The organism is Cupriavidus sp. GA3-3 (assembly GCF_000389805.1).
Taxonomy (GTDB): domain Bacteria; phylum Pseudomonadota; class Gammaproteobacteria; order Burkholderiales; family Burkholderiaceae; genus Cupriavidus; species Cupriavidus necator_D.
In genome coordinates this window covers 56,010-112,782 of the sequence record NZ_KB944460.1, presented here as the reverse complement: position 1 = coordinate 112,782, position 56,773 = coordinate 56,010, and the positions used below count along the sequence as shown (strand labels likewise).

Sequence of the window (56,773 nt, the reverse complement as noted above, 5' to 3'; positions counted from 1 at the left end):
ACTTCGGCGTGCTGGCCGGCCTGGAAGTCATGCGCACGCTCGACGACCTGGGCATCGTCACGCGCGCGCCGCTGGAGGTCGCGTTCTGGACCAACGAGGAGGGCACGCGCTTCACGCCGGTGATGATGGGCTCGGGCGTATTTGCCGGAGAGTTCGACGCGGCTTTTGCGCGCGCCCAGACCGATGTGGATGGCGTCAGCGTGGGCGACGCGCTGGCGGCGATCGGCTACCGCGGCGCGCAGCCGGCGGGCGCGGTGCCGGGCGGCATGTTCGCGGCCTACTTCGAGGCGCATATCGAGCAGGGGCCGGTGCTGGAGGCGGCCGGCCTGCCGATCGGCGTGGTCTCGGGCGCGCTGGGCCAGCAGTGGTACGACGTGACCGTGACCGGCATGGACGCGCACGCCGGCCCGACGCCGCTGGCGCTGCGCCACGACGCGATGCTGGCGGCCGCGCGCATGGTCGAGGCGGTCAACCGGATCGCGCGCGACGAGGCGCCGCACGGGCGCGGCACGGTCGGCTATCTGCAGGTCACGCCGAACTCGCGCAACGTGATTCCGGGCCGGGTCGATTTCTCGGTCGACTTCCGCAACCTGTCGCAGGCCGGGCTGGACCGCATGCACGCGGCCATGCAGGCGGCATTCGAAGGCATTGCTGTGGCCGCCGGCGTGGAGGTCGAGATCCGCCAGGTGGTGAAGTTCGAGCCGTGCGTGTTCGCGCCCGAATGCGTTGACAGCGTGCGGCGCGCGGCCACGGCGCTGGGCCTGCCGCATATGGACGTGGTCAGCGGCGCCGGCCACGACGCGGTCTACGTCGCGCGGCGCGCGCCCACCGGCATGATCTTCGTGCCGTGCAAGGACGGCATCAGCCATAACGAGCTGGAAGACGCGCTGCCCGAGCATGTCGAGGCGGGCGCCAACGTGCTGCTGCAGGCCATGCTGGCGCACGCGCGCTAGGCGCCCGCGCCAGATCCAGAGGCTAGTTGCAGATCGTGCCGGGAACCGGCTTGCCCGAGGCGGTCAGCCCCTGGCACGCATCGCCGCTCGCCAGGCTGGTATCCGAGGCCGCGGCCGGTGACAGCTTGAGCTTGCCTGCCACGGTGCAGCACCCGCGGGCTGGCGGCGGCGCTGGCGTGCGCTTGGTCGCCGGCAGCGGCGCCGGCCCACCGGCTTCCGCGGTTTCTTCCGCGTCAGGAAAGACGCACTGCCCTTGCTGGCAGATCCGCTCTCCTTTGCACTGCATGTCGTACTGGCATCCGGCAGCATAGGCGAGCGATGACCAGCCAGCGGCCATCGACGCTGCCAACAGCAAGGCAGGGAATTTCATATGCCCTCCGATCAGGGCTGAGGTGAAGATGCCGGAACGGCTCGGTGCCGCTCCGACACCTTCAGCATAGATCGCGGCAAGGGTCCGCGAAAGGCACTGGCACTCAGGTGTTCTACCACCCCTGCGCGAGTTGGCCGGCCTTCGCCGTGCCGGGCCTCAGTGTGCGATCGAACGCGAGATCGCCCGCGCGCATTCCATCACCAGTGGCGCCAGCTTTTTCTGCGCCTCGGCCATGCTCCAGCGGCTGGCCGGCGGCGACACGTGCACCGCGCCGACCGCAACGCCCTGGCTGTTGACGATGGGCGCGGCCAGGCCCATGTCGCCGATGAACAGTTCCTCTTCATTGCTGGCGTAGCCCAGCCGGCGGCACGCCGCCACGCGCTCGAAGATCGCATCCACGCCGGTCAGCGTCGCGGGCGTGCGCGCCACGCGTGCCGACTGCTCCAGCATCGCCAGGACCTGCTCGTCGGGCAGCGTGCTGAGGTAGGCCCGGCCGGAGCTGGTGCAATACATCGGGATGCGCATGCCCACCGGCGTCAGCACCGGCATGTGCTTGGCGGTCATCAGCTGGGCCACGTAGACCATGTCCAGCCCGACCGGCTCGGTCAGGTTGGCGGTCTCGCCGCTGGCCGCGGCCAGCTGCGACAGGTAGGGGCTGGCCACCGGGATCAGCGCATCGGCCGCCAGATAGTTGTAGCCGATCTCCATCACCCGCGGCGTCAACCGGAAGCGCCGCGTCTGCGGGTGCTTGTCGACATAGCCCAGCGCTTCCAGGGTATGGATGGTGCGCTGCGCCGAGCTCTTGTTCATGCCGGTCAGCGCGGCCAGTTCCGACAGGGTCAGCGTACGGTGGACGCCGTTGAAGGCGCGCAGGACTTCGAGGCCTTTTTCGAGCGACTGGTTGAACAGCGGGTTGTCGCGGTCGGGCGCGGGTGGCGGGACGGGTTTTGACGGCATAGTTGCGTCGCGGGCGAAGGGACCGGGCGGCACCATCCACGGGATGGCTGCACCACGATGAGTGAGTATTGCACCAATATACATATGTATCGATTATCGATACGATGGCGAAATGATACCGTCACTGGCGCAGGCTGGAAAGTGCCGCGGCGCGGGGGTGCCTGCCGGAAAAAGCGTGCCGAAGGGGATTGGGAAACGGAAGTTGTCAGCCCGCCACTAGAAGGGCGGGTGGTGCGAGGGAGGGGACTCGAACCCCTACACCATTGCTGGCGTCAGGACCTAAACCTGGTGCGTCTACCAATTTCGCCACCCTCGCGGTCCTTGCGGCGCTGCCCGGGCGGGCGGCCGCGATGCTCGCTGGCTTGCGCCGGACAGGAAAGCAAAAAAGGCGGCTGGAACTGCCCGCCTTTCTTCTGTCCGCTCTGCCGGCTCTGGCCGCCGAACCGTGGTGTCGGCATGGCTTGCGCCTGTAGTGCAACGAGGCTGCGGATTGTAGCGCAAGGCGCGGGGGGAATCCAGCCCCGCCGGGGGCTCCGGTGCCTGCGGCAGGCGGCAGGGATATATTGTCGGCTTTCCAGATGACGCACACATGCCGATGATTGCCGTCCCGACCCTGACCCCGCTGCGCTGGCGCCTGCTGTTCTGGGGCTGCGCGGCCGCGGTGCTGGCGCTGTCGCTGATGCCGCCGACGCAGCCCCTGCCGACCACCGGCTGGGACAAGGCCAACCATATGCTGGCGTTCGCGGTGCTGGGCGTGCTGGGCCGGCGCGCCTACAGCGGCCGTGGCTGGGCCGTCTTGCTGGGGCTGGTGGCGTACGGCGCGCTGATCGAACTGCTGCAGGGGCAGACCGGCTACCGCGAGGCCGACTGGCTCGACCTGCTGGCCGACAGCGTCGGCCTGGCCGCGGGCATGGCGCTGGACTGGCTGGTGCGCCGCCTCAGTTCTCCTCGGCTTCGAGCGTGAACCTTGCGCCATCGTCCTGGCCGAGCAGGTCGGTCAGCACCGGCATGGCCTGCTGCAGCGATTCCTTCAGCCGCCACGGCGGATTGACGATGAACATGCCGCTGCCATGCAGGCCCAGGCCGCCCTCGACCGGATGCCTGACGGTCAGGGTCACGTGCAGCCAGCTTTTGAGCGGCAGGCCCTTGAGCTGCACCGGCAGCTGCGCCGATTCGCGCCGCTGCACCTGCGGGTACCAGACCGCATAGACGCCGGTGGCAAAACGCTCCAGCCCGTCGCGGATGGTCTGCACGGTGCGGGCGTAGTCCTGCTTGTCCTCGTAGGACGGGTCGACCAGCACCAGCGCGCGGCGCGGCGGCGGAGGCAGGATGGCCTTGATGCCGCCGAAGCCGTCGCCGTCGTACAGCATGACGCGGCGCCCGGCGCCGCGGAAGTTGTCGCGCAGCACCTGGATCTCGGTGCTGTGCAGCTCGAACAGCCGCAGCCGGTCGTGCTCGCGCAGCATCTGCCAGGCCAGCCAGGGCGAGCCGGGGTAGTGGCGCAGGTTGCCGTCCGGGTTGAGCGCGCGCACCTGGTCCAGGTATTCGTCCAGCATCGCCGGCAGCTGGGTGCCGCTGGCGGCGGCACGCCACAGCGGTGCGATCCCGGTTTCGAATTCGGCCTTCTTCTGCGCGTAGGCGTGATCCAGCGCGTAAAGGCCGGCACCGGCATGGGTGTCGATATACCAGAACGCCTTGTCCTTCTGCGCCAGGTGCTCAAGCAGTTGCACCACGACGGCGTGTTTGAGGACATCGGCATGGTTGCCGGCGTGGAAGGCGTGACGGTAGCTGAGCATGTGGAGCGGGGCGCCTGGACGGCGCAAATCAAGGGGCAGGGCGATGCGGTCTGCGGGAAGGCCGCTATGCTACCATCCGGCGCGAATTACCAAGCCCGCTCCCACGCCCCGGCGAATCCGCCCGGGCATTTTGCTTTTCGCCGAATTTCCTGTCCCATGCCGCGCGCACTAGAGCCCGCCGAGCCGATCCTTTCTGCCGAAGGCATCCCGTATTCGCCCCGCTACGACGACGTCTACCACAGCACCGAAGGCGGGCTGGCGCAGGCCGCCCATGTCTTCCTGGGTGGCAACGGCCTGCCGCAGGCGTGGGCCGGTCAGCGCCAGTTCGTCATCGTCGAGACCGGCTTCGGCCTGGGGCTGAATTTCCTGGCTACCTGGCAGGCGTGGCGCGCTGATCCCCAGCGCTGCGGCACGCTGCATTTCGTCTCGATCGAAAAGCACCCGTTCACCCGCGAAGGGCTGGCGCAGTTGCACGCCGGGCTGGACGGGCTGCAGCCGCTGGCGCAGGCGCTGCAGGCGCAATGGCCGCTGGCGCTGCCGGGCCTGCACCGCCTGGCCTTCGACGGCGGGCGCGTGGTGCTGACGCTGGCACTGGGCGATATCGAGCAGATGCTGCCGCGGCTGGCGGCCGGCGCGGATGCCTTTTACCTGGACGGTTTCGCGCCGGCGCGCAATACGGAGATGTGGTCGCCGCAAGTGTTCCGCGGACTGGCGCGGCTGGCCCGGCCAGGCGCCAGGCTGGCCACGTGGGCGGCCGCGGGCTTTGTGCGGCGCGGGCTCAAGGAGGTCGGTTTCGAAGTCAGCAGGGCGCCCGGCTTTGGCGGCAAGTGGCAAATGACCGTCGCGAGCTTCCGCCCGCAATGGAAAGCGCGCCGCCATGCGCCGCCACTGCCGGCCCAATGGGCCGAGCGCCATGCCATCGTGATCGGCGCCGGCCTGGCCGGCTGCGCCGTGACCGAACGGCTGGCCGCGCGCGGCTGGCGCGTGACGCTGTTCGATGGCCACGACGGGCCGGCGCGGCAGACCTCGGCGCATCGCGCGGCGGCCATGCACGCACATTTGTCCGCCGACGACAGCCTGCTGTCGCGGCTGTCGCGCACCGGCAACCAGTACGCGCTGCGTGCCTGGGCGGAGTTGGCCGAGGCCGGCCATGCGGTCGGCTGGCATGGCTGCGGCGTGCTGCAGATCGGCGAGGACGAAGCCGAGGGCGAGGCCCAGCGCGCCGCGCTGGCGGCGATGCGCTTGCCGGAAGGGTTCGTGCGCTGGATGAGCGCTGAAGAGGCGGCAGCGGCCCACCATGCCGGCGTGCCGCGTGGCGGCCTGTGGTTCCCGCAAGGCGGCTGGGTGGCGCCGCCTGACATCTGCTCGGCGCAGCTGGCGCAAGCGGGCGCTGCGGTGACGGCACGTTTCGGCTGCCGGGTTGCTGCAATCGCGCGCGTCGACGGGCAATGGCAGGCGCTCGGGCAGGACGGCGAAGTGCTGGCATCGGCGCCGGTGCTGGTACTGGCCAACGCGCATGAGGCGCAGCAACTGCTGCCGCAGCAGCACTGGACCATGCGGCGCGTGCGCGGGCAGCTGACCACGCTGGCATCCGCGCAGGTGGATGCGCTCGGCGGCTGGCCGGATTGCGTGGTGACTGGTGCCGGCTACCTGCTGCCGCGCACCGCGGACGGCGCTGGCCGGGTCGGCTCCAGCTACGACGCCGACGAGGGCCCGCTGGTGGAGCAGCCGGCGGTCCACGCGGCCAACCTGGCGCGCCTGGCCGGCATGCTGCCGCGCCAGGCCGATGCCGTGGCCGCCATCGATCCCGCGACGCTCTCCGGCTATGTCGGCGTGCGCACGGTCACGCACAACCGGCTGCCGCTGGTCGGCCAGGTGCCTGACGAGGCCGCCGCGCTGGCGCAGGCCGCATCGCTGCGCGGCGCGCACTTGCGGGACCTGCCGCGCATGCCCGGACTCTACGCCGCCCTTGCATATGGCTCGCGCGGCCTCACCTGGGCAGCGCTGGGCGCGGAACTGCTGGCCAGCCAGATCGAGGGCGAGCCGCTGCCGCTGGAGTCGGACCTGGCCGATGCGATGGATCCGGCACGCCTGCTGCTGCGCGCGCTGCGTCACGGGCACACGGGATAGCGCCGCGGGTCCGGCGGGCGGTTCCAGGCCCGTTCCGGGCAAAATCTGCCGGAAGCGAATGAAAACCGTGCGATAATCCCCGTTTTCCGTTTGCGCGGAGCTTCCCGTTCGCCGGTGCGCCGCCCCGGCCGTCCTGTCGTGACGGCGCCGTGGCGGTAAAGCGGGCGGTACATGCGCAAGCGGTAGCACCTACGAACACAACTACATTTTCTGGATTGGATCTACGACCATGTCGAACGTGATTGAGAACCTCGGCAAGCTGGACCGCAAGGTGACCCTGGCCATCCCCAAGGCCGAAGTGGAGAAGGAAAAGCAGGAGCGCCTGGTTCGCCTGTCGAAGACCGTGAAGATGTCGGGCTTCCGTCCGGGCAAGGTGCCGATGAAGATGGTCGAGAAGCAGTACGGCCAGCAGGTCGAGTTCGAAGTGCGCTTCGACAAGGCCGCGCGCAAGTTCTTCGACATCACCAAGGAACAGGACGTCAAGGTTGCCGGCCAGCCCAAGTTCGAGATCAAGAACGACGGCGTGGGCGAGGACGAAGTCGCCTTCGACGCCACCTTCGAGGTGTACCCGGAAGTGACCATCGGCGACCTGTCGGCTGCCGAAGTCACCCGCACCGGCACTGAAATCACCGATGCCGAAGTCGACAAGACCATCGACATCCTGCGCAAGCAGCGCGTGCACTACCACGCCCGCGGCGAAGCCGGCGAGCATGGCGACGGCGGTGCCGACGTCGCCGCCCAGAACGGCGACCGCGTGACGCTGGACTTCGTCGGCAAGATCGACGGTGAAGAGTTCGCCGGCGGCAAGGCCGAGGACTTCCCGTTCGTGCTGGGCGAAGGCCGCATGCTGCCCGAGTTCGAGCAGGCCGCGCTGGGCCTGAAGGTCGGCGAAAGCAAGACCTTCCCGCTGGCCTTCCCGGAGGACTACCACGGCAAGGAAGTGGCCGGCAAGACCGCCGAGTTCACCGTGACGCTGAAGAAGATCGAGTGGGCGCACCTGCCGGAAGTCAATGATGCCTTCGCCAAGTCGCTGGGCATCGCCGACGGCAGCGTCGAGAAGATGCGCGCCGACATCCGCGAGAACCTCGAGCGCGAAGTGAAGCGCCGCACGCACTCCATGCTGAAGGACCAGGTCATGGAAGCGCTGCTGAAGGCCAGCGAGCTGGACGTGCCCAAGGCCCTGATCGAGCAGGACCAGGAACGCCTGGTGGAAATGGCCCGCCGCGACCTGGAGCAGCGTGGCATGCCCAACGCCAAGGACATGCCGATCCCGGCCGAGATGTTCGCGCAGCAGGCCGAGCGCCGCGTCAAGCTGGGCCTGATCCTGGCCGAGATCGTCAAGGCCAACGGCCTGGAAGCCAAGGCTGACCAGATCAAGGCCGAGATCGAGGACTTCGCCAAGAGCTACGAAGACCCGAAGGAAGTCATGCGCTGGTACTACGGCGACCAGCAGCGCCTGGCCGAAATGGAAGCCTACGTGCTCGAAAACAACGTGGTAAATTTCGTATGCGGCAAGGCCAAGGTCACCGACAAGAAGGTGTCCTTCGAGGAACTCACCGCCGAAGGCAACCAGCAGCAAGCCTGAGGCCGGAAGTGACCCGCAGCCCCGCGCCACGGCGTGGGGCGGGGGCAGCTTCCCGAGTTACCCCGGATTGCCTTGCGATCCGACGAATCCATGGAGAACATGCATGACCCGCAATGATTTGCTTGACCGTCTCGCCACCACGCAGGCTTCGGCACTGGAAACCCAGGGCCTGGGGCTGGTGCCGATGGTCGTCGAGCAGTCCGGCCGGGGCGAGCGCGCCTATGACATCTACTCGCGCCTGCTGAAGGAGCGCGTGGTGTTCATGGTGGGCGAGGTCAACGACCAGACCGCCAACCTGGTGGTGGCCCAGCTGCTGTTCCTCGAGAGCGAGAACCCCGACAAGGACGTGTCGCTGTACATCAACTCGCCGGGCGGTTCCGTATCGGCGGGGCTGGCGATCTACGACACCATGCAGTTCATCAAGCCGGACGTGTCCACGCTGTGCATGGGCATGGCGGCAAGCATGGGCGCGTTCCTGCTGGCGGCTGGCGCCAAGGGCAAGCGTTCGGCGCTGCCCAACTCGCGCATCATGATCCACCAGCCGCTGGGCGGCGCGCGCGGCCAGGCCTCTGACATCGAGATTCAGGCGCGCGAGATCCTGTACCTGCGCGAGCGGCTCAACACCATCCTGTCCGAGGTGACGGGCCAGCCGGTCGAGAAGATTGCGCGCGATACCGATCGCGACAACTTCATGAGCGGCGACCAGGCAGTTGACTACGGCCTGATCGACAAGGTCCTCGCCCGCCGCGGCTGATGCAGCGGGCCGCCGTGGCGCAATCCGCAGCGGCGGCCGGCCAGGCTGGCACGGGCTCAAATGGCGAAGGCTACACCGGAACGAGGCCCCGTGCCTCGTTTTTTGCTTTTGCCCCACAGCCGGGGGGAACCGCCGGTGGTGCCAATTGTTTTGGCGTATGATGCGTTTGAAGCGTATCGCTGGGGAGCCTGTCGCCCCGCGGTGTGCGCCCTGCATAAGTGACTGATTCCTATGGCGGACAAAAAAGGTTCATCCAGCGAAAAGCTTCTGTACTGCTCCTTCTGCGGCAAGAGCCAGCATGAGGTCAAGAAGCTGATTGCCGGCCCGTCGGTGTTCATTTGCGACGAATGCATCGACCTGTGCAATGAGATCATTCGCGACGAGGCCACGGCATCCGAGAAAGACGCCGCCGCGGCCGCGCGCTCGGACCTCCCCACGCCCCACGAGATCCGCGAAAGCCTGGACCAGTATGTGATCGGCCAGGAACAGGCCAAGAAGATCCTGGCCGTGGCGGTCTACAACCACTACAAGCGCCTCAAGCACCTCGGCAAGAAGGACGATGTCGAGCTGTCCAAGAGCAACATCCTGCTGATCGGGCCGACCGGCTCGGGCAAGACGCTGCTCGCGCAGACGCTGGCGCGCCTGCTCAACGTGCCGTTCGTGATCGCCGACGCGACTACGCTGACCGAAGCCGGCTACGTGGGCGAGGACGTCGAGAACATCATCCAGAAGCTGCTGCAGAACTGCAACTACGAAGTCGAGAAGGCGCAGCGCGGCATCGTCTACATCGATGAGATCGACAAGATCTCGCGCAAGTCCGACAACCCGTCGATCACCCGCGACGTGTCGGGCGAGGGCGTGCAGCAGGCACTGCTCAAGCTGATCGAAGGCACCATGGCATCGGTGCCGCCGCAAGGTGGCCGCAAGCATCCGAACCAGGACTTCCTGCAGGTGGACACGACCAATATCCTGTTCATCTGCGGCGGCGCCTTCGATGGCCTGGAGAAGGTCATCATGCAGCGCTCGGACAAGACCGGCATCGGCTTTGCCGCGCAGGTCAAGAGCAAGGAAGAGCGCGACGCCAGCGAAGTGCTGCCGCAGACCGAGCCGGAAGACCTGATCAAGTTCGGCCTGATCCCCGAACTGATCGGCCGCCTGCCGGTGGTCGCCACGCTGTCCAAGCTGGACGAGGCCGCGCTGATGCAGATCCTGGTCGAGCCCAAGAACGCGCTGGTCAAGCAATACCAGAAGCTGCTGGCTATGGAAGGCGTCGAGCTGGAAATCCGCCCGGGTGCGCTGAGCGCCATCGCCCGCAAGGCGATCCGCCGCAAGACCGGCGCCCGTGGCCTGCGTTCGATCCTGGAGCAGTCGCTGATGGACGTCATGTACGACCTGCCCAACTACAAGGGCGTGCAGAAGGTGGTGATCGATGAAAATACGATCAACGGCGATGCACCTCCGCTGCTGATGTACGAAGAGCAGCAGCCCAAGGTGGCGGGGTCCAACTGACGCGAGGGCTGCCAGACGTGGTAAGTGGTCGGGACCACACCGGCAGCCGGGCGAAAAGGCCGTTCGCGTAGAAGCGAGCGGCTTTTTTTGTTTATTTCTACCGACGAGAGGGAGGAAACGCGGGTATGCTGTTTCAGAGGGGCCAGCAAGTGCAGGGAGCGGCATCTGCCTGCCTTGATGAATCGATTGGCACGTATCTTGTAATCGATTCGGGCGGCCCAATTTACGCCTTAAATGACTGACTTGGGGAAAATGATGTCCGGAACACAACTCCTCCCGGCCGAGCCGATTCGCCTCCCACTGTTGCCGCTGCGCGACGTGGTGGTGTTTCCGCACATGGTGATCCCGCTGTTCGTGGGACGCCCGAAGTCCATCAAGGCGCTTGAGACTGCGATGGAGGCGGGCAAGAGCATCATGCTCGTGGCCCAGAAGACGGCGGCCAAGGACGAGCCGACCGCCGACGACCTGTATGAGGTCGGCTGCATCGCCAATATCCTGCAAATGCTGAAACTGCCCGACGGTACCGTGAAGGTGCTGGTCGAGGGTACCCAGCGCGCGAATATCCGCGAGGTGAGCGAGGACGATGCGCACTTTATGTGCGAAGCCGTGCCCGTGCCGCCCGCACCTGGCGAAAGCGCCGAGACCGAGGCCCTGCGCCGCGCGATCGTGTCGCAGTTCGACCAGTACGTGAAGCTCAACAAGAAGATCCCGCCCGAGATCCTGACCTCGCTGTCGGGCATCGACGAGGCAGGCCGCCTGGCGGACACCATCGCCGCGCACCTGCCGATCAAGCTCGAGCAGAAGCAGAAGATCCTGGAGATGGTCAATGTGACCGAACGCCTGGAAAGCCTGCTGTCGCAGCTCGAGGGCGAGATCGACATCCTCCAGGTTGAAAAGCGCATCCGTGGCCGCGTCAAGCGCCAGATGGAGAAGAGCCAGCGCGAGTACTACCTGAACGAGCAGGTCAAGGCCATCCAGAAGGAACTCGGCGAGGGCGAAGAAGGCGCCGACCTGGAAGAACTCGACAAGCGCATCAAGGCTGCGCGGATGCCGAAGGAAGCCAAGAAGAAGGCCGACGCCGAATTCAAGAAGCTCAAGCTGATGTCGCCGATGTCGGCCGAAGCCACCGTCGTGCGCAACTACATCGACACGCTGGTGAACCTGCCGTGGCGCAAGAAGAGCAAGGTCAACAACGACCTCGCCAACGCCGAGCGCGTGCTGGATGAAGACCACTACGGCCTGGAGAAGGTCAAGGAACGCATTCTCGAGTACCTCGCGGTGCAACAGCGCGTGGACAAGGTGAAGGCACCTATCCTCTGCCTGGTCGGGCCTCCCGGCGTGGGCAAGACCTCCCTCGGCCAGTCGGTGGCGCGCGCGACGAACCGCAAGTTCGTGCGCATGGCACTGGGCGGCGTGCGTGACGAGGCCGAAATCCGCGGCCACCGCAGGACCTATATCGGCTCGATGCCGGGCAAGATCCTGCAGAGCCTGTCCAAGGTCGGCGTGCGCAATCCGCTCTTCCTGCTCGACGAGATCGACAAGATGGGCATGGATTTCCGCGGCGATCCGTCGTCGGCGCTGCTCGAGGTGCTGGACCCGGAACAGAACCACACGTTCCAGGACCACTACATCGAAGTGGACTTCGATCTGTCCGACGTGATGTTCGTGGCGACGTCGAACTCGCTCAACATCCCGCCGCCGCTGCTCGACCGTATGGAAGTGATCCGCCTGTCGGGTTACACCGAGGACGAGAAGGTCAATATCGCGCAGCGCTACCTGTTGCCCAAGCAGATCAAGAACAACGGTCTGAAGGCAGGCGAGATCGAGGTTGCCGAAAGCGCGATCCGCGACATCATCCGCTACTACACGCGTGAAGCGGGGGTGCGTTCGCTGGAACGCGAGGTCTCCAAGATCGCGCGCAAGGTGGTCAAGCTGCTGCTGCTGAAGAAGGAGTCGGGCACGATCAAGGTCGATTCCGAGAACCTGGACAAATTCCTCGGCGTGCGCAAGTACGATTTCGGCCTGGCCGGCAAGGAAAACCAGGTTGGCCAGGTCACCGGTCTGGCGTGGACCGAGGTGGGCGGCGATCTGCTGACCATCGAAGCCGCGATCATGCCGGGCAAGGGCAACATCACGCGTACCGGTTCGCTGGGCGATGTGATGAAGGAGTCGGTCGAGGCCGCACGTTCGGTGGTGCGTTCGCGGGCACGCCGCCTGGGTATCACGGATGAGATGTTCGAGAAGCGCGACATCCACATCCACGTGCCTGAAGGCGCCACGCCCAAGGACGGCCCGTCCGCAGGCGGTGCCATGACCACGGCGCTGGTGTCGGTGCTGACCGGCATCCCGGTGCGCGCGGATGTCGCCATGACCGGCGAGATCACGCTGCGCGGCGAGGTGCTGCCGATCGGGGGCCTCAAGGAGAAGCTGCTGGCGGCCCACCGGGGCGGCATCAAGCTGGTGCTGATCCCGGAGGAAAACGTCAAGGATCTGGCCGAGATCCCCGACAACGTGAAGAACGCCATCGAGATCGTGCCGGTCCGCTGGATCGACAAGGTGCTGGAACTGGCGCTCGAGCGCAAGCCCGAGGCGTTGCCTGAAGAAGATGCCAAGCCCGCCGAAGTGGCGGACAAGGCCACGGCCAAGGTTGAGCGTCTGCATCACTGACACAGCTTTGGCCGCATGAACGAAACGCCGCGGGGCAGCGATGCCCGGCGGCGTTTTTTTGCGCGCACAGGTCTTGGCAAACTGAAATCACCTGTATTACACTTGCGCCCTCGCAACGCAAACCACGGCAACTGCCGCGAGGTGTGGAGCGATCAGCAAGTTGCAGGCAGCCAGCCTGTGATGGTCGAGCGGGTGCTTAGCTCAGTTGGTAGAGCGGCGCCCTTACAAGGCGTAGGTCGGGGGTTCGAACCCCTCAGCACCCACCACGCTTGACTAACAAAATCAAGGACTTAGAGCGATCTAAGTCCTTTTTTGTTGGTATTTCCATCTCCCTCCGGCCGAGCCGCGCGCTAAATTGCTGTTCCGCCGTTGCTCGGCATGGCGCTCCCGGCCGGTGTTTTCCGGCGTCCCACAGATAAGCGCTATTCGCTCCCGATGTTGCGAGCGCTCTGCGCAGTTTTTTCAGGCCTGGCCCGGCACTGCACGTACGATTTCCCCGCATTCCCGCGCGAATGAGCGCATATGGGACGTGCACGGCAGCACGGCCCAGTGTCGTGAGCCTGGCGCGGAACTTGCGGAACCAGTCAGAAAATCGACTGCGGACGCCGACATGGACAGCGTGGAAGTGATCGTCGATGCGATGCGCAAGCTCGTGGGCGAAGGTGACGACCTGGCGTGGTGGCAAGGCGCCGTGCGTGCCGCCATCATCTTCGTCGGCACCTGGGCGATGCTGCGGTTGGCCGGCAGGCGGGCCTTCGCGCAAAAGACATCGTTCGACCTGTGCATCATGTTGCTGCTGGGCGCGGTGTTGTCGCGCGCCGTGGTCGGGGCCACTTCGTTCGCGGTGGCGTTTTCCGCCGGGCTGGCATTGGTGCTTCTGCACCGGGTGGTGGGCTGGCTGTCGAGCCGTTCTCCGGCATTCGACCGCGCCACTGGCGGCCACGCGCTGGACCTGCTGCGCGAGGGGGAACTGGACCGGGAGCGCGTGAGCCACGCAATGCTGACCGAGGAAGACCTCAAGGCCAACCTGCGTGCGACACTTCAGACCGACAGCTTCGACGACCTTACCCGGGTGGTGCTGGAGCGCGACGGCAAGGTGACGTTCGTGAAGGGCCGCGGCGGCGACGGCCGCGTACCCGCAGCACCGGCCACGCATGCTGTCTCGCGCAGCAACGGAGTGTCTGTGCAGGCGTCGGAGGCGCAGCGATGACGCTTGGGGAAAACGGCAGCGACAACGGCAGCATTGCGCGCTATTTGCTGCGCCACCATTTGCATGTGGTCACGGCGGAGTCCTGTACCGCGGGGCTGATCGCCTCGCGCATCGCCGAGGTGCCGGGTTGCGGAGATGTCTTGCACTGCGCCATCGTGGCGTATTCGCCCTCGGCCAAGGAACAGTTGCTGCACGTGCCGCCTGAGACCATCAGGCAACACGGACTGACCAGCGAGGCGGTCTCGCTGGCGATGGCGCTGGGCGCCATGGAGATGACCGGCGCCGACCTCGCGATCGCCAACACCGGCGTCGCCGATGATGGCGGCGATGGCGATATCCCGGCGGGTACGCAGTGCTTTGCCTGGGTGTTCCGCCGCCACGGCCATGCGGCGCGTGATGTGCTGCGGAGCACCGGGGGTATTGCCGCGTTCACGGAAACGCGGCGCTTTCCGGGGACGCGTAACGCCGTACGCGAAGCCGCTGCCGACTGGGCGCTGGCTCGCATTTGCCATTACCACGAACAGGCGCAGCGCGGGCAAGGCCACTGTGGCCCGCACGCATAAAGCGCCGGAAGACCCGGACGGCGCGCTGGCAGCCCCGGAAAGAGACCCAGCCTTGGATAGTGCCCTCCCGACTAATGGTGCCGACAAAGCGTTGCGTACGGTATTGCGCGAGGCCGGGTTGCGTTATGTCGATGACAGTATGCCGGGCATCGGGCGCCGCCGTCAGGGCGGCGGCTTTGCCTACATCGACGCCAACGGCAAACGCGTGGACGATGCCGCCACGCTGGCACGCATTGCTGCGCTGGCGATTCCTCCTGCCTACGAGGAAGTGTGGATCTGTGCGAACCCTGCGGGCCACCTGCAGGCGACCGGGCGCGATGCGCGCGGCCGCAAGCAGTATGTCTACCACCCTGAGTGGAGCGCGCAGCGCGATTCGGACAAATACGCGCGGTTGCCGGCCTTCGGCAGCGTACTGCCCCGCTTGCGGGCGCGCGTCGCGCGCGACCTGCGCCGCAACGGCATGCCGCGCGAAAAAGTGGTCGCGGCGGTGGTGCAACTGCTCGACGCCACGCTTGTGCGCGTGGGTAGTCCGCAATATGCGAGGCAGAACCGCACCTACGGCCTCACCACGCTGCGCCGCCGCCATGTCACCGTGCGCGGCAGCCGGCTGCGTTTCCAGTTCACTGGCAAGAGCGGCATCACCCACGACGTATCGGTCAACGATCCGCGCCTGGCCCGCATCGTGCGCAATTGTGCCGACCTGCCAGGCCAGTGCCTGTTCAAGTATCGCGACAGCGACGGCGAGATCCGCGAGGTCGGATCCGCCGACGTCAACGCCTACCTGCAACAGGCGACCGGCGGCGACTTCACTGCCAAGGACTTCCGCACCTGGGCGGGCAGCGTGCATGCGCTCGCGCTGCTGCGCGCGGCCGGCGCGGACGGCGAAGCAGCGCGCAGGAAGTGCGTGGCCGGGGTCATCAAGTCAGTGGCCCAGCGCCTGCGCAACACCGTGGCGGTGTGCCGCAAGTGCTATGTCCATCCGGCGGTGATCGAGGCCTTCATCGACGACGGATTGCAGGACTGCGCGCGCGTCGCCATCGTCAGCCGCCTGCGTGCCGACGAAGCACGGCTGCTGAAGCTGCTTGCAGAACGGGCCAGGACTGCATAGGGCGTCCCGCGGTGAGCCTCGAGCGTCGAAAGGCTGACGGAAGAACCAGGGCTGGACGTCCGGCCGGAGGATGGCGACCCAGTATGAGAACGGCCCAGCAGCCACAGGACAGGGCGCTCCGATTCAGCGCTGCGAAGGAATGTTGCCGCCGTCGACGATGAGCTCGGTGCCGGTGACGTAGCTGGCCTCGTCCGACAGAAGGAAACGGACCACTCGCCCGATCTCCGCGGGGGTGCCGAGGCGGCCCAGCTGGATGCGTCGCTCGAAGGTGCCTTCGGGCAGGGCATCGATGGCAGGTTGAAGCATCGGTGTGTGGATCTGTCCGGGAGAGACGGCGTTGATGCGGATGCCGTCGCGGCCCAGGCTGTCCGCGAGCGAGCGCACCAGCGAGAGCAGGCCGCCCTTGGAGGCGGAGTAAGCCGGAATCAGGGCGTTGCCCAGCGTGGCATTGATCGACGCGATGCCGACGACTGCCGCGCCGGGTTGCGCGCGCAGGTCAGGCAGCATGGCTTGCACCAGCAGGGCCATGGCGCGCAGGTTGACATCAAGCACCGCGTCCCAGCGCGCCTGTGTAAGGCCGTCGATCCCGCTCTGGTCCACCACGCCGGCAGCATGCACCATGCCGCCCAGCGCCGGCAGGGCGGCGCGGGTGCGGACCAGCGCGTGTTCCAGGCCGGCGGGGGCGCGCAGGTCGATGCCGAGCCCGAAGGTGGGCACGTCATAACGTTCGGCGAGCGCCGCGGCGACGGCACGCGCCTTGTCCTCCTGGATATCCCAGATGGCGACCGGCCGGTTTGCCGCGGCCAAGGCCGCCGCACAAGCCTCGCCAATGCCGGACGCGCCACCGGTAACCACGACCGCACTGGCCGGCGTGTTGAGGGCCACGCAAAAATCGCCGGTGGCAGGGTGTTGGATCGTCACTGGATGTCTCTCCCGGATGTCATGTTGTTGGCGCAGCCGCGGTAGACGCGGCTGATATGCGCATTGTTTCCTGTCACGCAGGATGCGACATAGTCCAAATGGACCAAAACAACCGCGCCCGAGACGATTTTCCGCCATGGCACCCTGCGGCCGGGGCGATGCGTCTGCTCATCGTGCCGTCAGCTCGCTGAGTGGCGTCGGCACGTCGTATTCACCTCAATCGAGCGGAATGATGCTGTGCAGGACGGTTTGTACCAGCGCCGCCTGGCGGGTCACCCCAGTCTTGGAGAACACGGCACGCAAATGCGCGCGCGCGGTATTGCGGCGGATGTCGAGTTCCTGCGCCGCTTCGTCCAGTGACCGGCCCTGGGTCAGCAACAGTACGAGCGACGCCTCCGTCCGGGTGAAATCGAACATATTGCGCAGTAGTTCGGCCGACCCCAGTGCCTTTTGATCGGGGTCGCGGATAAAGACCGCCACCGCGGGCTGGCGCGGACGCTCGGACCACTTCTGCGAGGCGATGGAACGCACCAGCAGTCCCAGCCGGGCGCGGTCGCCCTTGCGCGGCACCGACAGCCCGAGCGGGATGCCGGGCTGCTCCGAGTCTCGCAAGGCGATGGCCTGGCGGACCAGGGCCTGCAGCTTGCGGTTTTCCTGCGCCGAGTCGGCCATCAACTGGCCGTTGCAAACCACCAGACCATCCTTTTCCGCCAGCAAGGCGTCGGCCATGCCATTTGTGGTAAGGACCTGGCCGGTGTCGTCCAGGATCACCGAGCCGATCAGCAACCTGTCTACCGTGCCGGCGTAGAAGCGCCGCTCCGACTCGGTCGTGTTGAGGTTGGCGTGGATACGTACCGCGCGCTCCAGGTGCGGCACGATGCGCCGGCACAGCGCCTTGTCGGCCTCGGAGAAGCGGTCGCTGCCATGTGGGCGGCAGATTCGCAAGCGGCACTCCACACCATGCTCGGCGCGGATGTCTACGCCCATGATTTCAAGCACGTCGTAGGGCTTGTTGAAGAATCGATAGATCTCGCTCTCTAACCACCTGGCCTCGCCAATCAATTCATGCACGGTCAGGACTTGTGCGTTGGGCAGGTTGACGAAAGGGTCGATGGCATAGAAGTGCTGTGCGTAGGCGCCCGTTCCGACGGTGGTATCCACCGCGCTGGAAGTGATCATCAGCCCCGGCGACGTATTGGACGGCGGGCGTAGCACCAGGGTCACGTAGTTGGCGGCCAGCAGGTGTCGCAGCGCATCCAGCAGCGACTGCCATGGGATATCAAGCAGCGGGCCGTCGTACACCAGCCCGATCAGATCGCTGATCTCGTCAATGCCGAGTGCGGGCCGGCCAGGTAGCTGTGCGTCGATCCATTGAAGGCTTGTCATCGGTGCTCTCTCAAATCTGCGGCGCAATGCGGCCGGGGCATTGCGCCAGTCCGGCCGTCGGCGACCGGCGATCGGCTGGAGATAGTATCTGCTTCTCCATGCGCTGGTAGTGGGTGTTTTCCCCGGGCGCCGTGCGGGGGACGCCTGTCGTGCGGAGGGAAATAGTCCCAACAGACTAGATTCGCGCACGGACGCTCCATGTCGCTCCAGAAACGGTTGAATCTAGTCCGTCAGGACCATGCCCGTGAAGTGGCCCGGCCAGAAGAATAAGGCCATGAGCAAACAGTCACCACGGAGGAGACATGGAAGCGCAGCAGTTCCTGCAGACAGCCCCGCAGCCCACCCGCTACGCCCGCGGTTGGCATTGCCTTGGGCAAGCTTCGGACTACAAGGACGGCAAGCCACATCGGCTCGACATCTTCGGTACGCGCCTGGTCGCGTTCACCGGCGAGGACGGGGGCATCCGCATCCTCGATGCGTGGTGCCCGCACATGGGCGCGGACCTGGCTCTCGGCGAAGTGAAGGGCAACGCCATCGTGTGCCGCTTTCATGGCTGGCACTGGAATGGCGACGGCGCGTGCGAGCATGTGCCGTGCGCCAGCCGCATTCCGCCCAAGGCGCGCACACGTGCGTGGTCTGTCTGCGAGCAGAACCACCTGCTGTTCATCTGGCACGATCCCGAGAGCGCGCCGCCGCCGCCCGCGGTGGCGGTACCGCGCATCAGCGCGTGCTTCACCGGTGAGTGGACCGGGTGGACGATCCGCAAGATGGTGATCGGCACCCATTGCCGGGAGCTTGTCGATAACCTGGCGGACGTCGCCCATTTCGGGCCGGTGCACGGCTCACCAGCCGTCTATTTCTGCAATACGTTCGACCGCCACATCGGCTACCAGATGTTCCGCGGCGAGGAGAGCGAGTTACTTGGCCGGGGTCTGGTTGCGGACAGCGCGTACTTCGGGCCCGCCTACCACGTAACGCGCATGACGGCGGAGGTGGACGGCAAGCCCCTTGACACCATCCTGCTCAATTGCCACGTGCCGATCGACTCGCAGAGCTTTGAGCTGCGCTACGGCGTCATGGTCAAGAAGGTGCCGGGGCAGTCGGAGGAACAGAACCAGGAGATGGCGCAGGCGTATGTAGAGCAGGCGCAAGCCTCCTTCTTCCAGGACGTGGAGATCTGGCACAACAAGATCCGCGTCGACCGGCCCGTGCTCAGCGACGCCGACGGTCCGGTCTATCAGCTACGCGAGTGGTACCGCCAGTTCTACACCGATGTAGCCGACCTGCCCGCTGACCTTGACCGCAAGAAGGTCTTCGAGCGGCGCGACGGCACCTGGCGCACGCTCGATGCCGTGCCGCCGGAGGCGGCGAGCAAGCTGCACCTGATCTGATGAAGGAGAGCGTCATGCGACTGGAAGGAAAAGTGGCACTGGTCACCGGCGCCGGGTCCGGCATGGGGCGGGCCATGGCCGAGCGCTTTGCGGCCGAGGGTGCGGCGGTGGTCGTGGTGGACCGCGACGACGGCGCCGCGCAAGCGACGCTCGACACGATCGGCGGCGAGGCGCACGGCATGGCGCGTGGCTGCGACGTCGCGGACAGTGCGGCGGTGGGGCGGCTGCACGAGGAGGTCGCGATGCGCTGGGGGCGGCTCGACATCCTGGTCAACAACGCAGGCATCGGCCAGGTGCCGGGAGACGGCTTCGAGCACTACCAGGTGCGCGCGGCCGAGCGCGGGCGGCAGCTGGCAGCCGGCGAGACTCCCACGGTCTATACCGACATGATCGTCGACCTCAACGATGCCGGCTGGCAGCGCGTGGTGGATGTAAATCTCAACGGCACGTTTTACTGCTCGCGCGAGGCGGTGCGGCTGATGACGCGCGCGGGGGTGGGCGGCGCCATTGTCAATATCGCCAGCGTCTCGGCGCTGAGCGGCGAAGGGCCTCTCAGCTATTGCGCGTCAAAAGCGGCCGTGCTCGGCCTCACCCGCTGCCTGGCGCGCGACCTGGGCCCGCGCGGCATCCGCGTCAACGCGATCTGCCCGGGGCCCACGCGCACGCCGATGATGCAGTCCATCAGCGAGGAATGGGCGCGCAGCCTGGAGCGCGCGATCCCGCTGGGGCGCATGGCCGAGCCGGAAGAGATCGCGGCGGCGGCACTGTTCCTGGTGAGCGGAGACGGCATGCAGATGACGGGCCAGACGCTGTCGGTCAGCGGCGGCATGGCAATGATTTAACGGCGCAGGCGCGACGGCGACGCGTTCGGGTCGTTGTCCTGCCTCGATCGAAGGATAACAGGGAGAGCAGCATGCGAGTAACGGGACGTTTGCAGGACAAGGTGGCGCTGATCAGTGGCGCTGGCACGGGGATCGGCGCCGCCACGGCGGCGCGCTTCGCGGCCGAAGGGGCGAGGGTGATGCTGTGCGGGCGGCGCGAGGCGCCGCTGCGCGCCGTGGCCGAGGAGATCCGGTCGCGCGGCGGCGAGGCTGCGTGGATTCAGGCCGATGTCACCAACGAGGCGGACGTGGAGCGGGCGGTGGCCCAGACCGTCGCACAGTTCGGCGGCCTGCATGTCATGGTCAATAACGCGGTCAACTATACCTGGGGCGTGCTCGACGAGGTCAGCACGCAAGCCTGGCGGCAATGCCTGACCGGTAGCCTGGACGTCGCCTTCTTCGGCACGCGCGCGGCGCTGCGCGTGATGAAGGCGGCCGGCGGCGGTGCCATCGTCAACCTGGGTTCGGTGGCGGGCCTGCTTGGCAGTCCGGGATTGTCGGCCTATGGCGCGGCCAAGGCGGGCGTGCTCAACTTCAGCCGCGCCGTGGCGCTCGAGGGCGCAGCCCACAACGTGCGCGTCAACGTGGTGATTCCCGGGGTGGTCTGGAGCGAGGGCACGCGCGAAGCGCTTGCCAGCGAGGAGGTCGCCCGCGGTACCGCACGCGCGGTGCCGCTGGGGCGCGTGGGCGAACCGCACGAGGTGGCTGGCGCCATCCTGTTCCTGGCCTCGGACGAGGCTTCGTATATCACCGGGCAGAGCCTGGTAGTCGATGGCGGCAAGACCTGCCGGCTCGACGTGGGCGCAACCGACTATGTGTCGGAGACGTCAGCCGAGCGGCGCGCCGCGCCGCAGGCAAGCTGAGCGCACCCCACTGAATGAGCAAGGAGAGGCAAGTGACATCAGACATGGAATCGATGCAGGCCCGACTCGATCGACTCGAGTCGGTCAACGAAATCCGCATGCTGCCGGCCAAGTATGCGCTGGCGCTCGACATGCGCGACCTCGATGCCTGGACCAGCCTGTTTCCCGAGGACGTGGCGGTGGGCAAGGACCAGGTGGGCCGCGAGCACCTGCGGCGCTGGATAGACGAGACCCTGCGCAACCAGTTCACGGTGACCTCGCACCACATCGGCGGACACATCATCGAGTTCCAGGATGCGGACCATGCGAGCGGCGTGGTGTATTCGAAGAACGAGCACGAGACCGGCCCGGAATGGGTCATCATGCAAATGCTCTACTGGGACGACTACGAGCGCATCGACGGCCGCTGGTATTTCCGGCGACGGCTGCCATGCTATCTCTACGCGAGCGACCTCAACAAGCCGCCCATCGGCGACAAGAAGATGCGCTGGCCGGGCCGCGAGCCCTACGAGGGTTCCTGGCATGCACTATGGCCCTCGTGGAAGGCGTTCTGGAACGCCAAGCCGAATGAAGCGCTGCCCGGCGTCGCCGAGCCGGTACCGCTGGATCGCTTTCTCGAGACGATGCGTCGCGGTTCGGCACTCCCCAAGGTCCGCACGCGCTGACGCCATGCCGAAACCGATCAAGGGATCATCAAGATGAGCGCCAGCCTGTTTGAGCCACTGCAGCTCGGCGACATTGCACTCGCCAATCGCATCGTGATGGCGCCGATGACGCGCAGCCGCGCCGGCGCGGGCGACCTGCCCACCGGCCTGCACCAGGCCTACTACGCCCAGCGCGCGGGCGCCGGGCTGATTATTGCGGAGGGCACTTACCCTAGCCGGCATGGCAAAGGGTACTGCCGCACGCCGGGCATCGAGACCACCGCGCAGATCGACGCCTGGCGCGACGTGTCAGGTTCCGTGCGCAGCCTGGGCGCGGCGATGGTGCTGCAGCTGATGCACGTCGGGCGCGTGGCGACGCGCCATAACAAGGCGCCAGACGCCCAGACGGTGGCGCCGTCGGCGATCCGCGCGCGCGGCACCATCTATGCCGACGGCCACGGCCTGGTCGGGATGGAGATGCCCCGTGCGCTGGCGGCACATGAAGTCACCACCGTGATCGAGGAGTACCGCCAGGCCGCCGTCAATGCGCTGGCCGCCGGATTTGACGGCGTCGAGCTGCATTGCAGCAGCGGCTATCTACCCATGCAATTTCTGCTTCCTTGCACCAATCAGCGCACCGACGGCTATGGCGGTTCGCTGATGGCGCGGCTGCGCTTCGTCGTGGAGACGCTCGAGGCCATCGCCGGGGCGATCGGGGCGGGGCGCGTGGGTCTGCGTATCTGTCCCGGCAACCCGTATAACGACATGCACGATGACGACCCCGCCGCCACGTACAGCGCGCTGCTCGATGCCGTGGCGCCGATCGGGCTGGCCTACCTGCACGTGAGCCGCTCGCCGGATCCTGCGCTCGATGCATTTGCGCTGGCCCGTCGGCATTTCGGCGGTGCGGTTATCGTCAATGACGGTTTCGACGGCGCGAGCGCCGCGCGTGCAGTGTCCGGCGGCGTCGGCGAGGCGGTTTCGTTCGCCCGCCATTTCATCGCCAATCCCGACCTGCCTGCGCGCCTGCGGCACGGTGCGCCGCTGGCCGCGTTCGACCGCACGCTGCTGTATACGCCGGGAGCGCATGGCTACACCGACTACCCGGCCGCCGCGGAGCTTGCCGCGAGTGGCCAGATCCTTCCCCAGGGAGGCTTGCAACCGTGAGCGACTGCCTCGCACCGATTTCAACCATACCCAATGCCGTGGCACACACGGCGCGGCTGCGCCCGGATGCGGTAGCCATCGAGGAAGACGGCCGGTCCTTGCGCTATGGCGCGCTGCACGAGACGGCGCGAGTCGCTGGGCGTGCGCTGATGGCGCTGGGCGTAGCGCCCGGCGAGCGCGTTGCCATCTGGGCGCCTAACCTGCACGAGTGGATCGTCGCAGCGCTCGGCATCCAGATGGCCGGCGGCGTGCTGGTACCGCTTAACACCCGGCTCAAGGGCGGGGAGGCTGCCGATATTCTCGGGCGTAGCGGTGCGCGGGCGCTGATCTGCATCGGCGAATTCCTTGGCGTCGATTATCCCGAGATGCTGCGTGGGCATGCGCTGCCGGCCTTGCGCCACCGCGTCATTCTGCGCGGCGAACGCAAAGGCGCTTTGTCTTGGGAGGCTTTCCTCGCCCGCGCCGAAGACACACCCGAGGCCATGCTTGACGCGCGCATCGCCGCGCTGACACCGGACAGTCCGTCCGACCTGCTTTACACATCCGGCACCACGGGGCGGCCCAAGGGCGTGATCACCACACACGGGCAGAATCTGCGCGCCTTCTCCGACTGGTCGGGCATCGTCGGCCTGCGCCCCGGCGACCGTTACCTGATCATCAATCCCTTCTTCCATGCCTTCGGCTACAAGGCCGGCTGGCTCGCGGCACTGCTTCGCGGCGCCACCATCCTGCCGCTGGCGCAGTTCGACGCCGAAACCGTGCTCGCTCGCATCGAGCGGTACCGCGTCAGCTTCCTGCCCGGCTCGCCCACGCTCTACCTGAGCTTGCTTGCCCATCCGCGGCTGGATGCATACGACTTGTCATCGCTGCGCGTTGCGGTCACGGGGGCGGCGTCGATCGCGCCAGAGCTGATCCGGCGCATGCGCAAGGTGCTTGGTTTTGACGTGGTGCTCACTGCTTACGGACTGACCGAGTGCTGCGGCCTGGCGACGGTCTGCCGGCTCGGCGACGCGCTGCAGACTATCGCCAACACGAGCGGGCGTGCGCTCGCCGGTGTGGAGATTCGCTGCGTAGACGCTGAAGGAAACGACGTCGCCGCCGGTGAAGCGGGCGAAGTGTGGATCCGCGGCTACAACGTCATGCGTGGGTACTTCGACGACGAGGCCGCCACACGCGAGGCCATCGACGCCGCGGGGTGGCTGCATACAGGCGACATCGGCAGCGTCGACGCCGCCGGAAACCTGTGTATCACCGGCCGGCTCAAGGACATGTTCATCGTGGGCGGCTTCAACTGCTATCCCGCGGAGATCGAGCACCTGATTGGCACGCATCCGGCGGTGGCGCAGGTCGCGGTGGTCGGCGTACCCGATGCGCGCCTGGGCGAGGTTGGCCGCGCCTTCGTGGTGTTGCGCGAAGGCGAGAGCATGAGCGGGGAGGCATTGCTGGAATGGTGCAAAGCCCGCCTGGCAAACTATAAGGTGCCGCGTTCCGTGGCCTTCATGGCGGCCCTGCCGACCAATGCCACGGGCAAGGTCGTCAAGCACGAACTGATGGCGCTCCAGGCGCGCATGTGCGCCTGAGCGTGCAGGGCGGAATTGGCAGCCGAGGGTACAAGATTGAGTCATCCGGGTATTGCGCAGATGATGAACACAAGCTATAGTTCGGCCTCTTGCAGCAGGGCACGGTCGGCAAGGGAAGGTTGGCAGGCGTTGTAGGCTTATGATTTGTAAGGAAATTTGATTCCCTTGCAAGGCGTCCTCAGCACCCACCACTCTCCATCGCAAGGACATGTGCATTGCCGGCAGCAAGCACCGACACAGGAGTGGTAGTTCAGTCGGTTAGAATACCGGCCTGTCACGCCGGGGGTCGCGGGTTCGAGTCCCGTCCACTCCGCCAGTTTTAAGGAAACGCCCGCATTAGCGGGCGTTTTTCATTGATGCGGAGTGGAGGAAGCCGCCTGCGCGGCTTCCGGCGGGAATCGAAGGGCTGCGCTTGCAAGCGCAGCAGCGGCCCGCGGGACGTGGGCGAGTCCCGTCCACTCCGCCAGTTTTATTGAAAACGCCCGCATCAGCGGGGCGTTTTCATTTGTTCCCTCATGTTTCCCACCCTGCACAAGGGTGCGTGCCCAGCGGCTCCTGATAGAATTGTGGAGTTTGTCTTTCGTGCCAATCCACTACCCGAATCCGCATGCTTGATTTCGTACGCAACAACCGGCGCCTGATGCTCTTGCTGCTGCTGGTGCTTGTTTTCCCGTCGTTCGTGTTCTTCGGCGTGGAAAGCTATTCGCGCTTCATGGACAGCTCGCACGATGCCGCCAAGGTCGACGGCCGCGCCATCAGCGTGCAGGAGATCGATAACGTCGTGCGCGACCAGAGCGAACGCGCGCGCCAGGTCCTGGGCGCCAGCTATGACCCGCGCCAGTTCGAAGGCCCGGACGCCCGCAGGGCCGTGCTGGACCAGCTGATCCTGCAGCGCGTGATGGCCAGTGCCGTGGCGCGTGAGCACCTGACCGTGTCCGACGCCAAGCTGCTCGAGGAAATCAGCAACCTGCCGGCGATCGCGCAGTTGCCGCGCACCAAGGACGGCAAGGTCGACGACAAGGCCTACCTGCAGCTGCTGCAGTCGCAGGGCATGACGCCCGAGCAGTTCGATGCCCGCATGCGCTTCGAGCTGGCCACGCAGCAGCTGGGCGCATCGGTCGCCGCGACGGCATTCGTGCCCAAGTCGCTGCTCGATCGCCTGATCGCCGTGCGCGATCAGCAGCGCGATGTGCAGGCGCTGCTGTTCAAGCCGGCCGGCTACACCGCCAAGGTGCAGCCCGATGCAGCCGCGCTGAAGGCCTACTACGACAGCCACCAGCAGGCCTTCTCGGTGCCGGAACAAGCCAAGGTCGAGTACCTGCTGCTGTCGGGCGAGGCCCTGGCCGCGACGCAGGCGGTCACGCCCGAAGAGCTGAAGTCCTACTACGACAGCAATATCGCGCGCTTCCGCATCGACGAGCAGCGCCGCGCCAGCCATATCCTGATCAGCGCGCCGAAGGATGCGCCGGCCGCCCAGCGCCAGGCCGCGAAGGACAAGGCCACCAAGCTGCTGGAGGACCTGCGCAAGCACCCTGACACCTTCGCCGACGTGGCGCGCAAGAACTCGCAGGACCCGGGCTCGGCCGAGAAGGGCGGCGACCTGGGCTTCATGGGCCGCGGCGCGCTGGTCAAGCCGTTCGAGGACGCCATGTACGCGCTCAAGGATGGCCAGGTCAGCGACGTGGTGGAAACCGACTACGGCTATCACATCATCAAGCTGACTGGCATCAAGCCCGCCGAGACCAAGCCGCTGGAAGCCGTGCGCACGGAACTCGAAGCTGAGCTGCGCAAGCAGTTCGCCGACAAGAAGTTTGCCGAGCAGGCCGATGCCTTCGGCAACACCGTCTATGAGCAGGCTGACAGCCTCAAGCCCGCCGCCGACAAGTTCAAGCTGACCATCCAGACCGCCGACAACGTCACGCGCCAGCCGAACCCGGCGCTGGGCGCGCAGAGCCCGCTCAACAACGACAAGCTGCTCAAGGCGCTGTTCAGCGACGACGCGATCAAGAATAAGCGCAACACCGAGGCCGTCCAGGTGGCCCCGAACACGCTGGTGGCCGCGCGCATCGTCGAGTACCGCCCGGCGGCCGTGCGCAAGTTCGAGGAAGTCGAAGCCAAGGTGCGCGAGGGCTATATCGCCCAGCAGGCGGCCGAACTGGCGCGCAAGGACGGCGAGGCCCGGCTTGCCGCACTGAAGAAGGCAGACAGCGCCGACGGCTTTGGCGCGGTGCAGACCGTGTCGCGCGCCAAGGCCGAGGGTATGCCGCCGAAGGCGGTCGAAGCGGTGCTGCGCGCCGATGCGAACAAGCTGCCCTCGGTGGTGGGTGTCGACCTGGGGGCCGAAGGCTACGCGGTCTACCGTATCACCAAGGTCAGCCAGCCGACGCAGGCCAACCCGGCGCAACGCCAGGCCGAAGCGCAGCAGCTGTCGCAGCTCGCCGGCCAGACCGACCTGCAGGCATTCTATGAAAGCCTGAAGGCACGCTCGAAGGTCAAGATGCTGACGCCGGTGGGTGCCACGCAGCCGCAAGGCGCCGAGTAAGCGCCAGATCAGCCGCGGCAGCCCCGCTGCCAGCAAGGACCCCTGCCAGGCGGCAGGGGTTTTTTTATTCTTACTTCGCGCCGCTGCGCCTGAGCATCGGCTTGAGCTGCGGCCACACCGTATCGAGCAGCGCTGGCTGTGCCGCGGCGGTCGGGTGGATGCGGTCGGGCTGGAACCAGTCCTGCCGCGCGATGACATTGTCGAGGAAGAACGGCACCAGCCGCACCTTGTACTCGCCGGCCAGCTTCGGATACAGCGAGACGAACTTCTCGGTGTAGTCCTGCCCGTAGTTGGGCGGGATGCGCATGCCGATCAGCAGCACGCCCGCGCCGGCCTTCTGTGCCATGCTGACGATGTTGCGCAGGTTGGCCTCAGTGGTCTGCAGCGGCAATCCGCGCAGCGCGTCGTTGGCGCCAAGCTCCACCACCACGATGGCCGGGCGGTGCCGCGACAGCAGCTCCGGCAGCCGCGTCTTGCCGCCGATGGTGGTCTCGCCGCTGATGCTGGCATTGACAACGCTATAATCGAAGCGCTCCTGCCGCAGGCGGTCCTGCAGCAGCGTGACCCAGCCCGCGCCGCGCGCGATGCCGTACTCGGCGGAGAGGCTGTCGCCAAGCACCAGCAGTGCCGGCGCCGCAGCCTGGGCTGAGGCCCCGGCCGATATCGTCAGTGCCATGCCGGTTGCCAGCAGCAGCCGGCGCCATTTGCCTCGGATCCCAATATCCATGTCTTCTTCCATTCTCGCTGTCGAGTCCCTCGGAAAGACCGTTGCCGACACGACCGGTTCGCTGACGATTTTGCACGACGTGACCTTTTCCGTCACGCCGGGCGAAACGCTCGCCATCGTGGGGGCGTCCGGATCGGGCAAGTCGACGCTGCTCGGGCTGCTGGCGGGGCTGGACCTGCCCAGCACGGGCACGGTACGGCTGCAGGGCCAGGACCTGTTCGCGCTGGACGAGGACCAGCGCGCCGCCGTGCGGGGCCGCCATGTCGGCTTTGTGTTCCAGTCGTTCCAGCTGGTCGGCCACCTGACCGCGCTGGAAAACGTGATGCTGCCGCTGGAGCTGCGCGGCGAAACGTCGCAGGTGCGCGAGCGCGCCCTGGACATGCTGCTGCGCGTGGGCCTGGGCGCGCGGCTGGGGCACTATCCGCGCACGCTGTCGGGCGGCGAGCAGCAGCGCGTGGCGCTGGCGCGCGCGTTCGTGGCGCGCCCGGACATCCTGTTTGCCGACGAGCCCACCGGCAGCCTCGATACCGCCACTGGCGAAGCCGTGATCGCGCTGATGTTCGAGCTTAACCGCGATGCCGGCTCAACGCTGGTGCTGGTAACGCATGACCGCTCGGTGGCGGCGCGCTGTGGCCGTATCCTGACCATCGACGCCGGCCGCGTGGCCAGCGATGAATGGATGGGCGCGGAGGTCTAGCTGGCGGCGCCCGCCTTCAGCACCGCGCGGGCGCGCTCGATCAGCGACGTGGTGGAGGCATCGTGCTGGCCGACGGCATTCCCGGTCAGCTCGGCCTCGATCGGACGGGCCAGGATCTTGCCCAGCTCGACGCCCCACTGGTCGAAGGAATTGATCTTCCAGACCACGCCCTGCACGAAGGTGCGGTGCTCATACAGCGCAATCAGCGCACCCAGCACATGCGGCGTCAGGTTTTCCATCAGCAAGGTGTTGCTGGGGCGATTGCCCTCGAACACCATATGGGCGATACGGACTTCGTCCTTCAGGCCGGCGGCACGCAGCTCATCGGCGCTGCGCCCGCGCATCAGCGCCTCGGCCTGCGCAAAGCAGTTGGCCAGCAGCTTGGCGTGATGGCCTGCCAGCCGGCGCGGCGGCACCAGCGGCGCGACAAAATCCACCGGCACCACCTGCGAGCCCTGGTGGATCTGCTGGAAATAGGCATGCTGCCCGTTGGTGCCGGCCGTGCCCCACACCACCGGCGAGGTATGCGTGCGCACGGGCTGCCCGTCAAGCTGCACCGACTTGCCGTTGCTCTCCATCTCCAGCTGCTGCAGGAAGGCGGGAAACAGCTCCAGCGAGGTGGAGTAGGGCGCCATGCAGCTGGTGGGCAAATGCCAGAAATTGCGGTACCAGATGCCCAGCATGCCCAGGACCACCGGCATGTTGCGTTCCAGCGGCGCGGTGCGGAAATGCTCGTCCATGGCGCGCGCGCCGGCCAGCAAGTCGGCGAAGGCGTTGAAGCCCACGGCCAGCGTGATCGACAGGCCGACCGACGACCACAGCGAGAAGCGTCCGCCGATCCAGTCCCAGAACTCGAACATATTGGCCGGGTCGATGCCGAACTCGCGCACCGCTTCGGTATTGGTCGAGACTGCGACGAAATGCTTGGCAAGGTCATGCTCGGCCACGCCGTTGGCGACAAACCAGGCGCGCGCGCTGCGCGCGTTGGCCATGGTTTCCAGCGTGGTGAAGGTCTTGGAGCAGACGATCACCAGCGTCCGTTGCGGGTCGAGCCGCACCAGCGTCTCGGCCAGGTCGGTGCCGTCGACATTGGAAACAAAGTGCATGCGCGGCGCGGCATTGCCATCGGCATTGGCCAGGTGCGACAGCGCGCGGCACACCATGCGCGGCCCCAGGTCGGAGCCGCCGATGCCGATATTGATGACATCGGTGATGCGCTCGCCGGTGACACCCTTCCAGGCGCCGCTGCGCACGCGTTCCGAGAAATCGCGCATGCGTACCAGCACCTTCCGGATTGCCGGCATGACCTGCTCGCCGTCGACCTTGTAGCCGGCGCCGGCAGTCGCGCGCAGCGCTACGTGCAGTGCCGCGCGGTCTTCAGTCGTATTGATATGCTCGCCCGTGAACATCGCGTCGCGGCGTCTGGTCACGCCGGCCTCGGCTGCCAGCTGTACCAGCAGGCGCATGGTTTCGGGCGTGATCCGGTTCTTCGAATAGTCGAGATAGAGCCCGGCGGCTTCCAGCGAGAATTGTGCGACGCGCTGCGCGCCTTCGCGATCGAACCCGTCGCGCATCTGGGCGTCGCGAAGGGTGTCGTGGTGCCGCAGCAGGGCGTTCCAGGCGTGAAGGTCAGTGGGCATGCAGGACAATCGAGGTTGCGCGAGCCGCGTGGCGTTGCCGGCTCACAAGACAGAGATGCAAGTATATCGTCAGCGCTGCCGGGATCCGGCCTGGCAGCGGCGAATATCGTTACCACTTGCAACATACCAGCGTGGGCGCAGGCTAAGTATCGGACATTGTCTGACGGCGCGCGCCGCCGAGCCGGGCCGCGATGGCGCGTAGCACGGGTTCTCCCCCAGCGACGCACAAGCCTCCCAGACAGATGATGCCGATGCCGATTGCGGTGGTCCAGTCGGGCAACTGGCCGAAGGCCAGGTAGCCGATTACCGTCGCGGACAGGATCTGCAGGTAGAGGAAGGGGCTCAGGAAAGACGCATCCGCGTACTGGAAGGCCCGGATGACGAAATAATGGCCAAGTGATCCGGTGATCCCCGCGGACAACAGCAGCGCACATTGCATCGGCGTAGGCCAGGCGCTGAACCAGAAGAAGGGCACGATCAGCGTGGTCAGGCAGGCGCCGGTTACGCCGCTCTGGATCAGCGTGGTCATCGGTGTGTCGTGCGCGGCAATGCGGCGTGTCAGCATCTGCATCAGCGCGAACACCAGCGCCGACACCAGGCCCAGGCCGACACCGAGCGGACTGAGCTGGCCCCCCGGGCGCACCACCACCAGCATGCCGGCAAAGCCGACCACCACACCGGTCCAGCGCATCCAGCGGGCATGGCGCCCGGGGCGCTCGCCCAGCAGCCACGGCGATAGTGCCACCACGAACAGCGGCGCGCAGAAATTCAGCGCCGTGGCCTGCGCCAGCGGCATCAGCATCAGCACGCTGAAGAACACCAGCGTCGAGACCAGCATCAGCGCGCCCCGCAGCCACTGCAGCCCTGGCCTTGCCGGCCGCCACTGGCGCCGCCAGCCGGCGGGGCCGAGCAGCAGGAAGATCGCGACCACATGCCCGACATAGCGCACCCATGCCACGGCCACCAGCGGCAGTCCTTGCTGCGTCAGGGTCTTGCTGGTGGCATCGAGCAGGCTGAGGATCCATTGTCCGATGACCAGCAGGGCGATGCCGGTGAGCAGGTGGCGGCGGTCGGCGGGATCGCGCAGCATCGCGCCGCGCGTCATGCGCGGGCCCCGGCCAGCAACTGGTTGAAGATGGTGCGCGCGGGCGCGTACAGTTCGCTTGCGGTGACGCCGGCCGGCCCGGTGCCCTGGGCGACAAGGGCATCGGCGGCGCGTCCATGGATCCACACCGCCGCCCGGGCCGCGGCCAGCGGCGCCATGCCTTGCGCCAGCAGCGCCCCCAGCATGCCGGCCAGCACGTCGCCGGTGCCGGCGCTGGCAAGTGCGGCATTGCCGCTCGGGTTGAGCGTGCATGGACTGCCGTCAGGCGCCGCGATCACTGTGCCCGATCCCTTCAGCACGACCACGGCCTGCCATTGCGCAGCCAGTGCTGCGGCAGCAGCGGGCCGGTCGCGCTGCACCTCGGCGACGGGAACGCCCATCAGCCGGGCGGCTTCGAGCGGGTGCGGCGTTATCACGCAGGCCGCGCCGCTGGCGGCCAGTGCCCCGGCCAGCGCCGGATCGGCAGCCAGCAGGTTCAGGGCATCGGCATCCAGCACAAGCGGCAGCGGCGCGGCTTGCAGCAGCCGCGCAAACTGCTTGTGTGCGTTGGCGTCCGTGCCCATGCCAGGACCGATCACCAGCGCCGACATGGCAGCGAGGGCCAGTGCGTCCACGGCATGCAGCATCAGCTCCGGATGCAGCGGATCGAACAGCGGTGCGGGCTGCGCCAGGAAGCCGATATGCACCTTGCCCGCGCCGAGGAACTGCGCGGCCCTGGCGCCCAGCAGCGGCGCCCCGGTCATGCCCAGGTTGCCGCCGATGAGCGCCAGCGAGCCATGCGTGCCCTTGTTGCTGGCATGGTGGCGGCGCGGCAGCGCCGTGCTGAACAGCGCCGGGCCGTTTACCAGGCAATGGGGCGTTTCGTCCGGCGGATAGTCAAGGCCGATCGGCGCGATATCGACCTCGCCGGCGCAGTCGCGCCCGTCGAGCGTCAGCAGCCCGGGCTTGGCGGCGATAAAGGTCAGCGTGCGCTGCGCGCGCACGGCCGGCGCGCCCGCGCCGGTGTCGGCGAACAGGCCGCTGGGGATGTCCAGCGCAAACACCGGCAGCGCGCTGCGGTTGATTTGTCCGATCCACCACGCCATGGTGCCGTCGGCGGGGCGGTTCAGGCCGATGCCGAGCAGGCCGTCGACGAGCGCAGCGGTGCCCGCGGGCCAGTCCGCGTCATGCGAGGCAGCGATGCCTGCGACCACGCTGACCGGGACGCCGGCTGCGTGCGCTTGCTGCCAGGCGGTCGCGGCGTCGGCGGGCAGGTGCTGCGGGTCCGCCGTCAGCCATACCTGCACGGCACGGCCGGCGCTGTGCAATTGCGTGGCGGCCACCAGCGCATCGCCGCCGTTATTGCCGGGGCCGGCCAGGAACAGCAGCGGGCCGGCGGGTGCATGGCAGGCCAGCCAGCGCGCGGCCGCGGCGCCGGCGCGCGACATCAGCGTAAAGGCGGGCAGTTGCGTGAAGGCGGCGTTCTCGATGCGGCGGATGGCGGCGACGTCGTACAGCGGAACCGGTGCGGAGGCAGCGGCATCGAGTGCAAACCAGCCGTCGCCGTTTGCGTGCGAGGTGGCGGTAGAGGCAGAGGGTGTCATGTGTGGTTATCTGGCGGGCCCCAGGCCGTAGCGGTCGGGCAGCAGGCCCTCCATGTCGATGTCCGGGCCGCCATGGGTGCCGGCGCTGGCGGCGATCTGGTCAGCCGCAATCTTGCCCGATCCGCAGCTCATCGCCCAGCCCGTCGAGCCATGGCCGAGGTTGAGGAACAGGCCGGGCACGGCTGTTGGGCCGATCAGCGGCGGCCCGTCCGGCAGCATCGGCCGCGCGCCCACCCATTGCGTGGCTTCCTGGTAGTTGCCTGCCACCGGGAACCAGTCGCGCGCGACCTTGACCAGGGTGTTCAGGGCGGCCGGCCGCAGATCAAGCTTGCGTGAGCCCAGCTCGGCCGTACCCGCCACGCGCAGGCGGTTGCCCATGCGCGTGATCGCGACCTTGTAGGACTCATCCATCAGCGCGCCCAGCGGCGCCTGCAGTTCGTCGCGGACCATCACCGTCACCGAGTAGCCCTTGACCGGATACAGCGGCATGCGCAGGCCCAGCGGGCGCAGCAGCGCGGTGCTGTCGGCGCCGGCCGCGACCAGCACGCGGTCGGCGCTCAGCACCTGGCCAGGGCGCTTCTTGTCGGAGTGCTGCAGCTCGACCTGCAGCTTGCCCGCGTTGTCGGGCCTGACGCGCGCCACCCGGGTGTCGAAGCGGAACGATACGCCTGCGGCCTCGGCATGCCGGTGCAGCGCGCGCACGAACATCGGGCAGTTGCCGGACTCGTCTTCCGGCAGGTGCAGCCCGCCAGCCAGCGGCGTGTCGGCCGCCAGGCCCGGTTCGATACGGCGGCATTCCTGCGCGCTGACCAGCCGGTGCGGCACGTTGTTCTCGCGCAGCAGGGCCACGGCGGGCGCGGCCAGGTCGAGGTCGCGCGCGGTGCGGAACAGCTGCAGGTAGCCTTGCGACTGCTCGTAGTCGATCTGCAGCTCGCTGCGCAGCCGGTGCAGGCACCCGCGGCTGTAGAACGCCAGCCGCTGCATGCGCAGCTTGTTGGCGCGGTAGCGCTCCAGCTGGCATTCGCGCAGCCAGCGCGCGATCCAGCGCCACATGGCCGGGTCGGCGGAAGGGCGGAACAGGACCGGCGCCTCGCGCGCAAAGAGCGTGCGCAGGATCTTGCCGGGCATGCCCGGCGCCGCCCATGGCGTGACATAGCCGGGCGCGATCACGCCGGCATTGCCGAAGCTGGCTTCCTGCGCCGGCGCGGCGCGGCGTTCGAGCACGGTCACGTCGAAACCGGCCTGCCGCAGGTACCAGGCGGAACTGACGCCGATCGCGCCGGCGCCGATGACGATCACATGCATCGGACTGGGACCCTCCATATTGCCGGGCCGGCGGCAAATGGCCGGGCGGGGCCGGCCAATGCTATTTGACTTCCTGCTGCATGACAATGTCCGGCAGCCAGGTGACCACGCCCGGCCAGATCGTGACGATGGCGATCGCCACCACCATCATCATGAAAAAGGGCAGCGAGACCCTTGCTATGTAATTGCTGTCCTTGCCTGTCATGCTCTGCAGCACGAACAGGTTGAAGCCCACGGGCGGCGTCACCTCGGCGATCTCCACCAGCAGCACGATGAAGATGCCGAACCAGACCAGGTCGAAGCCGGCCGCCTGCACCATCGGCAGCACCGTCGCGGTGGTCAGCGCGATCATCGAGATGCCGTCCAGCGCCGTGCCCAGCACGATGTAGATCACTGTCAGCACGGCGATCAGCGCCCACGGCGACAGGTGCATCGCCGCCACCCATTCCGCCAGCGCGCGCGGGATGCCGGTAAAGCTCATGGTAACCGACAGGAACGAGGTCGCGCCCAGCACGAACATGATCATCGCGGTCAGCCGCGTGGCCGACATCAGGCTGTCCCAGAACGCCGCGCGCGTGAGCGAGCCGCCCGCCCACGCCAGCGCCAGCGAAGCCACCACGCCATAGGCTGCGGCTTCGGTCGCGGTGGAGTAGCCGGTCACCATGATCACGGTGATAAAGGCGATCAGCACGATGCACGGCAGCAGCTGGCGGATCGATGCCAGCCGCGCACGCCAGTTGAAGTGCTCCGACGGCGGGGTTTTGTCCGGGTTGGCCAGTGCCCAGACCACGATATAGCCGGAGAACAGCAGCATCAGCAGCAGGCCGGGTATGAAGCCCGCCAGGAACACGCGGATGATCGACACGTCCGCCGACACCGCGTACACCACCATCGTGATCGACGGCGGGATCAGGATGCCGAGCGTGCCGGCGCAGGACAGCGAGCCGAGCGTAGTGCGCTCGTCGTAGCCGCGCCGCGTGAGTTCCGGCAGCGCCGATTTGGCGATGGTGGCGCAGGTGGCCGCCGACGACCCCGACACCGAGCCAAAAATGCCGCAGCCCAGGATATTGACGTGCATCAGCCGCCCGGGCAGCCAGCTCAGCCACGGCGACAGCCCGCTGAACATCTGCTCGGACAGCTTGGTGCGGAACAGGATCTCGCCCATCCAGACAAAGAGGGGCAGCGATGCCAGCGTGTATGAGGCGCTCGACGACCACCATGCGTTGGCCAGGCTGACCAGCGCCTCGCGGTCCGAGAACACCACCAGACCGACCCATGAGGTGACCGCAATGGCCACGGGGATCCACGCGCCGATCGCCAGGAAGACGATCATCACCAGCAGCAGGATCAGTGCAACCACGACTGTGCTCATCAGACCGTCTCCCCGAAATCGCCGGCGGCGAGCTTTTCTTCATGGGCCACCTGGTAGCGCGGCTTGTGTCCGCGCACCACGCGCAGCCATTCATCGGCGACCGCCAGCAGGAAGCCGACGCAGCCAAGCACCGCGAAGCTCTGCGGAATCCACAGCGGGATCACGATCTGGCCCTGGGAGACATCGCCGATTTCCCAGCTCTGCCACGCAAAGGTGCCAAGCGCCCAGGCCGCGTAGGCGGCAAACGCCAGGCAGACGGTCAGCGAGACCAGCTCCAGCACCCGGCGCCGGCGCGGGCCCACGGCCCCCAGCAGCATCTCGACGCGCACGATGCCGCCATGCTGGAAGGTCTGGCCAAGGATCAGGAAGGCGGACGCCGCGCACAGCCAGGCGACGATGTCATCGCCACCCTTGAAGATCACCGAGGTCTCCCGCGACAGCGACATCAGGATCATGATCACGCAGACGGCGAGGATGCACAGCGCGCCGAGCACGGCAAAGAGGTCAAGCAGGCGGTCGAGCCAGCGCTTGGAGGAGGGGGCAGTTGGCATGATGGGCAGCAGTTGAGGCAAGCGGGCAGCAGGCTTGCTGACGAACATCGATCAGGCAGGTTTGCTCCCCTCTCCCGCTGAGGGGAGAGGGAGCGCACATCAGCCTACTTGCGGTAGGCGTCCAGGATAGCCTTGCCGTCCTCGCCCGCGCCCTTGGCCCAGTCATCCACCATGACCTTGCCCACCTTCTGCATGTCGGCCTTGAGCTGCGGCGAAGGCGGCTGCACCGTCATGCCGTTGCGCGACAGGGTGGCCAGGTACTCCTTGGTCTTTTGCTCCGAGACCTGCCAGCCGCGCTTCTCGGCGTCGGCGACGGCCTTGAGCAGGGCCTCCTGGGTCGGCTTGTCCAGTGCCGCGAACGCTTTCTTGCTGACCACCAGCATGTTCTTGGGCAGCCAGGCGTCCACCGTGTAGAAGTACTTCACGCTCTCCCACACCTTGGTGTCGACGCCGGTTGCGCCCGACGACATGAAGGAGTTGACCGTGCCAGTGGCCAGCGCCTGTGCCAGGTCGGCAGCCTGGATGGTCACCGGCTGGGCGCTGACCAGCTCGGCGATGCGCGAGGTGGCCGGGTTGTACGCGCGCCATTTCAGGCCCTTCATGTCCGCGGCGGAATTGATCGGCTTGTTGGCATAGATGCCCTGCGGCGGCCAGGCCACCGCGTACAGCAGCTTCATGCCCTGCTTGTCGAGCACCTTCTCGGTGACCGGGCGCGAGGCCTGCCACAGCTTGTAGGCGTCGGCATAGCTGGTGGCCAGGAACGGCACCGCATCGACGCCGAACACCGGATTCTCGTTGGCCAGCAAGGACATCAGGATCTCGCCCATCTGCACCTGGCCGGTCTGCACGCCGCGCTTGATCTCGTTGGCCTTGAGCAGCGAGCCATTGGGGTGCAGCACGATCTTGAGCTTGCCGCCGGTGGCCTTGTCCACGTCGTTGGCCATCTGTTGCAGGTTCTCGGTGTGCAGGTTGCTGGCCGGATAACCGGTCGGCAGGTCCCACTTGGTATCCGCCTGTGCCGCCACGGCGGCCAGCATCAGGCCGGCCGCAACGATTGCCTTGACTCGCATCTCGATCTCTCCTGGTGTGCGCGCGGGGGCGCGGTGGTACTGCTGGTTGCGTACTACCTGGTGCCGGTCGTGCCCGCATTGGCGGGCACGCCGGCGCAAGATCAACGGCGCGGCGGCAGGGCTCAGTCGTCGCGCTGTGAAGGTTGCACGATGCGTTCCAACGCAAGGGCCGTGCCCAGCAGGCCGGCATCGCGCATCGGGCCGTGCGACAGCATCAGGCCCACGGGCAGCTCGTCCGGCGCGTGGCAGGGCAGCGAGATCGAGCAGCCGTCAAGGAAATTGAAGGCCGAGGTATTGCGCAGCAGCAGGGCATTGACGCGGAAGAACTGCGCATCATCGGTGCGCAGCGGCGCAATCTCGGGCGCGACCATCGGCACGGTCGGGCAGACCACGGCGTCGAAGCGGGCCAGGCGCGCTTCCATGCGGGCGATCCAGTCCAGCCGGGCGCGGCCCAGGTCGATATAGTCGGCGGCGCTGACATTGGCGCCGCGGTCGATGCGCGAGGCCACGCGCGGGTCGTACAGGTCGCGCCGGGCGGCCAGCAGGTGGCGGTGGATGGCAAAGGCTTCGGCCGAGCTGAAGCCGCCCTGGGCGTTCAGGCCCGCCAGTTCGCCGAGCTCGGGCAGGTCGACATGCTCCAGTTGCACGCCGGCGGCCGACAGCCGGCCCAGCGCGCGGTCAAAGGCGCGCGCCACCACCGGGTCGAGGTCGTCCAGCAGGACCTGGCGCGGGATCGCCAGCCGCGTCGCGGCGGGGTTGGTGACGCGCGGGATCACTGCGCTGTCCGCGATCACGCTGTCCACGGCAATGCAGTCGCTGACCGTGCGCGCCATCGCGCAGGCGGTGTCGAGCGTGTAGGACAGAGGAAAGGCCCCCGTCAGCGGCACGCGCCGCGCGGTGGGCTTGAAGCCGGTGATGCCGCATAGCGCGGCGGGGATGCGGATGGAGCCGCCGGTGTCGCTGCCAAGCGCCGCGACCGCCAGCCCCAGCGCCACCGAAACGGCCGCACCCGACGACGAGCCGCCCGGGATGCGCGCCACGCCATCGGTGCCGGCTGGGTTGGCCGGCGTGCCGTAGTGGGGATTGATGCCCACGCCCGAGAACGCGAACTCCGTCATGTTGGTGCGCCCGACCAGGGCTGCCCCTGCAGCGCGCAGGCGGGCGACCACGGTGGCGTCCGCGGTGGCCGGCGCGGCATCCTTGCGCACCAGCGAGGCTGCGCTGGTGACTTCGCCGGCCACGTCGTAAAGGTCCTTGACTGAAACCGGCAGCCCCGCCAGCGGATGCAGCGCCTTGCCGGCGCGGCCGGCGGCATCGGCAGCGCGCGCGACCTGGGCCGCGGCCTCGAAGGTGCTGTGCAGGAACACGGCCTCGGCAGCCGGCGTGGCGGCAAGCGCGGCCGCCTGCTCGATGATCTGCGCACGGCTGGTGGCGCCGTCGCGCAGGCGGGTGTTCAGGGTGTCGAGGTCGGGAAGCATGGATGGCATGGGGTCTGCAAACGGGGTGCGAGGGCGGGGCGGGCACCGCCATGGTGGCGGCCGCCTGCCGGCACGGGGAAGGGCGCGGTGCACATGCGCAGGGCCAGTCGTGGCCGGCGTCCTCCCTCATGCTTTACCTGTATTTATTAGGTGTTCATGCTCATAATTCGCCAATAAACTGTCAAGCTAAAATTGCCGGGGCGCGCTCCGGGCTTATACCTAGCACGCCAGCGCCGTCCCATCGAAAGGAGTCTCCCGCATGCCACGCAAGCCAGCCGAGAGCGGGCATACCGCCGCCGCCGTGGCCGATGCCTCTGCCGTTGCCGATAAGGCAAGGCCGGCCACCGCGCTGTCGCGCGCGGCCGGGGCCAATATCGTGTCGTCCTCGCACCTGGTGTCGGTGCGCAGCCCCGAGCTGTCCGAGTTCGAGTTCGGGCTGAACACCGCCTACAATGCCTACAGCCGCTGGGTGGTGCGCTGCATGGGGGCGGCGGGGGTGCGCGACCTGACCTTCCTGGACGTGCTGGTGCTGCATCACGTGAACCATCGCGGCCGGCCCAAGCGGCTGGCCGATATCTGCTTCGTGCTGAACGTGGAAGACACCCACCTGGTGACCTACGCATTGAAGAAGCTGCAGGGGCTGGGGCTGGTGAGCGGGGAGCGGGTCGGCAAGGAGGCCACTTATTCGACCACCCCGGCCGGTGCCGAGGCCTGCGCACGCTATCGCGAGATCCGCGAACAATGCCTGACCAGCAACTTCACCGAAGGCAGCGAAGAGAATGCCGAGATCGGGGAGCTCGCCCGGCTGATGCGGGTGCTGACCGGACTGTACGAGCAGGCCGCGCGCTCGGCGACGTCACTCTGAGCCGTCCATTCGGTAAAAGTGACGCATAAGCATTATCAGGATGGGCGGTAACACGGCCCCGTCGTGATGTCGCAGTGCAAAATCCGGGTGCCGGCAAGGTACAATAGCGGTTTCCCGCCAGTCGGCACCCCATGCAGCGGTGCCGGCTAAGCAGCAGCCCCTACCTCACCGCCTCCCGACCGCTACGATCATGGCGCATTTCTCGTGCTTCCCCGGCGCTTTGGCGCTTTCCGCCTTCCGTCAGCAACGCCTGCTCACCGCCCTGCGGCAGATCGACGCCGATATTGAATCGGTGCATGGCCAGTTCCTGCACTTTGTCGACGCACAGACGCCGCTGTCGGCCGAAGAGCAGTCCCGCGTGGCGGCGCTGCTGACCTACGGCGCACCGTTCGCCGATCAGCCCGACGGCGACCGCTTCGTGGTGATCCCGCGCTTCGGCACGATCTCGCCGTGGGCCAGCAAGGCCACCGACATCGCCCATAACTGCGGCCTCACGCATATCCACCGCATCGAGCGCGGTATCGAAATCACGGTCATCTGCAAGAAGGGCCTGCTGCGCGGCCGCAAGACGCTGGACGCGGATACCCGCGCCGCCGTCGCCGCGCACCTGTTCGACCGCATGACCGAGACCGTGGTCGCCTCGCGTGACGATGCCGCCGGCCTGTTCCAGGAACTGCCGGCCAAGCCGCTGCGCTTTATCGACATCTCGGCCGGACGCAGCGCGCTGGCCGCGGCCAACGTCGAGATGGGCCTGGCGCTGTCCGAGGACGAGATCGACTACCTGGTCGATGCCTACGGCAAGCTGGAGCGCAACCCGACCGACGTCGAGCTGATGATGTTCGCGCAGGCCAACAGCGAGCACTGCCGCCACAAGATTTTCAACGCCACCTGGACCATCGACGGCGTGCAGCAGGACAAGTCGCTGTTCGCGATGATCCGCAATACGCACCAGCTCAATCCGCAAGGCTCGATCGTGGCCTACTCGGACAACTCGGCGGTGATGGAGGGGGACGTGGCCGAGCGCTGGTTCCCGCGCGGCGATGACCACAAGTACGGCCGCCACGAGGCGCTGACCCACACGCTGATGAAGGTGGAGACGCACAACCACCCGACCGCGATCTCGCCGTTCCCGGGTGCCTCCACCGGCGCCGGCGGTGAAATCCGCGACGAGGGCGCGACCGGCCGCGGCGCCAAGCCTAAGGCCGGCCTGACCGGCTTCACGGTGTCCAACCTGATGCTGCCCGAGGCCGTCGAGTCCTGGGAAAACGACCGCGACGCCGCCCAGCCGGTGGCGCACCGCAACCCGGAAGACAAGCCCGGCGTGACCGGCAAGCCGGACCGCATCGCCTCGCCGCTGCAGATCATGATCGACGGCCCGCTCGGCGGCGCCGCCTTCAACAACGAATTCGGCCGTGCCAACCTGGGCGGCTATTTCCGCGTCTACGAGCAGAACGTCGGCGGCACCGTGCGCGGCTACCACAAGCCGATCATGATCGCGGGCGGGATCGGCAATATCGACGCCGCGCACACGCACAAGAACCCGCTGCCGGCCGGCACGCTGCTGATCCAGCTGGGCGGCCCGGGCATGCGCATCGGCATGGGCGGCGGCGCCGCCAGCTCGATGGCGACCGGCACCAACACCGCCGATCTGGACTTCGATTCGGTCCAGCGCGGCAACCCCGAGATGGAGCGCCGCGCGCAGGAAGTGATCAACGCCTGCTGGCAGCTCGGCGACGCCAACCCGATCCTGTCGATCCATGACGTCGGCGCGGGCGGCATCTCCAACGCCTTCCCCGAACTGGTGGACGGCGCCGACCGCGGGGCACGCTTCGACCTGCGCCAGGTGCACCTGGAAGAGTCCGGCCTGTCGCCGGCCGAGATCTGGTGCAACGAGTCGCAGGAACGCTATGTGCTGGCGATCGCGCCGGACAGCTTCCCGCAATTCCAGGCCATGTGCCAGCGCGAGCGCTCGCCGTTCGCGGTGGTTGGCATTGCCACGGAAGAAAAGCAGCTGCAACTGGTCGACGCCAGCGTCGACGCCGCGCTCAAGGAGCACTACGCCGTCGACATGCCGATGGACGTGCTGCTGGGCAAGCCGCCGCGCATGCATCGCGACGTCAAGCGCGTCGAGCAGGAACTGCCGGCGGTGGACGTGACCGGCATCAGTCTGGAGCAGGCGGTGCGCGACGTGCTGCGCCATCCGACCGTGGCCAACAAGTCGTTCCTGATCAGCATTGGCGACCGTACCGTGGGCGGCATGAACGCGCGCGACCAGATGGTCGGCCCGTGGCAGGTGCCGGTTGCCGACGTGGCCGTGACCACGCTCGACTACCAGGGCAAGGCCGGCGAAGCGATGACCATGGGTGAGCGCACCCCGCTGGCCGTGATCAATGCGCCGGCCTCCGGCCGCATGGCGATCGGCGAGGCGCTGACCAACCTGGCCGCCGCGCCGGTCAAGGACCTGGGCAAGGTCAAGCTGTCGGCCAACTGGATGGCGGCCTGCGGCGTGGAAGGCGAAGACGCGAAGCTGTATGACACCGTGCACGCCGTCGGCATGGAACTGTGCCCGGCGCTTGGCATCAGCATCCCGGTCGGCAAGGATTCGCTGTCGATGCGCACCAAGTGGCAGGACGACGGCGTCAACAAGGAAGTGGTCGCGCCGGTGTCGCTGATCATCTCGGCCTTTGCCGCGGTGGACGACGTCAATCGCACGCTGACCCCGCAACTGCGCACCGACGCCGGCGACACCGTGCTGATCGCCGTCGACCTGGGCCGTGGCAAGAACCGCATGGCCGGCAGCATCCTGGCGCAGGTGACGCAGCAGGTCGGCGACAGCGCCCCCGACGTCGATAACGCCGAAGACCTGAAGAACTTCTTCAACGTGATCCAGCGCCTGAACCGCGAAGGCAAGCTGCTGGCCTATCACGACCGCTCGGATGGCGGCTTCATGGCCGCGCTGGCGGAAATGGCCTTTGCCGGCCACTGCGGCATCTCGCTCAACGTCGACATGCTGGCGCTGGACCCGCAGCAGGAGCAGGACTACGGCGACGCCAAGAACTGGGCGCAGCAGATCGCCGAGCGCCGCAACGACCAGACCTTGCGCGCGCTGTTCTCGGAAGAGCTCGGCGCGGTGGTGCAGGTGCGCATGGAAGACCGCGACACGGTCTTTGCCGTGCTGCGCGAAGCCGGCCTGTCGGCCTGCAGCCATGTGGTGGGCAAGCCCAACGCGACCGACCAGATCGAGGTCTATCGCGATGCCAAGAAGGTCTTCGGCGCCTCGCGCACCGACCTGCAGCGCAACTGGAGCGAAGTCAGCTGGCGCATCGCGCGCCTGCGCGACAACCCGGCCTGCGCCGACAGCGAATACGACCGCCTGCTCGACGCCGCTGACCCCGGCATCAGCCCGGTGCTGACCTTCGATGCGGCCGAAGACATCGCCGCGCCGTTCATCGCCACCGGCGCCCGCCCGCGCGTGGCGATCCTGCGCGAGCAGGGCGTCAACTCGCAGATCGAGATGGCGTACAGCATGGATCGCGCCGGCTTCGATACGCACGACGTGCACATGAGCGACCTGATCGCAGGCCGCGCCAATCTGGCCGACTTCAGCGGCTTTGTCGCGTGCGGCGGCTTCAGCTACGGCGACGTGCTGGGCGCGGGCGAGGGCTGGGCCAAGACCATCCTGTTCAACGCGCAGATGGCCGAGCAGTTCGCTGCCTTCTTCAACCGCCAGGACACTTTTGCGCTGGGCGTTTGCAACGGCTGCCAGATGATGAGCAACCTGGCCCCGATCATCCCGGGCGCAGGCGCCTGGCCGAAGTTCACGCGCAACCAGTCGGAGCAGTACGAGGCGCGCTTTGTCACGGTCGAGGTGCAGTCGTCGCCGTCGATCTTCTTCGCCGGCATGGAAGGCAGCCGCATTCCGATCGTGGTTGCCCACGGCGAAGGGTTTGCCGACTTCTCGCAGCAGGGCAATATCGACCAGGCCCACGTGGCGCTGCGCTTTGTCGACAACTACGGTGCGGTCACGCAGGCCTATCCGCTCAACCCGAACGGCTCGCCTGACGGCATTACCTCGGTGACCACCGTCGATGGCCGCTTCACCGTGCTGATGCCGCACCCGGAACGCGTGTTCCGTGCCGCGACCATGAGCTGGGCGCCGGATGCGTGGAAGCAGGTTGCCGACGGCGGCAGCCCGTGGATGCGGATGTTCCGCAATGCGCGGAAGTGGGTGGGGTAAGCAGCAGCCCAGGGCTTGCGCCCTTCGTCCCAAGCAAGAGCCACCGGCAGCGCCGGTGGCTTTTTAGTTTTTCGGCGATGCAAGCGGCCAAAGCCCAAATGGCGACGGCCATTTCGCTCCGCATCTTGGAATCTTCCGCATTTCCTGCCGCTTTCGCACTGTTACTCTCGCGCTGACTCACGATCGGATGCAGGGCTGGTCCGCTTGCATCCGGGTCGCTTGAACCCGGAACGGCTGATCCGGAGATCCCACCATGAATCAGAAGGCGCAGTCGTCCCCGGCAGTCGATGCAGACTATATGTTCGCCACGGTCCCGCCCGGTGCGCGCAGGCCAACCTGGAAGCAGGTGATGGTATGGGTCGGGTTTGGCTATGTTGCCACCGGCCTGTTTATCGGCGGCACCCTGGCCGGGCCCGCGGGCGGAGCGGGCGTTTCTTTCTCCATGGCGTTGCTGGCCATCGCCATCGCCATCGCCATCGGCATGGGCATGGGCATGGGCATGGGCATCCTGTTCGTGCTGACAGCCCTGCTCGGCATCATCGCCCAACGCACCGGCCTGAGCCTGGCGTTGTTGTGCCGCTATGCCTACGGCGCCAGGGGCATGAACGCGCAGCTCATCAATTACCTCGGCATCATGGCGCCGCCGCTGGCCGGCCCGCTGCTGGCGGATTTCTATATCCGGCACAAAGGCCGCTATGACGTTCGCGAACTCGACCGGCAGCCCGCATTCAACCGGGCCGGCGTCGGCGCCGCGCTGGTCGGCATGGCACTGGGGCTCGGCCTTGAGCTGAACCGCTGGCTGCCCGAGTGGCCCAACGGGCTGGTGGCGCTGCTGGCCACGGTGCTGGTGTACCTGCTGTTCCTGAACGCGAAAGTGCAGCCGCTGGCGGAGAACGCATCATGAAGAAAGTCTTGCTGAACGAGGTTTCCACGGCCGAACTGGAGGCCAGTTTGCCGCTGGCGGCATAGACAGCGCCATCGGGAAAAGGGCAGCAAGATGCTGGACGCGCTGGTCGGACTGGTTGCCGACAGTATCAGGCAGCTCGACGAAACCGGGTGGCGCTACGACCTGCGCCGGTGAAGGCAGGTTTCAGCCGGCAAGCGGAGGGAGCAGGCGTGAACTCCACGACGCATAGGCATAAGTCAGCATCCGCCCGGCTTCAAAACCAGGGGGCGCCCTGATCTCGCCGCGAGCCTCCTTGTAAGCCACCACGGCGTGCAGGATCTTCTCGGGCGCGTAACGGTCACGCAACGGGAGATAGGGGTGGAGCTGGCGCCAGCCGGGGGCGGCGCCGTCCAGGGTCGCCCAGGCCAGTGCGCAATAGCACATGCCCCGGGACGAGAGATGCCAGAGTTGCCAGTAGCGGCCAGTCGACTCCACGCGCTGCATCCTTGAATCTTGCAGGACCGGCGGGGGCGACCGGACCGTGCCTTACTGGATCTTGGCCTTGTCCTTGAGTGACTTCATCATGGCCTGGAACTGCTCGCGCTGCCAGTTCTGGTCCCCCATCAGCATCTGCGTGAGCTGCGGTTTGACCTCTTCGAACGACGGGATCTTGGCGTCGCGCACGTCGACCAGTTCGATGATATGCCAGCCGAACTGGGTCTTGACCGGGGTATCGGTCAGCTGGCCCTTTTTCAGGCCGGTCATGGCAGCCGAGAACTCAGGGACGTAGCTGCTGCTGTTGGCCCAGTCCAGGTCGCCGCCGTTGGCGGCCGAGCCCGGGTCCTTGGACGAGGCCTTGGCCATGTCCTCGAACTTGGCGCCGCCCTTGATCTTGGCGATGATCGCCTTGGCGTCGGCTTCCTTTTCCACCAGGATATGGCGGGCGTGGTATTCCTTGCCGTTGCCGAACTGCGACTTGATCTTGTCGTACTGCTTGCGCAGCTCGGCGTCGCTGGCGCCGTGGGTCTTAACGTAGTCTTCGAACACTGCGCCGGCCAGCACGTTCAGGCGGGCCTGTTCCAGTTGTTCCTGCACGTCGTCGCGCTGGGTCAGGCCGCGCTTGTTGGCTTCCTGCACGAGCAGTTCGCGGTCGATCAGCATGTTGCGCGCGCGCGAGCGCAGCTCCGGGTTGTCGGGCTGGCCGGTGCCGGCGATCAACTTGTCCAGCTTTGCCGATGAAATGGCCTTGCCATTCACGACGGCGGCATTCTGGGCGATGGCCGGCAGGCTGCCGGCAGCAAGCACAGCCGCCAGGCTGAACGAGAGGACGGTGGTCTTCATGGAATCAGGTCTGAGAGTTGCTGGAAGAATCGCGTGATGATGCGCGGGATTGGTACTCTTGGTCGGTGAACGCAGTCACGGCAAGTGCGTGGATCTGCGCGGGGAACAGACCGCGCAGCGCATCATACACCATGCGGTGTCGCGCAACCCGGCTGTGACCCGTAAAGCGCTCGCTGACGATTGTCACGTCGTAATGTCCGCCGCCGGATGCGGCGCCGGCGTGTCCGGCGTGCAGCGCGCTGTCGTCGCGCACGGCCAGGTGGCTGGGGGCGAGCGCTTCGCGCAGCATCGCCTCGATAGTGGCGGGATCGGCTGCCATCAATGGTTTCCTTCGGTTCGGGGGTGCGGGGACGGGGCCGTCAGTCCTGGCTGTTCTCGGGCATGTGGCGCGACAGCCAGACACTCTGGGCGACGATGAACACCAGCATCAGCCCCATGCTGCCGAACAGCTTGAAGTTGACCCAGGCCTCGGTCGAGAACTGGTAGGCCACGTACAGGTTCAGCACGCCCATGGCGGCAAAGAAGCCGGCCCAGGCGGCGTTCAGGCGCGCCCACACCGGGTCGGGCAGGGTCACCTGTTTTTCCATCATGGCGCGGATCAGGTTCTTGCGCCAGCCGATCACCGAGCCCAGCAGCCCCACCGCGAACATCCAGTAGAGCACGGTCGGCTTCCACTTGATGAAGGTCTCGTTGTGCAGCACCAGCGTGGCACCGCCGAACACCGCGATGATCAGCAGGCTGACCCACTGCATCGGCTCGACCTTGCGGTGGCGGAACCAGACCCAGCCGATCTGCAGCACGGTGGCGCCAATGGCCACGGCGGTGGCGGTGTAGATGTCAGCCAGCTTGAAGGCGGCAAAAAACAGGATGACCGGGAACAGGTCGAACAGGAATTTCATGCGGTACCAGGTTGTGTCCGGCGTGCTTGCCGGAGCATTCAGCGCTGCGGGTCGCGCCGGGGGTTGTCGTCGCTGCCGGCGGCGTGGGCATCATCCGCCGCACGCTGTGCCGGGTCGCGATCATCGAATTTTAGCGCAGCCGAGTTGATGCAATAGCGCAGGCCGGTCGGGGCGGGGCCATCCTCGAAGACATGGCCGAGATGGCTGCCGCATTCCTTGCAGCGTACCTCCACCCGCGTCATGCCGTGGCTGTGGTCGACGTGCTCGGCAATCACCTCGCCGTTGATGGCGCGGAAATAGCTGGGCCAGCCGCAGCCGGCATCGAACTTGGTGGCGGATTCGAACAGCGGCGTGCCGCAGCCCACGCAGTGGTAGATGCCGTTGTCCCAGTGGTCCCAGTAGCGGCCGGTGAACGGGCGCTCGGTGGCGGCCTCGCGGGTCACGCGGTATTCGATGTCGGAGAGTTGTTCACGCCACTCGGCGTCGGTCTTGGTGGTGGTCATGGTCTTGTCCTCGCAGGGCTTCCTCGGATGGGTTCCTCAGTTAAGGCATTGGTCGTGCGAACTGCGCGAACCTTACACCGGCAGGCGCCGGCGTGCAGGGCACGGATCACATGACGTCACGACGAGCAACTGACTTCCAGGCCGGAGGCCCAGTCCGGCGGCAGCGCCGCGTAGTGCTCTGCTTCCGGCTGCTCGTCGAAGGGGCGCGACAGCACTGCCAGCAGGCGATCCACTTCGGTGAAGTCCTTCTCGCGTGCGTGCCGGATCGCGGTTTCGGCCAGGTGGTTGCGCAGCACGTACTTGGGGTTGACTGCCAGCATTTCCAGTTCGCGCGCGGCATCGTGCGACTGCTCGGCGCGCAGGCGCACGCGATAGTCGGCCACCCATGCGTCGAAGGCGGCGCGGTCCAGGAACAGGTCGCGCACCGGCGCGTCGCGCGAGGCATCGGTGGACGAAATGCCGCACAGCTTGCGCCAGAACAGCGTGTAGTCCACGCGCTGGCCGTGCAGCAGCTGGAACAGGCTGGTCAGCAGCGGCTCATCGCTCTTGTCATCGCCGCCGGCGGGCGGGCGCAGGCCCAGCTTGGCGCGGTAGTGGCGGAAGAATGCCGCGGCATAGCGGTCGCGGAACGGGTCCAGCGCCGCGCGCGCGGCTGCCACGGCAGCGTCGCGCGCGCCTTCCTGGTCGGCATCCTCTGGCGGCAGCCACAGCGGCAGCAGCGCCTGCGCCAGGCAGTGCAGGTTCCAGAATGCCACCTGCGGCTGCTGGCTGTAGGCGTAGCGGCCCTGCGCGTCGGAGTGGTTGCAGATATGGTTGGCGTCGAACGCGTCGAGGAAGCCAAATGGGCCGTAGTCGATGGTCAGGCCCAGGATCGACATATTGTCGGTGTTCATCACGCCGTGGCAGAAGCCCACCGCCTGCCAGTGCGCGATCAGGTCGGCGGTGCGCAGCGAGACCTCGCGCAGCAGCGCCTGGTAGGGCTGGGCGTCGTCGCGGCACGCGGGCATGAAGTTGTCGATGACGAAATCCGCCAGCTTGCGCAGCGCGGCGACGTCGTCGTGCGCGGCGAAATGCTCGAAGTGCCCGAAGCGGATAAAGGTCGGCGACAGCCTGGTCACCACCGCGGAGGTTTCGATGGTCTCGCGCCGCACCGGCGCGTCCGAGCCCATGATAGACAGCGCGCGCGTGGTCGGCACGCCCAGTGCGGCCATGGCTTCGGAGCAGAGGTACTCGCGGATCGACGAGCGCAGCACCGCGCGGCCATCGGCCATGCGCGAGTAGGGCGTCAGGCCCGCGCCCTTGAGCTGGATTTCCCACGGGCCGGTGGCGGTCTCGGCCTGCGCCAGGCGGATGGCGCGGCCGTCGCCGAGCTGGCCAGCCCAGACCCCGAACTGGTGCCCGGAATAGACCGTGGCGAGCGGGTCGGCCCAGTCCGGCACCTGGTTGCCGATAAAGGTCTCGATGAAGTCCTGCTGGCTGCCGATGCCGGCATCCCAGCCGAGCAGGGCCGCAGCGGCCGGCGCCACCCCCACCAGGTAGGGCGCTGGCAGCGGCGTCGGGCGCAGCCGCGTGAAGAACTGCGCGCCGAGTTCGGCAAAGCCGGGCGCGGTGCGCCAGGGCGCGGACAGCGTTGCCGGCGTGGCTGCGTCGGAGGGCTGCGGAGCTTGTGACTGGGGCGTGTCTGGCATCGCGTAGGGGCGCCTCGGGGCGCAAGGGGCGGTGCGAATTCCGTGCGCTCGTCCATGTGCGGCGAACCGCGTAAAAGGCGGTGCGGCGCGGCATGCCGGGGGCACGAAAATGCGGTGGTGGCTAGGGAAAACGACATGTTGAGGTGCAACATGCCACGCAGTATTGTACGTCCTCAACGGCACTCGACCGCTCGACCGAGTTAATGCCGCCATGCACCGCACGGTTATTTTCCTCCTTCAGTGCGCACATGAATCCGGTGCATGGGCTTTTCGCAGAATTGCGGCCCCGAATTCGATGGCAATGCCGGCGGCAACCCCGACGGCAATACACAACAACAGTACGGCAGTGCACAACGAGATCGGCCGGACGCCGATTTGGTGCATGGAAACGACCGACAAAAAATAGTACGGTTGTTCGTTTTCAGGCGAATCACACAAGACTTTCAGGAGGCAGGTTCATGGCATTGATGGGTCAAATGATGAGCGCGCCGCTGCTCATTTCCTCCATCATCAAACACGCCGCGCGTTATTACGGCAGCACCGAGATCGTCTCGCGGCGCACGGAGGGCGACCTGCATCGCTACACGTACCGCGATTGCGAACTGCGCGCCCGCAAGCTGGCGCAGGCGCTCGGCGCACTGGGCGTGAAGCAGGGCGAGCGCGTCGGCACGCTGGCCTGGAACGGCTACCGCCACCTCGAGATCTACTACGGCGTGTCCGGCATGGGCGCCGTCTGCCATACCATCAACCCGCGCCTGTTTCCCGAGCAGATTGCCTATATCGTCAACCATGCGGAGGACGGCTATGTCTTCTTCGACCTGACCTTCCTGCCGCTGGTGGAAGGCGTGGCGCCGCATTGCCCCAACGTCAGGGGCTGGGTGGCGATGACCGACCGCGCGCATATGCCGGCCGAATCCAAGGTGCCGCTGCTGTGCTACGAGGAGCTGGTCGACGCGCAGGACGGCGACTACGAATGGCCGCAGTTCGACGAGAATCTGGCGTCGAGCCTGTGCTACACCTCGGGCACCACCGGCAACCCCAAGGGCGCGCTGTACTCGCACCGCTCGACGGTGCTGCACTCGTACGCGTCGGCACTGCCCGACGCGCTGGGCTGCTCCGCCAGCGACGTGATCCTGCCCGTGGTGCCGATGTTCCACGTCAATGCCTGGGGCCTGCCGTACTCGGTGCCGCTGGTCGGCGCCAAGCTGGTGCTGCCCGGTGCCAAGCTGGACGGGGCGTCGATCTATGAACTGTTCGAGCAGGAAAAGGTGACCTTCTCCGCCGGCGTGCCGACGGTGTGGCTCGGCCTGCTCCAGCACGTGCAGTCGAACAAGCTGAAGTTCTCCAGCTTCCGTCGCACCGTGATCGGCGGCTCGGCCGTGCCGCCCGCGATGACCCGTGCGTTCGAGGCGCTGAACGTCGAAGTGATCCATGCCTGGGGCATGACCGAGATGTCACCACTTGGCACGGCGTGCAAGCTGCTAGCCAGGCACGAAGCTCTCTCTGACGCGGATCGCCACAAAATCCAGGAAAAGCAGGGCCGCGTGATCTTCGGTGTGGACATGAAGATTGTCGACGGCGAAGGCAAGGAGCTGCCATGGGACGGCAAGGCCTTCGGCGACCTGATGGTGCGCGGCCCATGGGTCATCGAGCAGTATTACCGCAATGGCACCAGCCCCCTGGCCGACGGCTGGTTCCCGACCGGCGACGTGGCCACCATCGACGCCGATGGCTTCATGCAGATCACCGACCGCAGCAAGGACGTGATCAAGTCCGGCGGCGAATGGATCTCGTCGATCGATATCGAGAACGTCGCCGCCGCGCACCCCGCGGTGCATATGGCGGCCTGCATCTCGGCCTACCACCCCAAGTGGGATGAACGCCCGCTGCTGGTGGTGGTGAAGAAGCCCGGCGCCGAAGTCACCCGCGAAGAACTGCTGCAGTTCTTCGATGGCAAGGTCGCCAAGTGGTGGATCCCGGACGACGTGGCCTTTGTCACCGAGATCCCGCTGACAGCCACCGGCAAGATGCAGAAGCTCAAGCTGCGCGAGCAGTTCAAGGACTACAAGCTGCCGACTGCCTGACGCCGGCACGCGCTTTCCGGTGCGCCATGCCTGCTTGCGGCATGGCGTGTTCGGGGCGGCTGCAAGGCGTGGCATGGAGGACGCCGCGCAGCCAGCCAAATTCGACGACAAGCCAACGACAAGAGTGAAGGAGACAGGTATGACCAAAATGCGTCCGCTGGTGGCCGGTGTGGCCGTGTTTGCCGCACTGGGTTCTGCGCTGGTTTCAGGTACCGCACTCGCGGATACGGTGAAGATTGCCTTCATTGACCCGCTATCGGGGCTGATGGCTCCCGTTGGGCAGAACCAGCTCAAGAGCTGGCAGTATGTCGCCGACATCGCCAACCAGAAGAACTGGGCCGGCGCGCACAAGTTCGAGGTGGTGGGTTTCGACAACAAGCTGTCGCCGCAGGAAAGCCTGACCATCCTCAAGCAGGCGGTCGACCAGGGCATCCGCTATATCGTGCAGGGCAACGGCTCGTCGGTCGGGCTGGCGCTGCAGGACGCGGTGGCCAAGCACAACGAGCGCAATCCGGGCAAGGAAATCGTCTACCTGAACTACGCCGCGGTGGACCCGGACATGACCAATTCCAAATGCAACTTCTGGCATTTCCGGCTCGACGCCAACTCGGACATGAAGATGGAGGCGCTGACCACCTTCCTGGCCAAGGACCCGAACGTCAAGAAGGTCTACCTGATCAACCAGAACTACTCGTTCGGCCACCAGGTGGCGCGTGCCGCCAAGGACTACCTGAAGCGCAAGCGCCCGGACATCCAGATCGTCGGTGAAGACCTGCACCCGCTGGCCCAGGTCAAGGACTTTGCCCCGTACGCGGCCAAGATCAAGGCCTCCGGCGCCGATACCGTGATCACCGGCAACTGGGGCAGCGACCTGGCGCTGCTGATCAAGGCGGGCAAGGATGCCGGCCTGACCACCAACTACTACACCTACTACGCCGGCACCACCGGCGTGCCCACGGCGATGGGCGCCACCGGCGCCGAGCACGTCAAGTATGTCGGCTACTACAACCCCAACAACAAGGGGTTCAAGGGGGCTGATGTCATCGAGGGCTTCAAGAAGAAGTACAACGACGACTTCTACGTGATGGCCTCCTACACCGGCATTGCCATGCTGTCCAAGGCCTTCAAGGACACCGGCTCGACCGATCCGATCAAGGTCGCCAAGGCGCTCGAGGGCATCAAGGTCGACAGCATGAACGGCACGGTCGAGATGCGCAACTCGGACCACCAGGCGCAGCAGCCGCTGGTGGTCGCCACCTGGACCAAGGTGGATGGCAAGGAAATCAAGTACGACCAGGAGAACACCGGCTACGGCTGGAAGACCAACGCGCTGATGGACCAGTACGTGTCGGCCCAGCCGACCTCCTGCCAGATGAAGCGGCCGGGCTGATCCTGTCCGTGACGGGCCGGCCACGCTGACAAAGTGGCCGCCCGATCCTGCATACTTTCAGTCTTTTTCGGTCGATACCGGGGAGCGTCCGGGGCGGGCAACCGCCCCCGGAGGGGGACGCTCACCCTCAATCCAACCGGACGGACGCCGGCATGCCCACGCATGGCGGCGCCAGCTTGAAGGACACGCTGTGGAATTCTTCGTCATCTCACTGCTGAACGGCATCAGCTACGGGCTGCTGCTGTTCATGCTGTCATCGGGCCTTACGCTGATCTTCAGCATGATGGGCGTGCTCAACTTTGCCCATGCCAGCTTCTACATGCTGGGCGCCTACTTCGCCTACACCATCGCCAGCAAGGTCGGGTTCTGGCCGGCGCTGATCTTCGCGCCGCTGCTGGTGGCCGGCGCGGGCGCGCTGGTGGAGCGCTTCGGCCTGCGCACGGTGCACAAGTACGGCCACGTGGCCGAGCTGCTGTTCACCTTCGGCCTGGCCTACCTGATGGAAGAGGGCGTCAAGCTGGTGTGGGGCCTGGCGGCGGTGCCGTACCGGATCCCCGCGGAGCTGGACGGGCCGCTGTTCACGGTGTTCACCTCGTCCTTCCCCAAGTACCGCGCCTTCATGATGCTGGTGTCGCTGGGCATGCTGGTGGCGATCTACCTGGTGCTGACGCGTACCCGCATCGGGCTGGTGATCCAGGCCGCGCTGACGCACCCGGAAATGGTCGAGGCGCTGGGTCACAACGTGCCGCGCGTGTTCATGATGGTGTTTGGCGGCGGCGCCGCGCTGGCCGGGCTGGCGGGAGTGATCGGCGGCAATGCCTTTGTCACCGAGCCATCGATGGCCGCGGCGGTCGGGTCGATCGTGTTCGTGGTGGCGGTGGTGGGCGGCATGGGATCGCTGGTGGGCGCCTTCATTGCGTCGATCCTGATCGGCGTGCTGCAGACCTTCGCGGTCACCATCGACGCCTCGCTGGCGGGCCTGATGACCAGCCTGGGGCTGGCGGTCAGCGAAGCCACGCCGTTCTATTCCTTGTGGAAGCTCACGGTGGCCCAGGTGGCGCCGGTGCTGCCGTACCTGCTGCTGGTGGTGATGCTGATCTTCCGCCCGCGTGGACTGATGGGAACCCGGGAGAGCTGACACCATGGAGCAAGCGATGCAACAACCCCGCGAGCCGGTGGTGACCGGCCGCACCCTGCGCTACCGCCCGCTGAACCTGGCGCGCTGGATCATCTGGAGCCTGACCGTGCTGGTCATGCTGGTGCTGCCGCTGATCTTCACCGGGGGCTTCGCCATCACGCTGATGTCGCAGATGGGCATCATGATCATTTTTGCGCTGTCGTACAACATGCTGCTCGGGCAGACCGGCATGCTGTCGTTCGGCCACGCGGTCTACTCCGGCCTGGGCGCGTTTATCGCCGTGCATGTGCTGAATATGGTCGGGGCGGGCAAGGTCTGGCTGCCGGTGTCGATGCTGCCGCTGGTGGGCGGCCTGGCCGGCGCCTTCTTCGGCGTGATCTTCGGCTACGTCACCACCAAGAAGTCCGGCACCACCTTTGCCATGATCACCATGGGCATCGGCGAGATGGTGTTCGCCAGCTCGCTGATGTTTCCGGAGTTCTTCGGCGGCGAGGGTGGCATCTCCACCAACCGCGTGGTCGGCGATCCGTTCCTGGGCATCACCTTCGGGCCCGGGCGCCAGGTCTACTACCTGATCGCGGCGTGGTGCCTGCTGTCGATGGTGGCGATGTACGCCTGGACGCAGACGCCGCTGGGCCGCATCGCCAACGCCGTGCGCGACAACCCCGAGCGGGTCGAGTTCATCGGCTACAACACCCAGCGCGTGCGCTACCTGGTGCTGATCCTGTCGGCGTTCTTCGCCGGTATCGCCGGGGCGCTGGGCGCCATCAACTTCGAGATCGTCTCGGCCGAGAACGTCAGCGCGGTGCGCTCCGGCGGCGTGCTGCTGGCGGTGTTCATCGGTGGCGCGGGCGTGTTCTTCGGGCCCATCATCGGCGCGGTGGTGTTCGTGCTGTTCGCGGTGGCGCTGTCGGACCTGACCAAGGCCTGGCTGCTGTACCTGGGCCTGTTCTTCGTGCTGATGGTGATGTTCGTGCCGGGCGGGCTGGCCAGCCTGCTGCTGATGCAGGTGCCGCTGCTGGGCAAGGGCAAGCTGGGCCGCATGCTGCCGTCCTACGCGCGTGCCGGCGGCGCCGCCGTGGTGCTGCTGCTGGCCATGATCCTGACGGTCGAGCTGGTCTACAAGGTGCAGGTCGACAGCGCCAACGGCACCACGATGTCGCTGTTCGGCGTCGGCTTCGATGCCGCAACCTGGACGCCATGGCTGGCGGCGGCCGCGCTGTGGGCGGCTGGCCTGTTCGCGTGGCGCCTGGCGGCGGCGCGGGTGCGCAGCGCGTGGGACAAGGTACAGATGGAAATCGCAGGAGGCAGGCCATGACAGCGGCACTGGAACTGACCGATGTACGCAAGAAGTTCGGCCAGACGGAAATCATCCGCGGCGTGAACCTGAGCATCCCGAAGGGCGAGCGCCATGCGCTGATCGGGCCCAATGGCGCAGGGAAGTCGACGACCTTCAACCTGATTTCCGGCCGGTTTGCGCCGAGCAGCGGGACCGTGCGGCTCAATGGCGCGGAGATCGGCGGGCTGCAGCCGTTCGTGATCAACCGCATGGGGCTGTCGCGCAGCTTCCAGATCACCAACATCTTCCATCGGCTGTCGGTGTTCGAGAACCTGCGCTGCGCGGTGCTGTGGTCGCTCGGCTACAAGTATTCGTTCTGGCACCGGCTCAAGGGCCTGCGCGACACGCGCGAGCGCGCGGAGGAGGTGCTGGAGCTGATCGGCATGCAGCACCGCCGCGACAGCCAGGCGGGCCTGCTGACCTATGCCGAGCAGCGTGCGCTGGAGATCGGCATCACCATCGCCGGCGGCGCCGAGGTGATCCTGCTGGACGAGCCCACCGCGGGCATGAGCCGCTCCGAGTCCGATCACGCGGTGGAGCTGATCCGCAAGGTCACCGTCGGCAAGACGCTGGTGATGGTGGAGCACGACATGAGCGTGGTGTTCGGCCTGGCCGACCGCATCTCTGTGCTGGTCTACGGCGAAGTGATCGCCACGGACACCCCGCAGGCCATCCGCAACAACCGCAAGGTCAAGGAAGCCTACCTGGGCACAACCCTCGACGAGGAAGCCACCGAAGGAGCGCACTGATGGGCAAGCGCATGCTGAACGTCCAGGGCCTGCACGCCTACTACGGCAAGAGCCATATCCTCCACGGCGTGGACGCGCATATCGACGAAGGCGAGATCGTCGCGCTGCTGGGCCGCAACGGGGTGGGGCGCTCGACCATGGCCAAGGCCATCCTCGGCATGGTCAAGGCCGAGGGCTCGGTGCGGTTTCGCGACGAAGAGATCCTGGGGCGGCGCACCTTCGAGATCGCGCACCTCGGGATCGGCTATGTGCCGGAGAACCGGGATATCTTTCCGACGCTGACCGTGCGGCAGAACCTGCTGCTGGGCGAGAAGCGCAACCCACGGCAGGCCAGGCCGCGCTGGACCGTCGAGGACATGTTCAACATGTTCCCGCGGCTGAAGGAGCGCGAGAACACCTCGGCCGGCGTGCTCTCCGGCGGCGAGCAGCAGATGCTGACGTTGTGCCGCACGCTGATGGGCGACCCCGACCTGGTGCTGATCGACGAACCGACCGAAGGCCTGGCGCCGATGATCGTGGCCCTGGTCGGGGACTACCTGAAGACGCTGAAGGAGCGGGGTATTTCCGTGCTGCTGATCGAGCAGAAGCTGGCGATCGCGCTGGATATTTCCCAGCGCGTCTACGTGATGGGGCACGGGCATATTGTGTTCGAGGGGACGCCCGCGGAACTGAAGGCCAACTCGCAGATCAGGAAGGAGTGGCTGGAGGTTTGACTTCGGCCACTGTGCGCTCCCCTTGCCAACTGTGTGCTCCCTCTCCCGCTTGCGGGAGAGGGCCGAAAACTGCCGGCTTTGGCAAGTCAAACGGCATATCCTCATAGTCGATCAGCCGCGACTTCTTCACCGCCCGGTACCCCCACCACAGCGCCAGGAACGCCGGCACGCCGATATAGGTCGCCACGATCTCCGGCCACCGGTTCGGAATATCCGCAAACGCCTGGTAGTTCTGCCCGGCCACGATCACCACGCACAGCACCACGGTAAAAATGGGGCCGAAGGGATAGAGCGGCGAGCGGTAGGCCAGCATGCCAACGTCATAGCCCTGGTGCACCAGCCCGCGACGGAAGCGGTAATGGCTGATGGCAATGCCCAGCCAGGCAAAGAAGCCGGTCATGGCCGAGGTGTTGAGCAGCCACAGGTAGACCGCCTT

Annotated in this window: 48 protein-coding genes and 3 tRNA genes (2 of these 51 only partly in view); 29 read left to right on the top strand and 22 right to left on the bottom strand. The window is 66.7% G+C overall.

Translation table 11 applies throughout. The annotated features are described in order from the left end of the window. Positions 1-953: the 3' portion of a Zn-dependent hydrolase gene (locus tag C265_RS00540; RefSeq protein ID WP_010810095.1), read on the top strand. It extends 295 nt beyond the left edge of the window; 953 of the gene's 1,248 nt are visible here — the last part of the coding sequence; its start codon lies off the left edge, out of view; the stop codon is at positions 951-953. Between the two features lie 22 nt (positions 954-975). Here C265_RS00540 and C265_RS00535 read toward each other — a convergent pair whose 3' ends face one another. The 3 genes from C265_RS00535 to C265_RS00525 all read right to left on the bottom strand — a co-directional run bounded on the left by C265_RS00535 (position 976) and on the right by C265_RS00525 (position 2,596). Further along, entirely contained in the window at positions 976-1,323 is a 348-nt protein-coding gene (locus tag C265_RS00535; protein WP_011615103.1) for a hypothetical protein, read from the bottom strand. Between the two features lie 156 nt (positions 1,324-1,479). After that, positions 1,480-2,280 (bottom strand): IclR family transcriptional regulator, encoded by an 801-nt coding sequence (locus tag C265_RS00530; RefSeq protein ID WP_010810093.1) that lies wholly within the window; start codon positions 2,278-2,280, stop codon positions 1,480-1,482. Between the two features lie 229 nt (positions 2,281-2,509). Next, a tRNA-Leu gene (locus tag C265_RS00525) sits at positions 2,510-2,596 on the bottom strand. Between the two features lie 273 nt (positions 2,597-2,869). On the opposite strand from C265_RS00525, the gene C265_RS00520 reads away from it, so the two are divergent. Next, complete coding sequence (locus C265_RS00520) at positions 2,870-3,244, top strand: VanZ family protein (protein WP_010810092.1); 375 nt, start codon at positions 2,870-2,872, stop codon at positions 3,242-3,244. Here the strand turns inward: C265_RS00520 and C265_RS00515 are convergent. Next, complete coding sequence (locus tag C265_RS00515) at positions 3,219-4,076, bottom strand: 23S rRNA (adenine(2030)-N(6))-methyltransferase RlmJ (RefSeq protein WP_010810091.1); 858 nt, start codon at positions 4,074-4,076, stop codon at positions 3,219-3,221. The two genes, C265_RS00520 and C265_RS00515, sit on opposite strands and share 26 nt — an antisense overlap. Before the next feature lie 156 nt (positions 4,077-4,232). Between C265_RS00515 and mnmC the strand changes: the two genes are divergently transcribed. From mnmC to C265_RS00470, 9 genes are all read left to right on the top strand, one after another. Then, positions 4,233-6,206, top strand: coding sequence for a bifunctional tRNA (5-methylaminomethyl-2-thiouridine)(34)-methyltransferase MnmD/FAD-dependent 5-carboxymethylaminomethyl-2-thiouridine(34) oxidoreductase MnmC (gene mnmC, locus C265_RS00510; RefSeq protein WP_010810090.1), 1,974 nt, complete (start codon positions 4,233-4,235; stop codon positions 6,204-6,206). Between the two features lie 229 nt (positions 6,207-6,435). Continuing rightward, entirely contained in the window at positions 6,436-7,791 is a 1,356-nt protein-coding gene (gene tig, locus C265_RS00505; protein WP_010810089.1) for a trigger factor, read from the top strand. A 103-nt stretch (positions 7,792-7,894) separates the two neighbouring features. Continuing rightward, positions 7,895-8,545, top strand: a complete 651-nt coding sequence (clpP, locus tag C265_RS00500; RefSeq protein WP_011615108.1) for an ATP-dependent Clp endopeptidase proteolytic subunit ClpP — start codon at positions 7,895-7,897, stop codon at positions 8,543-8,545. 231 nt (positions 8,546-8,776) lie between these two features. Continuing rightward, positions 8,777-10,054 carry an ATP-dependent Clp protease ATP-binding subunit ClpX gene (gene clpX, locus C265_RS00495; protein ID WP_010810087.1) on the top strand — a complete coding sequence of 426 codons (1,278 nt, stop codon included), beginning with the start codon at positions 8,777-8,779 and terminating at the stop codon, positions 10,052-10,054. A 255-nt stretch (positions 10,055-10,309) separates the two neighbouring features. Continuing rightward, positions 10,310-12,721 carry an endopeptidase La gene (gene lon / locus C265_RS00490; RefSeq protein WP_010810086.1) on the top strand — a complete coding sequence of 804 codons (2,412 nt, stop codon included), beginning with the start codon at positions 10,310-10,312 and terminating at the stop codon, positions 12,719-12,721. Between the two features lie 190 nt (positions 12,722-12,911). Next, positions 12,912-12,987 (top strand) — tRNA-Val (locus C265_RS00485). Between the two features lie 344 nt (positions 12,988-13,331). Further along, a complete protein-coding gene (locus tag C265_RS00480) occupies positions 13,332-13,931 on the top strand; it encodes a DUF421 domain-containing protein (protein ID WP_010810085.1) in 600 nt (199 codons plus the stop codon). After that, positions 13,928-14,494, top strand: a complete 567-nt coding sequence (locus C265_RS00475; protein ID WP_010810084.1) for a CinA family protein — start codon at positions 13,928-13,930, stop codon at positions 14,492-14,494. The genes C265_RS00480 and C265_RS00475 overlap by 4 nt, the downstream gene beginning before the upstream one ends. A gap of 52 nt (positions 14,495-14,546) precedes the next feature. Beyond that, a complete protein-coding gene (locus C265_RS00470) occupies positions 14,547-15,602 on the top strand; it encodes a DNA topoisomerase IB (RefSeq protein ID WP_052181574.1) in 1,056 nt (351 codons plus the stop codon). A gap of 123 nt (positions 15,603-15,725) precedes the next feature. Here the strand turns inward: C265_RS00470 and C265_RS00465 are convergent, their stop codons facing one another. Then, positions 15,726-16,523 carry an SDR family NAD(P)-dependent oxidoreductase gene (locus C265_RS00465; RefSeq protein ID WP_010810082.1) on the bottom strand — a complete coding sequence of 266 codons (798 nt, stop codon included), beginning with the start codon at positions 16,521-16,523 and terminating at the stop codon, positions 15,726-15,728. A 216-nt stretch (positions 16,524-16,739) separates the two neighbouring features. Then, entirely contained in the window at positions 16,740-17,909 is a 1,170-nt protein-coding gene (locus tag C265_RS00460; RefSeq protein ID WP_010810081.1) for a helix-turn-helix transcriptional regulator, read from the bottom strand. Between the two features lie 302 nt (positions 17,910-18,211). On the opposite strand from C265_RS00460, the gene C265_RS00455 reads away from it, so the two are divergent. The 8 genes from C265_RS00455 (at position 18,212) to C265_RS00420 (ending at position 26,977) form a co-directional block, all read left to right on the top strand. Continuing rightward, the gene (locus tag C265_RS00455) at positions 18,212-19,300 is read left to right on the top strand and encodes a Rieske 2Fe-2S domain-containing protein (RefSeq protein ID WP_010810080.1); all 1,089 of its coding nucleotides are present in this window, start codon (positions 18,212-18,214) and stop codon (positions 19,298-19,300) included. 14 nt (positions 19,301-19,314) lie between these two features. After that, complete coding sequence (locus C265_RS00450) at positions 19,315-20,142, top strand: SDR family NAD(P)-dependent oxidoreductase (protein ID WP_010810079.1); 828 nt, start codon at positions 19,315-19,317, stop codon at positions 20,140-20,142. Between the two features lie 71 nt (positions 20,143-20,213). After that, positions 20,214-21,044, top strand: coding sequence for an SDR family NAD(P)-dependent oxidoreductase (locus tag C265_RS00445; protein WP_037023307.1), 831 nt, complete (start codon positions 20,214-20,216; stop codon positions 21,042-21,044). Positions 21,045-21,088: 44 nt separating this feature from the next. Next, entirely contained in the window at positions 21,089-21,709 is a 621-nt protein-coding gene (locus C265_RS00440; protein ID WP_010810077.1) for a nuclear transport factor 2 family protein, read from the top strand. A 33-nt stretch (positions 21,710-21,742) separates the two neighbouring features. Beyond that, positions 21,743-22,855, top strand: a complete 1,113-nt coding sequence (locus tag C265_RS00435) for an alkene reductase (protein ID WP_010810076.1) — start codon at positions 21,743-21,745, stop codon at positions 22,853-22,855. Continuing rightward, a complete protein-coding gene (locus C265_RS00430; RefSeq protein ID WP_010810075.1) occupies positions 22,852-24,435 on the top strand; it encodes a FadD3 family acyl-CoA ligase in 1,584 nt (527 codons plus the stop codon). The genes C265_RS00435 and C265_RS00430 overlap by 4 nt, the downstream gene beginning before the upstream one ends. 239 nt (positions 24,436-24,674) lie before the next feature. Then, positions 24,675-24,751: transfer RNA gene (locus tag C265_RS00425), tRNA-Asp, on the top strand. A gap of 291 nt (positions 24,752-25,042) precedes the next feature. Continuing rightward, on the top strand, positions 25,043-26,977 hold the full coding sequence (locus tag C265_RS00420) for a SurA N-terminal domain-containing protein (RefSeq protein WP_010810074.1): 1,935 nt from the start codon (positions 25,043-25,045) through the stop codon (positions 26,975-26,977). Positions 26,978-27,047: 70 nt separating this feature from the next. Here the strand turns inward: C265_RS00420 and C265_RS00415 are convergent, their stop codons facing one another. Continuing rightward, entirely contained in the window at positions 27,048-27,704 is a 657-nt protein-coding gene (locus C265_RS00415; protein ID WP_010810073.1) for an arylesterase, read from the bottom strand. On the opposite strand from C265_RS00415, the gene C265_RS00410 reads away from it, so the two are divergent. Beyond that, positions 27,703-28,401, top strand: coding sequence for an ABC transporter ATP-binding protein (locus C265_RS00410; RefSeq protein WP_010810072.1), 699 nt, complete (start codon positions 27,703-27,705; stop codon positions 28,399-28,401). The genes C265_RS00415 and C265_RS00410 overlap by 2 nt on opposite strands. On the opposite strand, the gene pgi is transcribed toward C265_RS00410, so the two are convergent. The 8 genes from pgi to C265_RS00370 form a co-directional block, all read right to left on the bottom strand. Continuing rightward, positions 28,398-30,041 (bottom strand): glucose-6-phosphate isomerase, encoded by a 1,644-nt coding sequence (gene pgi, locus C265_RS00405; protein WP_010810071.1) that lies wholly within the window; start codon positions 30,039-30,041, stop codon positions 28,398-28,400. The two genes, C265_RS00410 and pgi, sit on opposite strands and share 4 nt — an antisense overlap. Before the next feature lie 142 nt (positions 30,042-30,183). Further along, a complete protein-coding gene (locus tag C265_RS00400) occupies positions 30,184-31,146 on the bottom strand; it encodes a DMT family transporter (RefSeq protein WP_010810070.1) in 963 nt (320 codons plus the stop codon). Beyond that, entirely contained in the window at positions 31,143-32,729 is a 1,587-nt protein-coding gene (locus C265_RS00395) for a bifunctional ADP-dependent NAD(P)H-hydrate dehydratase/NAD(P)H-hydrate epimerase (RefSeq protein WP_010810069.1), read from the bottom strand. The genes C265_RS00400 and C265_RS00395 overlap by 4 nt, the downstream gene beginning before the upstream one ends. 6 nt (positions 32,730-32,735) lie before the next feature. Next, positions 32,736-34,034, bottom strand: a complete 1,299-nt coding sequence (locus tag C265_RS00390) for a D-amino acid dehydrogenase (protein WP_010810068.1) — start codon at positions 34,032-34,034, stop codon at positions 32,736-32,738. Between the two features lie 61 nt (positions 34,035-34,095). Then, positions 34,096-35,406, bottom strand: coding sequence for a TRAP transporter large permease (locus C265_RS00385; RefSeq protein WP_010810067.1), 1,311 nt, complete (start codon positions 35,404-35,406; stop codon positions 34,096-34,098). Continuing rightward, entirely contained in the window at positions 35,406-35,957 is a 552-nt protein-coding gene (locus C265_RS00380; RefSeq protein ID WP_037023387.1) for a TRAP transporter small permease subunit, read from the bottom strand. Before C265_RS00380 ends, C265_RS00385 begins: the two co-directional genes overlap by 1 nt. Before the next feature lie 104 nt (positions 35,958-36,061). Then, positions 36,062-37,027 (bottom strand): TRAP transporter substrate-binding protein, encoded by a 966-nt coding sequence (locus C265_RS00375; RefSeq protein ID WP_010810065.1) that lies wholly within the window; start codon positions 37,025-37,027, stop codon positions 36,062-36,064. 122 nt (positions 37,028-37,149) lie between these two features. Further along, positions 37,150-38,514: an amidase gene (locus tag C265_RS00370; RefSeq protein ID WP_010810064.1), complete on the bottom strand. Its 1,365-nt coding sequence runs from the start codon at positions 38,512-38,514 to the stop codon at positions 37,150-37,152. 250 nt (positions 38,515-38,764) lie between these two features. On the opposite strand from C265_RS00370, the gene C265_RS00365 reads away from it, so the two are divergent. From C265_RS00365 to C265_RS00355, 3 genes are all read left to right on the top strand, one after another. Next, on the top strand, positions 38,765-39,370 hold the full coding sequence (locus C265_RS00365; protein ID WP_010810063.1) for a winged helix DNA-binding protein: 606 nt from the start codon (positions 38,765-38,767) through the stop codon (positions 39,368-39,370). A gap of 190 nt (positions 39,371-39,560) precedes the next feature. Then, positions 39,561-43,607 (top strand): phosphoribosylformylglycinamidine synthase, encoded by a 4,047-nt coding sequence (purL, locus tag C265_RS00360; RefSeq protein ID WP_010810062.1) that lies wholly within the window; start codon positions 39,561-39,563, stop codon positions 43,605-43,607. A gap of 253 nt (positions 43,608-43,860) precedes the next feature. Beyond that, the gene (locus tag C265_RS00355) at positions 43,861-44,511 is read left to right on the top strand and encodes a hypothetical protein (RefSeq protein WP_010810061.1); all 651 of its coding nucleotides are present in this window, start codon (positions 43,861-43,863) and stop codon (positions 44,509-44,511) included. A 186-nt stretch (positions 44,512-44,697) separates the two neighbouring features. On the opposite strand, the gene C265_RS00350 is transcribed toward C265_RS00355, so the two are convergent. From C265_RS00350 to C265_RS00325, 6 genes are all read right to left on the bottom strand, one after another. Then, positions 44,698-44,997, bottom strand: a complete 300-nt coding sequence (locus C265_RS00350; RefSeq protein ID WP_010810059.1) for a hypothetical protein — start codon at positions 44,995-44,997, stop codon at positions 44,698-44,700. 42 nt (positions 44,998-45,039) lie between these two features. Next, positions 45,040-45,834 carry a peptidylprolyl isomerase gene (locus C265_RS00345; RefSeq protein WP_010810058.1) on the bottom strand — a complete coding sequence of 265 codons (795 nt, stop codon included), beginning with the start codon at positions 45,832-45,834 and terminating at the stop codon, positions 45,040-45,042. A gap of 4 nt (positions 45,835-45,838) precedes the next feature. Beyond that, entirely contained in the window at positions 45,839-46,153 is a 315-nt protein-coding gene (locus C265_RS00340; RefSeq protein WP_010810057.1) for a BolA family transcriptional regulator, read from the bottom strand. Positions 46,154-46,193: 40 nt separating this feature from the next. Further along, positions 46,194-46,733 (bottom strand): septation protein A, encoded by a 540-nt coding sequence (locus tag C265_RS00335; RefSeq protein ID WP_010810056.1) that lies wholly within the window; start codon positions 46,731-46,733, stop codon positions 46,194-46,196. Between the two features lie 38 nt (positions 46,734-46,771). Next, on the bottom strand, positions 46,772-47,236 hold the full coding sequence (gene msrB / locus C265_RS00330) for a peptide-methionine (R)-S-oxide reductase MsrB (RefSeq protein ID WP_010810055.1): 465 nt from the start codon (positions 47,234-47,236) through the stop codon (positions 46,772-46,774). A gap of 116 nt (positions 47,237-47,352) precedes the next feature. Beyond that, positions 47,353-48,924: a YdiU family protein gene (locus C265_RS00325; RefSeq protein WP_010810054.1), complete on the bottom strand. Its 1,572-nt coding sequence runs from the start codon at positions 48,922-48,924 to the stop codon at positions 47,353-47,355. Positions 48,925-49,382: 458 nt separating this feature from the next. Between C265_RS00325 and C265_RS00320 the strand changes: the two genes are divergently transcribed. The 6 genes from C265_RS00320 (at position 49,383) to C265_RS00295 (ending at position 56,337) form a co-directional block, all read left to right on the top strand. Further along, the gene (locus C265_RS00320; RefSeq protein WP_037023305.1) at positions 49,383-51,008 is read left to right on the top strand and encodes a 3-(methylthio)propionyl-CoA ligase; all 1,626 of its coding nucleotides are present in this window, start codon (positions 49,383-49,385) and stop codon (positions 51,006-51,008) included. A 139-nt stretch (positions 51,009-51,147) separates the two neighbouring features. Next, the gene (locus C265_RS00315; protein ID WP_010810052.1) at positions 51,148-52,398 is read left to right on the top strand and encodes a branched-chain amino acid ABC transporter substrate-binding protein; all 1,251 of its coding nucleotides are present in this window, start codon (positions 51,148-51,150) and stop codon (positions 52,396-52,398) included. Positions 52,399-52,588: 190 nt separating this feature from the next. Beyond that, positions 52,589-53,536, top strand: a complete 948-nt coding sequence (locus C265_RS00310) for a branched-chain amino acid ABC transporter permease (RefSeq protein ID WP_010810051.1) — start codon at positions 52,589-52,591, stop codon at positions 53,534-53,536. A 4-nt stretch (positions 53,537-53,540) separates the two neighbouring features. Continuing rightward, a complete protein-coding gene (locus C265_RS00305) occupies positions 53,541-54,854 on the top strand; it encodes a branched-chain amino acid ABC transporter permease (protein WP_010810050.1) in 1,314 nt (437 codons plus the stop codon). After that, positions 54,851-55,624 carry an ABC transporter ATP-binding protein gene (locus C265_RS00300; protein WP_010810049.1) on the top strand — a complete coding sequence of 258 codons (774 nt, stop codon included), beginning with the start codon at positions 54,851-54,853 and terminating at the stop codon, positions 55,622-55,624. Before C265_RS00305 ends, C265_RS00300 begins: the two co-directional genes overlap by 4 nt. Further along, positions 55,624-56,337: an ABC transporter ATP-binding protein gene (locus tag C265_RS00295; RefSeq protein WP_011615132.1), complete on the top strand. Its 714-nt coding sequence runs from the start codon at positions 55,624-55,626 to the stop codon at positions 56,335-56,337. The genes C265_RS00300 and C265_RS00295 overlap by 1 nt, the downstream gene beginning before the upstream one ends. Here C265_RS00295 and C265_RS00290 read toward each other — a convergent pair. Next, a protein-coding gene (locus C265_RS00290) for an amino acid permease (protein WP_052181573.1) crosses the window boundary here: on the bottom strand, positions 56,312-56,773 show its end. 1,128 nt of this gene lie beyond the right edge of the window; the window shows 462 of its 1,590 coding nt (coding positions 1,129-1,590); the start codon falls outside the window, past its right edge; the stop codon is at positions 56,312-56,314. The genes C265_RS00295 and C265_RS00290 overlap by 26 nt on opposite strands.

Excerpts from the sequence above, each read along its gene's own strand:
- C265_RS00305 (WP_010810050.1), top strand. The coding sequence starts at position 53,541 with ATGGAGCAAGCGATGCAACAACCCCGCGAGCCGGTGGTGACCGGCCGC.
- C265_RS00385 (WP_010810067.1), bottom strand. The coding sequence starts at position 35,406 with ATGAGCACAGTCGTGGTTGCACTGATCCTGCTGCTGGTGATGATCGTC.
- C265_RS00295 (WP_011615132.1), top strand. The coding sequence starts at position 55,624 with ATGGGCAAGCGCATGCTGAACGTCCAGGGCCTGCACGCCTACTACGGC.
- pgi (WP_010810071.1), bottom strand. The coding sequence starts at position 30,041 with ATGCCCACTGACCTTCACGCCTGGAACGCCCTGCTGCGGCACCACGAC.
- C265_RS00455 (WP_010810080.1), top strand. The coding sequence starts at position 18,212 with ATGGAAGCGCAGCAGTTCCTGCAGACAGCCCCGCAGCCCACCCGCTAC.
- C265_RS00315 (WP_010810052.1), top strand. The coding sequence starts at position 51,148 with ATGACCAAAATGCGTCCGCTGGTGGCCGGTGTGGCCGTGTTTGCCGCA.
- C265_RS00325 (WP_010810054.1), bottom strand. The coding sequence starts at position 48,924 with ATGCCAGACACGCCCCAGTCACAAGCTCCGCAGCCCTCCGACGCAGCC.
- C265_RS00475 (WP_010810084.1), top strand. The coding sequence starts at position 13,928 with ATGACGCTTGGGGAAAACGGCAGCGACAACGGCAGCATTGCGCGCTAT.
- C265_RS00390 (WP_010810068.1), bottom strand. The coding sequence starts at position 34,034 with ATGCATGTGATCGTCATCGGCGCCGGCGCGATCGGCGTCAGTTCCGCC.
- C265_RS00440 (WP_010810077.1), top strand. The coding sequence starts at position 21,089 with ATGGAATCGATGCAGGCCCGACTCGATCGACTCGAGTCGGTCAACGAA.
- C265_RS00515 (WP_010810091.1), bottom strand. The coding sequence starts at position 4,076 with ATGCTCAGCTACCGTCACGCCTTCCACGCCGGCAACCATGCCGATGTC.
- clpX (WP_010810087.1), top strand. The coding sequence starts at position 8,777 with ATGGCGGACAAAAAAGGTTCATCCAGCGAAAAGCTTCTGTACTGCTCC.
- C265_RS00320 (WP_037023305.1), top strand. The coding sequence starts at position 49,383 with ATGGCATTGATGGGTCAAATGATGAGCGCGCCGCTGCTCATTTCCTCC.
- C265_RS00480 (WP_010810085.1), top strand. The coding sequence starts at position 13,332 with ATGGACAGCGTGGAAGTGATCGTCGATGCGATGCGCAAGCTCGTGGGC.
- C265_RS00370 (WP_010810064.1), bottom strand. The coding sequence starts at position 38,514 with ATGCCATCCATGCTTCCCGACCTCGACACCCTGAACACCCGCCTGCGC.
- C265_RS00395 (WP_010810069.1), bottom strand. The coding sequence starts at position 32,729 with ATGACACCCTCTGCCTCTACCGCCACCTCGCACGCAAACGGCGACGGC.
- C265_RS00380 (WP_037023387.1), bottom strand. The coding sequence starts at position 35,957 with ATGCCAACTGCCCCCTCCTCCAAGCGCTGGCTCGACCGCCTGCTTGAC.
- C265_RS00420 (WP_010810074.1), top strand. The coding sequence starts at position 25,043 with ATGCTTGATTTCGTACGCAACAACCGGCGCCTGATGCTCTTGCTGCTG.
- msrB (WP_010810055.1), bottom strand. The coding sequence starts at position 47,236 with ATGACCACCACCAAGACCGACGCCGAGTGGCGTGAACAACTCTCCGAC.
- C265_RS00415 (WP_010810073.1), bottom strand. The coding sequence starts at position 27,704 with ATGGATATTGGGATCCGAGGCAAATGGCGCCGGCTGCTGCTGGCAACC.
- C265_RS00375 (WP_010810065.1), bottom strand. The coding sequence starts at position 37,027 with ATGCGAGTCAAGGCAATCGTTGCGGCCGGCCTGATGCTGGCCGCCGTG.
- C265_RS00335 (WP_010810056.1), bottom strand. The coding sequence starts at position 46,733 with ATGAAATTCCTGTTCGACCTGTTCCCGGTCATCCTGTTTTTTGCCGCC.
- C265_RS00535 (WP_011615103.1), bottom strand. The coding sequence starts at position 1,323 with ATGAAATTCCCTGCCTTGCTGTTGGCAGCGTCGATGGCCGCTGGCTGG.
- C265_RS00300 (WP_010810049.1), top strand. The coding sequence starts at position 54,851 with ATGACAGCGGCACTGGAACTGACCGATGTACGCAAGAAGTTCGGCCAG.
- clpP (WP_011615108.1), top strand. The coding sequence starts at position 7,895 with ATGACCCGCAATGATTTGCTTGACCGTCTCGCCACCACGCAGGCTTCG.
- C265_RS00355 (WP_010810061.1), top strand. The coding sequence starts at position 43,861 with ATGAATCAGAAGGCGCAGTCGTCCCCGGCAGTCGATGCAGACTATATG.
- C265_RS00530 (WP_010810093.1), bottom strand. The coding sequence starts at position 2,280 with ATGCCGTCAAAACCCGTCCCGCCACCCGCGCCCGACCGCGACAACCCG.
- C265_RS00520 (WP_010810092.1), top strand. The coding sequence starts at position 2,870 with ATGCCGATGATTGCCGTCCCGACCCTGACCCCGCTGCGCTGGCGCCTG.
- C265_RS00450 (WP_010810079.1), top strand. The coding sequence starts at position 19,315 with ATGCGACTGGAAGGAAAAGTGGCACTGGTCACCGGCGCCGGGTCCGGC.
- C265_RS00410 (WP_010810072.1), top strand. The coding sequence starts at position 27,703 with ATGTCTTCTTCCATTCTCGCTGTCGAGTCCCTCGGAAAGACCGTTGCC.
- C265_RS00400 (WP_010810070.1), bottom strand. The coding sequence starts at position 31,146 with ATGACGCGCGGCGCGATGCTGCGCGATCCCGCCGACCGCCGCCACCTG.
- lon (WP_010810086.1), top strand. The coding sequence starts at position 10,310 with ATGTCCGGAACACAACTCCTCCCGGCCGAGCCGATTCGCCTCCCACTG.
- C265_RS00445 (WP_037023307.1), top strand. The coding sequence starts at position 20,214 with ATGCGAGTAACGGGACGTTTGCAGGACAAGGTGGCGCTGATCAGTGGC.
- C265_RS00340 (WP_010810057.1), bottom strand. The coding sequence starts at position 46,153 with ATGGCAGCCGATCCCGCCACTATCGAGGCGATGCTGCGCGAAGCGCTC.
- mnmC (WP_010810090.1), top strand. The coding sequence starts at position 4,233 with ATGCCGCGCGCACTAGAGCCCGCCGAGCCGATCCTTTCTGCCGAAGGC.
- C265_RS00460 (WP_010810081.1), bottom strand. The coding sequence starts at position 17,909 with ATGACAAGCCTTCAATGGATCGACGCACAGCTACCTGGCCGGCCCGCA.
- C265_RS00345 (WP_010810058.1), bottom strand. The coding sequence starts at position 45,834 with ATGAAGACCACCGTCCTCTCGTTCAGCCTGGCGGCTGTGCTTGCTGCC.
- C265_RS00365 (WP_010810063.1), top strand. The coding sequence starts at position 38,765 with ATGCCACGCAAGCCAGCCGAGAGCGGGCATACCGCCGCCGCCGTGGCC.
- tig (WP_010810089.1), top strand. The coding sequence starts at position 6,436 with ATGTCGAACGTGATTGAGAACCTCGGCAAGCTGGACCGCAAGGTGACC.
- C265_RS00350 (WP_010810059.1), bottom strand. The coding sequence starts at position 44,997 with ATGCAGCGCGTGGAGTCGACTGGCCGCTACTGGCAACTCTGGCATCTC.
- purL (WP_010810062.1), top strand. The coding sequence starts at position 39,561 with ATGGCGCATTTCTCGTGCTTCCCCGGCGCTTTGGCGCTTTCCGCCTTC.
- C265_RS00435 (WP_010810076.1), top strand. The coding sequence starts at position 21,743 with ATGAGCGCCAGCCTGTTTGAGCCACTGCAGCTCGGCGACATTGCACTC.